General features: G+C 49.9%; 41 protein-coding genes and 1 pseudogene (2 of these 42 running past the window's edge). 25 read left to right on the top strand and 17 right to left on the bottom strand.

Annotated features, from left to right (window positions below; all coding sequences use genetic code 11):
• A pseudogene (locus AC5JO6_RS24000) lies at positions 1–51 on the top strand (IS1 family transposase); its annotated part reaches 656 nt to the left of the window's first position; the annotation flags it as partial.
• A gap of 106 nt (positions 52–157) precedes the next feature.
• Here AC5JO6_RS24000 and AC5JO6_RS23995 read toward each other — a convergent pair.
• The 3 genes from AC5JO6_RS23995 to AC5JO6_RS23985 form a co-directional block, all read right to left on the bottom strand.
• On the bottom strand, positions 158–1,873 hold the full coding sequence (locus tag AC5JO6_RS23995) for an alpha/beta hydrolase (RefSeq protein WP_496083562.1): 1,716 nt from the start codon (positions 1,871–1,873) through the stop codon (positions 158–160).
• 127 nt (positions 1,874–2,000) lie between these two features.
• Positions 2,001–2,507, bottom strand: coding sequence for an anthrone oxygenase family protein (locus AC5JO6_RS23990; RefSeq protein ID WP_496083561.1), 507 nt, complete (start codon positions 2,505–2,507; stop codon positions 2,001–2,003).
• A 4-nt stretch (positions 2,508–2,511) separates the two neighbouring features.
• Positions 2,512–3,168 (bottom strand): FMN-dependent NADH-azoreductase, encoded by a 657-nt coding sequence (locus AC5JO6_RS23985; RefSeq protein ID WP_496083560.1) that lies wholly within the window; start codon positions 3,166–3,168, stop codon positions 2,512–2,514.
• A gap of 160 nt (positions 3,169–3,328) precedes the next feature.
• Here AC5JO6_RS23985 and AC5JO6_RS23980 point away from each other — a divergent pair, with 160 nt between their 5' ends.
• From AC5JO6_RS23980 to AC5JO6_RS23930, 11 genes are all read left to right on the top strand, one after another.
• Positions 3,329–4,204 carry a helix-turn-helix domain-containing protein gene (locus AC5JO6_RS23980; protein WP_496083559.1) on the top strand — a complete coding sequence of 292 codons (876 nt, stop codon included), beginning with the start codon at positions 3,329–3,331 and terminating at the stop codon, positions 4,202–4,204.
• Positions 4,205–4,486: 282 nt separating this feature from the next.
• Positions 4,487–5,980, top strand: coding sequence for an exosortase O (gene xrtO / locus AC5JO6_RS23975; RefSeq protein ID WP_496083558.1), 1,494 nt, complete (start codon positions 4,487–4,489; stop codon positions 5,978–5,980).
• A 32-nt stretch (positions 5,981–6,012) separates the two neighbouring features.
• Positions 6,013–8,754 carry a TIGR02921 family PEP-CTERM protein gene (locus tag AC5JO6_RS23970; RefSeq protein WP_496083557.1) on the top strand — a complete coding sequence of 914 codons (2,742 nt, stop codon included), beginning with the start codon at positions 6,013–6,015 and terminating at the stop codon, positions 8,752–8,754.
• Positions 8,755–8,871: 117 nt separating this feature from the next.
• On the top strand, positions 8,872–10,428 hold the full coding sequence (locus AC5JO6_RS23965; protein ID WP_496083556.1) for a cation:proton antiporter: 1,557 nt from the start codon (positions 8,872–8,874) through the stop codon (positions 10,426–10,428).
• Between the two features lie 269 nt (positions 10,429–10,697).
• Positions 10,698–12,569 carry an iron uptake porin gene (locus tag AC5JO6_RS23960; RefSeq protein ID WP_496083555.1) on the top strand — a complete coding sequence of 624 codons (1,872 nt, stop codon included), beginning with the start codon at positions 10,698–10,700 and terminating at the stop codon, positions 12,567–12,569.
• Between the two features lie 303 nt (positions 12,570–12,872).
• Entirely contained in the window at positions 12,873–14,333 is a 1,461-nt protein-coding gene (locus AC5JO6_RS23955; RefSeq protein WP_496083554.1) for a uracil-xanthine permease family protein, read from the top strand.
• A 175-nt stretch (positions 14,334–14,508) separates the two neighbouring features.
• On the top strand, positions 14,509–15,012 hold the full coding sequence (locus AC5JO6_RS23950) for a hypothetical protein (protein WP_496083553.1): 504 nt from the start codon (positions 14,509–14,511) through the stop codon (positions 15,010–15,012).
• Positions 15,013–15,131: 119 nt separating this feature from the next.
• A complete protein-coding gene (locus tag AC5JO6_RS23945; RefSeq protein WP_496083552.1) occupies positions 15,132–15,920 on the top strand; it encodes a YoaK family protein in 789 nt (262 codons plus the stop codon).
• A gap of 57 nt (positions 15,921–15,977) precedes the next feature.
• Positions 15,978–16,589 (top strand): hypothetical protein, encoded by a 612-nt coding sequence (locus tag AC5JO6_RS23940; RefSeq protein ID WP_496083551.1) that lies wholly within the window; start codon positions 15,978–15,980, stop codon positions 16,587–16,589.
• A gap of 6 nt (positions 16,590–16,595) precedes the next feature.
• Complete coding sequence (locus tag AC5JO6_RS23935; protein WP_496083550.1) at positions 16,596–17,129, top strand: DUF4079 domain-containing protein; 534 nt, start codon at positions 16,596–16,598, stop codon at positions 17,127–17,129.
• 26 nt (positions 17,130–17,155) lie between these two features.
• A complete protein-coding gene (locus AC5JO6_RS23930) occupies positions 17,156–17,446 on the top strand; it encodes a hypothetical protein (protein ID WP_496083549.1) in 291 nt (96 codons plus the stop codon).
• Between the two features lie 42 nt (positions 17,447–17,488).
• On the opposite strand, the gene AC5JO6_RS23925 is transcribed toward AC5JO6_RS23930, so the two are convergent.
• Positions 17,489–18,319, bottom strand: coding sequence for a cold shock domain-containing protein (locus tag AC5JO6_RS23925; protein ID WP_496083548.1), 831 nt, complete (start codon positions 18,317–18,319; stop codon positions 17,489–17,491).
• A 26-nt stretch (positions 18,320–18,345) separates the two neighbouring features.
• A complete protein-coding gene (locus AC5JO6_RS23920) occupies positions 18,346–19,023 on the bottom strand; it encodes a response regulator transcription factor (protein WP_496083547.1) in 678 nt (225 codons plus the stop codon).
• A 215-nt stretch (positions 19,024–19,238) separates the two neighbouring features.
• Here AC5JO6_RS23920 and AC5JO6_RS23915 point away from each other — a divergent pair, with 215 nt between their 5' ends.
• Positions 19,239–19,430: a hypothetical protein gene (locus tag AC5JO6_RS23915; RefSeq protein ID WP_496083546.1), complete on the top strand. Its 192-nt coding sequence runs from the start codon at positions 19,239–19,241 to the stop codon at positions 19,428–19,430.
• A 257-nt stretch (positions 19,431–19,687) separates the two neighbouring features.
• On the opposite strand, the gene ribBA is transcribed toward AC5JO6_RS23915, so the two are convergent.
• Complete coding sequence (gene ribBA, locus AC5JO6_RS23910) at positions 19,688–21,403, bottom strand: bifunctional 3,4-dihydroxy-2-butanone-4-phosphate synthase/GTP cyclohydrolase II (RefSeq protein WP_496083545.1); 1,716 nt, start codon at positions 21,401–21,403, stop codon at positions 19,688–19,690.
• Between the two features lie 291 nt (positions 21,404–21,694).
• Here ribBA and argC point away from each other — a divergent pair, with 291 nt between their 5' ends.
• On the top strand, positions 21,695–22,756 hold the full coding sequence (gene argC, locus AC5JO6_RS23905; RefSeq protein ID WP_496083544.1) for an N-acetyl-gamma-glutamyl-phosphate reductase: 1,062 nt from the start codon (positions 21,695–21,697) through the stop codon (positions 22,754–22,756).
• Between the two features lie 63 nt (positions 22,757–22,819).
• Here argC and AC5JO6_RS23900 read toward each other — a convergent pair whose 3' ends face one another.
• A complete protein-coding gene (locus tag AC5JO6_RS23900) occupies positions 22,820–23,227 on the bottom strand; it encodes a response regulator (RefSeq protein WP_496083543.1) in 408 nt (135 codons plus the stop codon).
• Positions 23,228–23,511: 284 nt separating this feature from the next.
• Positions 23,512–24,279 (bottom strand): aquaporin Z, encoded by a 768-nt coding sequence (aqpZ, locus tag AC5JO6_RS23895; RefSeq protein ID WP_496083542.1) that lies wholly within the window; start codon positions 24,277–24,279, stop codon positions 23,512–23,514.
• A gap of 23 nt (positions 24,280–24,302) precedes the next feature.
• Between aqpZ and AC5JO6_RS23890 the strand changes: the two genes are divergently transcribed.
• Positions 24,303–24,446, top strand: a complete 144-nt coding sequence (locus AC5JO6_RS23890; protein WP_496083541.1) for a hypothetical protein — start codon at positions 24,303–24,305, stop codon at positions 24,444–24,446.
• A gap of 124 nt (positions 24,447–24,570) precedes the next feature.
• On the opposite strand, the gene AC5JO6_RS23885 is transcribed toward AC5JO6_RS23890, so the two are convergent.
• From AC5JO6_RS23885 to AC5JO6_RS23860, 6 genes are all read right to left on the bottom strand, one after another.
• The gene (locus AC5JO6_RS23885) at positions 24,571–24,945 is read right to left on the bottom strand and encodes a response regulator (protein ID WP_496083540.1); all 375 of its coding nucleotides are present in this window, start codon (positions 24,943–24,945) and stop codon (positions 24,571–24,573) included.
• 51 nt (positions 24,946–24,996) lie between these two features.
• Positions 24,997–28,854: a PAS domain S-box protein gene (locus AC5JO6_RS23880; RefSeq protein WP_496083539.1), complete on the bottom strand. Its 3,858-nt coding sequence runs from the start codon at positions 28,852–28,854 to the stop codon at positions 24,997–24,999.
• Positions 28,851–30,737, bottom strand: a complete 1,887-nt coding sequence (locus tag AC5JO6_RS23875) for a response regulator (RefSeq protein ID WP_496083538.1) — start codon at positions 30,735–30,737, stop codon at positions 28,851–28,853. Before AC5JO6_RS23875 ends, AC5JO6_RS23880 begins: the two co-directional genes overlap by 4 nt.
• Before the next feature lie 392 nt (positions 30,738–31,129).
• Positions 31,130–32,689 carry a 2Fe-2S iron-sulfur cluster-binding protein gene (locus tag AC5JO6_RS23870; protein ID WP_496083537.1) on the bottom strand — a complete coding sequence of 520 codons (1,560 nt, stop codon included), beginning with the start codon at positions 32,687–32,689 and terminating at the stop codon, positions 31,130–31,132.
• Between the two features lie 168 nt (positions 32,690–32,857).
• Complete coding sequence (locus AC5JO6_RS23865; RefSeq protein WP_496083536.1) at positions 32,858–34,561, bottom strand: hypothetical protein; 1,704 nt, start codon at positions 34,559–34,561, stop codon at positions 32,858–32,860.
• Positions 34,562–34,692: 131 nt separating this feature from the next.
• On the bottom strand, positions 34,693–36,618 hold the full coding sequence (locus tag AC5JO6_RS23860) for a protein kinase domain-containing protein (RefSeq protein WP_496083535.1): 1,926 nt from the start codon (positions 36,616–36,618) through the stop codon (positions 34,693–34,695).
• Positions 36,619–37,653: 1,035 nt separating this feature from the next.
• Here AC5JO6_RS23860 and AC5JO6_RS23855 point away from each other — a divergent pair.
• Entirely contained in the window at positions 37,654–39,240 is a 1,587-nt protein-coding gene (locus AC5JO6_RS23855; RefSeq protein WP_496083534.1) for a PAS domain-containing protein, read from the top strand.
• 195 nt (positions 39,241–39,435) lie between these two features.
• Positions 39,436–40,875 (top strand): hypothetical protein, encoded by a 1,440-nt coding sequence (locus tag AC5JO6_RS23850; RefSeq protein WP_496083533.1) that lies wholly within the window; start codon positions 39,436–39,438, stop codon positions 40,873–40,875.
• Between the two features lie 220 nt (positions 40,876–41,095).
• Here AC5JO6_RS23850 and AC5JO6_RS23845 read toward each other — a convergent pair whose 3' ends face one another.
• Both AC5JO6_RS23845 and AC5JO6_RS23840 read right to left on the bottom strand, forming a co-directional pair.
• A complete protein-coding gene (locus AC5JO6_RS23845) occupies positions 41,096–41,869 on the bottom strand; it encodes a hypothetical protein (protein WP_496083532.1) in 774 nt (257 codons plus the stop codon).
• A 486-nt stretch (positions 41,870–42,355) separates the two neighbouring features.
• Positions 42,356–43,294, bottom strand: a complete 939-nt coding sequence (locus tag AC5JO6_RS23840; RefSeq protein ID WP_496083531.1) for a calcium-binding protein — start codon at positions 43,292–43,294, stop codon at positions 42,356–42,358.
• Positions 43,295–44,337: 1,043 nt separating this feature from the next.
• Between AC5JO6_RS23840 and AC5JO6_RS23835 the strand changes: the two genes are divergently transcribed.
• From AC5JO6_RS23835 to AC5JO6_RS23815, 5 genes are all read left to right on the top strand, one after another.
• A complete protein-coding gene (locus AC5JO6_RS23835; protein WP_496083530.1) occupies positions 44,338–45,177 on the top strand; it encodes a peptidylprolyl isomerase in 840 nt (279 codons plus the stop codon).
• A gap of 31 nt (positions 45,178–45,208) precedes the next feature.
• Entirely contained in the window at positions 45,209–48,274 is a 3,066-nt protein-coding gene (locus AC5JO6_RS23830; RefSeq protein ID WP_496083529.1) for an ABC transporter transmembrane domain-containing protein, read from the top strand.
• Positions 48,275–48,392: 118 nt separating this feature from the next.
• Positions 48,393–49,865, top strand: a complete 1,473-nt coding sequence (locus tag AC5JO6_RS23825) for an HlyD family type I secretion periplasmic adaptor subunit (protein ID WP_496083528.1) — start codon at positions 48,393–48,395, stop codon at positions 49,863–49,865.
• Between the two features lie 37 nt (positions 49,866–49,902).
• Positions 49,903–50,346, top strand: a complete 444-nt coding sequence (locus tag AC5JO6_RS23820) for a hypothetical protein (RefSeq protein ID WP_496083527.1) — start codon at positions 49,903–49,905, stop codon at positions 50,344–50,346.
• A 200-nt stretch (positions 50,347–50,546) separates the two neighbouring features.
• Positions 50,547–50,993 (top strand): hypothetical protein, encoded by a 447-nt coding sequence (locus tag AC5JO6_RS23815; RefSeq protein ID WP_496083526.1) that lies wholly within the window; start codon positions 50,547–50,549, stop codon positions 50,991–50,993.
• A 90-nt stretch (positions 50,994–51,083) separates the two neighbouring features.
• On the opposite strand, the gene AC5JO6_RS23810 is transcribed toward AC5JO6_RS23815, so the two are convergent.
• Positions 51,084–51,878 (bottom strand): hypothetical protein, encoded by a 795-nt coding sequence (locus AC5JO6_RS23810; protein WP_496083525.1) that lies wholly within the window; start codon positions 51,876–51,878, stop codon positions 51,084–51,086.
• 874 nt (positions 51,879–52,752) lie between these two features.
• Between AC5JO6_RS23810 and AC5JO6_RS23805 the strand changes: the two genes are divergently transcribed.
• From AC5JO6_RS23805 to AC5JO6_RS23795, 3 genes are all read left to right on the top strand, one after another.
• The gene (locus AC5JO6_RS23805; RefSeq protein ID WP_496083524.1) at positions 52,753–55,032 is read left to right on the top strand and encodes a hypothetical protein; all 2,280 of its coding nucleotides are present in this window, start codon (positions 52,753–52,755) and stop codon (positions 55,030–55,032) included.
• Positions 55,033–55,826: 794 nt separating this feature from the next.
• Complete coding sequence (locus AC5JO6_RS23800) at positions 55,827–57,233, top strand: hypothetical protein (protein ID WP_496083523.1); 1,407 nt, start codon at positions 55,827–55,829, stop codon at positions 57,231–57,233.
• Between the two features lie 179 nt (positions 57,234–57,412).
• Positions 57,413–57,671 carry the beginning of a DUF2808 domain-containing protein gene (locus AC5JO6_RS23795; RefSeq protein WP_496083522.1) on the top strand. It continues 272 nt past the right edge of the window, so only the first 259 of its 531 coding nucleotides appear in the window; it begins with the start codon at positions 57,413–57,415; its stop codon lies beyond the right edge, outside the window.

Here is a 57,671-nt window from a genome sequence, read left to right as displayed (position 1 = left end):
GTACAGCCCTGGACTTGGCATGACCTTTTAACCTATCCCACGATTGTCTGATGCACAACCGATTTGCCAACCCTAAGTTCTAGTCGTGACGCTGCACTAGGCTGGTAAGTAGCCAGGTGGCATTAAAATTGAGACAAGGTCGCTTCGATTTAGCCATTCACTGGGTCGTGATCGGGCTAGGAACGATCGGGATAGGTAGCTTGTTGCCATATGCCTGTTCCAGTTGAGCAGGTGTGAGCGCTTGAATCAGGTCTAACTGCAACGGTTCGCGGCTGATGGTTTTAGCGTAGGCAGCACTCAAGTACGGCAGGTTGTTTGATTGCTGTGGCGAGTCGCTTAAGTAGGTTTTGAAAAAGGCAACACTCATTGCTTGCAGGTAGCTGCGTCCAACATCCAACCCTACGCCCACAATGCTTTTGGGAAAGCCCGAAACATGGGCATCTTCACTGGTCGAGAAGTGAGTGCCAGGTCGCATGACGAGCAGATATTTCTGTGGGGTTTTGAGCCAGAGAAAGGGATGAATCTGGTCTCGCACAGGCGACGAAAACGCATCCTGGCTGCCTGCAACAATTATGGTCGGCACCATGATTTTGCTTATGCTTTCGGGACCAAAAATACTGCTTGTCAGCGGATAGGCAGCCAGCACTGCTTTGATGCGACGATCGCCCAAAGCAGCATTCTGTCTAGCAGCAGTCTGAGCGCGACACTGTACCAAAAATGAGGTGCTCAACGACAACCGATCGTCATTGCAATCGTGACGCAGGCGATCGATATTAATCGGTGCACCCGCTACTGAGAGCGCCGTTGTGCCACCCAGAGAATTGCCTACTACGCCTACTTGCTTTAAGTTCAGCCTGCCCTTGAGTTCAGGTTTCTGGAGCACCAACTTCTCCAGTTCGTTGAGCATAAACGTGATATCGAGCGATCGGCTGATGTATTCTTGGGGTGCGACTAGAGAGTCAAACCTACCGCTCAGGAAAAGCGTGCGGTACTGCAAATCACTACCCAGATGCTGAGGTGCGGCAACCGCGATGCCATGCGAGGCGAGATGGTTTGCCAGATAGGTGTAAGCATCTCGATTGGCACCAAAGCCGTGGGAAAACACAACTAACGGCACCGCTTGCTTTGATCCTTCTGGCAAATACAAATCTATAGGTAAGGTATAGCCTTTTACCAGACCTGCTTGAGTGGGACGGTAGGAATCAATTTTGAACATAAGCGATCGCCGCTCCACCTTGAACGCACCGGGTCGGCGCAAATCTGGCAGTTTAGCAAAACTAGCTTTAGACGATGCGGCTGCTTCCTTTTGGGATTCTTGCATCACTGCTTTGACTGCCGCATCTCGATAATTCGTCAGCGTTGCGATTTCGGTTGCCAGCTTGATGGTATAGACCACATCAACATTGACCACTTCACCCGGAAACTGCCGCAGCACATTCAGTAACGTCAATCCCTCTCCTGTGGCAGCCGCCCGAATAACAGCAGCCCGCACAGCAGGTACGTCTTCTTTGCCAGAGGGCGATCGCAGTGCTTTGCTGATGTTCTTTAAGAGTGGTTCTGTCAGCGGAATCGACATCAACCGTCCAAATTCGACAGGATTTCCAGTCGGGAAGCGTTGTAGCAAGAGTCCTTGTAGTTGAGTCAGTGTCGGTTTACCCAACGCTGCTGCTAACGGTGCAAACTCTGGACTGATGTCACCCGTTTTGGCAAATTGAGCCAACACACTAACTGGTACTGATAGAGTCTGTTCACCCACTGAGGCAATGATGCGCTCTGCCCCCAGGCTCGGCACCTGAAGTAAACTTGCACCGCCTATACCAAGAAGACTCAGACATAAAAAATGTGCGACCTGCTTGCCTACCCGATTCGCCATGATTTTCGCCGCACTATGTAATTTCTCACGGATGAGTATAGGGCAGGAGACACGCGATCGCCACTTAGTAGCGCCAGATCAGCCACAGAGCCTAGATTTGTCCCTAATCCCGGCTCCAGCCTCACACCTATGCCGCTCGATCGCAAAGTGCAATGGTAAGCACTGCTGACGCTGCCAGTGCCGCTACCGTCCGAATGTGATTCCAGGTTGTCCAATGAGTCAGGTAGTGAGACCACAGGCTTGCCCCGTCAGCACTGTCTGGTTTGACGGTTGCCAACGCATCATTGAGCGGCACATTGAAGGCGATCGTCACTATTACTGTGCCGATGAGATACAGCAGGCTACCAACCAGCAGGTAGACGGCACCAGGTTGATGCCACGTGAAAAAAGAAGAGACTGCTAAAAGAAGACACAGCGCAGCCGTACCAAACAGCACCAACATAAACAATAGATTAATCGCTGTGATATTAATGGCTTGCATAGCGCCAATGCCCTGTTTGGGTTCAAGTCGAGCAAGAGCATTCATCACAAACGTTGAGAACGCAAAGAAAACGCCTGCTACCAGTCCGCAGCCCAGTGCCGCGAGAAGCTTCAACGCAAAATAGGGCTGTTGAGTCATCAGATGTTGCAGCATCGGCTTACATGTTCACTAATTGAGCAACTTTGGTACGAGCAGAGGCGATCGATTGCGCCAAACTTGCACCACCAAACTCATCATTCTCAACAGAAATAAAGGTGATATCAGTGATGCCCATAAACCCAAAAATCAGGCTTAAATACGGGTCTTGATAGTTCATCTTTTCGTTACGCTCTCCTACTCCAAAGCCAGAATCACCACGCGCTGTGATGATCACCATCTTCTTACCCAATACGAGTGGTTTGTACCGATTGGTGGTTGCAACCGGATCAAAGTCAAACGTTCGCCCCGGACGCACAATCTGATCGATGTACGCTTTAAAGGTACTGGGAACGCTGAAATTGTACATAGGAACGCCGATGACGTAGACATCCGCCGCTAAGAACTCGTCTATCAAACGATCGCTCACACGAATCGCTTCCTGAAGCTGAGGGGTACGTTGCTCTAGCGGTGTGTAAGCTGCTGCAATCCACGGTTCATCGACATGAGGTACGGGATGGCGACCAACATCTCGATAAGTCACGAGATCCGCCGGATGCGCCTGCTTCCAGGACTCGACGAATTCTCTGGTCAGTCTGCGAGAGTGCGAGCCTCGTTCCGAGGGGCTTTGCCAACGTTCACCACGTGGACTGGAATCAATATGCAATAGATGTGCCATACAGCCTCTTCAACAATGACCCTTTCAGCATAGGTAAATGCCTTATAGCCAGCTATCTAATTCCTGTGCCACTATCACAATCTTGCGGTTATTTTTCAGGCTGCTTACTAGGAGTGACGCAAAATGCCTACAATCAGAACCAGGCGAACTGGTTTGCACGATGAAGACTCCTGCTACCCATCAGACTGAAACTACCTGCTTGCCCATCCTGTCTAGTCAAAATCAGGGTTGGGAGAATATTCTGGTCGAGCGCTTTCAGTATCCACCGGGTGAGGGAAACTGTCATTACAGTGATGAACATGCCATTTGTTTATCGCTTGCATCGCGCCCTGTTCGCTTGATGCAAATCAGGGGCGGCAAAACCTATGCAGGGCTGTATGGGAAAGGTGATCTTTCGATCACGCCTGCCAAGATGCCGTTTTTTGCCCGTTGGGATGGCGATGACGACTACTTGCAAATTCGCCTTGCGTCTCGCTTTATCCAAAGCGTTGCGAGAGAAACCCTTGCGATCAATTCTGACCAGCTTGAATTAGTGCCTGAATTTCGGACTCGTGATCCACAGATTGAAGCGATCGGTCTCATGCTGCTGGCTGAACTCAAACAGGAAAACTTGGGCGGCAGGCTGTACATTGAGTCGCTAGCAAATGTGTTGGCAGTGCATTTACTCAGACAGTACGCGGCTGTTAAACCTCACCTTGCCATTTACGAGGGTGGCTTACCTGAGCGTCAACTGCTGCAAGTGTTGGACTACATGAATGACCGTCTGGATCAACCGATCAAACTTGCGGATTTGGCTCAATTGTTGGGTATGAGTCAATTTCATTTCAGCCATGCGTTCAAACAGGCGATCGGCACTGCTCCCTATCAATATCTGCTTCAGCAACGGATTGAACGGGCAAAACAGCTATTGAAGCAAACAGACCGATCGATTATGGACATTGCTTTTTTGTGTGGATTCAATAGCCATAGTCATTTAAGCAAGCAGTTTCGGCAAGGTACGGGCGTGACACCGACTGCTTACAGAAGTCAGTTGTAGAAGCAGGTTTGGGCGGTATGTGATTGGTGCTGTTGTTTCATGGCAAGACCCGCCCCTACGACTACCTGAGAGGCACCTTGCTGAACGCGTCAAGCGTCACAGGGCAGGGGTTTGCAAAAACTTCACAAACCAATCAAGTTTGCGTGGTTTGACGATGGCTTTCCGAAATAGTCCTCAGCGTGTGTGAAGTCAGCGGCAACAAATTTTCAGGGATCTACTCATCGCGTTTGTTGCGTTTGTCTGTTAGCACTGAGTCACCATCAAATCGGGAGGAACCCCTGCATGACCAGCGATCATCTAGTGCGTCTGGATCGTCGATCGCACTCCCCTGGCAACCTGGAACAAGCAGGCACGATCGCCCTGCTGTTAAGTTGGCTGCTGCTCCATAAAACGACGTTGAGTTGGCTTGTCCACACAGTTCAAGAGATTTCACTGTTTAACCAAATTATTTTACTGGCTGGAGTCGTACTCCTGCTGTTTCAAGGAGTCCGCCATCGGCAGCAGTTCCGCTTCTCAGCAGTGCCTGTTTGGGGTTGGAGTCCGCTGCTTCTACTCATAGGTGGTGCCATTGGCACGATCGCTGCTCAGTGGCTACTCATGCTCGATCAAGTGCCCGTTGTATTCGCGCTACTGGGCACGTATGGCTTACTGGGGCTGTTTCTGGAGTCGGCTGTTTGGCGAAAAGGCTTGCCGCTGGGAGCAGCGATCGCGCTCATTGTGCCGTTTGGGGTGCAATACAGCACGGGGTTGGGGTTTCCTACTCGCATTTTGACTGCCCACGTTGTTGAGTTTCTGCTGAGAACCTGGCACGTTGCTGCGCTGTCCTCTGAGGACATTATTGTGCTCGATACGGGCGTTGCTCAGATCGATTTACCCTGTAGCGGGCTGAAAAGTTTGTGGACAGGGACGCTGTTTTTGTTGGTGACAACCTGGCTGGAACGACGACAGTTTGGACTACGTTGGCTCGTTGTGTTTGTGGTCAACCTGGGGCTTCTGGCGATCGCCAACGTCGCTCGCGTCCTGATGCTGGTGCTGGTGACGCACTGGCACCAGACTGCTCTAGCAGAAATACTGCATGTGCCGCTGGGAGTCATGACGTTTGTTGCCGCCTGTGGGTTTACGTTGCTCCTGCTGCGCTGGGTACCTCGATCGATCGCGTCCCTCCAGAGCGATCGTGAGCATACCAACGTGCGTTCAAACGCTAAACTCCCCTTTCTGCTTGCCGCTTGTCTACTGGCATTCACGCTGATACCTCATCCCCCTGCTCCTGCGGCTCCGCCCGATGTGACGAAGTTGCACTGGACGATCGCCGCCCAGACTGAAACAATTCCACTGACACCTACTGAGCAAAACTTTTTTGCCAGTTATCCCGGTGTCGTCGCGCACAAACAGCGCTTCGCGTATGAGGGACTTACTGGATCGGTTTTGTTGGTCACCAGTACCAGTTTGCAGGCGCATCACGCTCCCGAACTCTGCTTGATTGGTAGCGGCTTTCACCTGGATCACATTGCTCCACAGCAGTTTACAGCGGGACCATTAGCACGCTGGCTGTCGTTAGATGATCAAACCCAAACGGCTGTCTACTGGTTTCAAGCACCGCATCAAACAACGGGAGATTTTCTGACTCGGTTTTGGCAAGAAGCCTCACGGCATGAGTCGTCCTGGACGCTGGTTTCGATCTTGCTGGATGAATACCACACCCCTGATAATCCAACGCTGCAAGTGTTGGTCACAGACATCTATCGATCGCTCGGTCAGATTCTGCAAAAAGCCTGAGTTCTTTAGCTAAGCTGCCTATCTTCAACGCCATGAAAAACCTCTTTACCGCTTTTTTCTGGATCTTCAACATGACGCTGCTGGCGATCGTGTACCTGGGCGTGTTGCCCTTTATGGGCTTAGCGCTCCTGAGCGATGCGGCTACCGGGCAGGTGCCACTCAACTTTCTGGTGACGTTCGTGGGCTTAATCGGTGTGCCGACTGCCTGTACCATTACGGGCTTCCGTACCAAAGTGCAGCAACCGATGACGCTGGTTGAGCTGTTTTATGGCATTGAAGCACCGCTGTTAGTCGTTTGTATGGCGCGGTTTTTCTGGTTGCACGATCTCACCCCGCTCACGACAGGTCTGCTACTGACGCTGCTGTTAGGCGCGATCGCCACAGGACACTGGCTGCTGAGTCGGCGGGAGAATGTGATGCGAGCGAGCCTCTGGCATCTGGCAGGACAGGTGCTGGTGTTAGCGATCGCGCTCTATCTCACAGCAATCCTTGCCTTTTACGTGCCGCCAACGTTCGCGGTCATAGTAGTAGCATTGCCAACCCTGCTGCCCTTTGCGTTTGTACTGCTGCCTTTGTCCATTCTGATCGGTGGCTTATGTACGCTGCCGCTTGGCATGGTGGTGATGTATGGGCGATCGCTGTACGGCACCGTGCAGCAACTGGGCACTCGCTATGGCGAACGTCAGGTAAAGGCGTTTACGGGAGTCGTTTTAGCAGGCGGGTTAGGAGCCTTTCTGCTGTTGCAGCAGCAGCCTCAAATTGCCGCCTTTCGCCTGCTAAACCCTGCACCGCAAAGCGATCAGCAGCGGCAAGCAGTGCTGCAACAGTCGAACACGATTCGCAGCGGTTTGCTGAATGCCTACCTGTCTCGGTATCGCTACCCGCGATCGAACAACACTGGTATGCAGGAGTTCTACCAAAATACACTTTACGTTCCAGACAGCTTCGCGCAGACAGTTCAATCTAGTTTCAATGCTCTGACGGCTCCATTTACCTACCAGGGCGCCGAGACAGACATCGACAAAGCGTCTCAGCTCTACACTCAGTTTTTTGATGCGCCGATTTTGCGAAGCGAACGTGCCACTATCCAAACCGCTTTACAGTCCACATTTAACCGGGGCGAGGCAAAAGCAGGATTGGATGACATCAATCAGAAACGAGTGTGGCTGGAGTCACAGAACATCACTGTCACGCCGCAGGGCGATTGGGCAGAGGTCGAAATCTCTGAGGTGTACCAAAACAAGACAGCCCTGCCGGAGGAAGTCCTTTACTACTTCTCACTGCCGGAAAGCGCTGCTGTTACAGGTTTATGGCTCAGCGATGAGGCGAAAGTGCCCAAGAAGTACCCGTTTGCGATCGCCCCACGTGGAGCCGCCCAACAGGTGTATACCAACCAGGTGCAGCGGAGCGTTGATCCAGCCCTCTTGGAACAGGTTGGTCCCCAGCAGTATCGTCTGCGGGCATTTCCAGTGCCGGGTATGTCGGTCATCCCTGGTTCGCAGGAGCCACCGAAGCTATACCTTTGGCTGCAATACAACGTGCTGAAGCAACCATCGGGTTGGCAGTTACCCACGCTGCGAGAACAGCGCAACGTCTTCTGGACGGGCGCAACCAAGCGGATAGTCAATGGCAAGACGGTTGCTGCCTCCGATCAGTGGCTGCCAGCAACGCTTCCGGCTGAGAACACACTGCCTACTTCGCATGAGATGACCCTCCCGTGGGGTGCCCATGTGCTGGCAACGCCCGTCGCTCAAACCGACTACCAGTTACCGCAGGGTAAGCGCTTTGCAGTGATTCTCGATCGATCTCGCAGCATGGAGGCACATCGACAGGAGGTAACAGAAAGTTTCCGCTGGCTGCAAGACAAGATTCTGCCGCAAAATAGTGCGGATTTATATCTCACGGCGATCGCCCCCGCCCAAACCCAACGCCTTGAGAACTTGCAGCAGAGCAATTTTGATCCATCAAATACTGTTTACTACGGCATAGTGCAGCCCAAGGAGATGCTGACGCAATTCCAGCAGTTGCGCGGCGATCGCTCCTACGATGCCATTCTCGTCATCACTGATGCTGGCAGCTACGAACTCAACAATGACACCAAACTCTCAGGGACATTGCCAGCCCCAGTATGGTTTGTGCATCTGGGTGGTCTGGCATTCGCGTATGATGACGCGACGTTGAAGGCAATACAGGAAAGCGACGGTGGTGTGGCAACCCAGATGCAAACCGTAATGCAGCGGCTTGCAACCCAACCATCCCGTGGCGCAGGCACTTCGTTTCTAAATCTGGTGGATGGCTATGCCTGGTTTCTGACTAAGAATGGTGCTGGGTCTGCGAATGAGGCATTTGGTGCTTTGGCGGCTCGTCAGTGGACGACTCATCTCAGCCGCTACTTGCAACCGAATAAGCTAACCGAGTTAGATGCAATTCACGCGGCTGCCAAGCAATACGGTATTGTGACACCCTACTCATCCATGCTGGTGCTGGTGAATGACCAACAGCGCAACGAGTTGAAACGGGCGGAACAGCAGTCCGATCGCTTCAACCGAGAGGTCGAAGACTCACAGCTACCCCAGCCCAAACCGAACGTTAGCGCTGTGCCTGAACCTGCTGAGTGGCTGTTGCTTCTAGTTGGTGCGGGACTGCTCTGGGGTTACAGACAGGTTAAATGTAGCCAGGGCGATTTTCAGAAAATTAACCTGGTAACCCTGGTGACGCAGAAACCTTTTTTGAGTCTCATAATGGGCAGCCTGGAGGATCAAAATGGCGGCTGAAACCCACTGCCCTCCTTACCCAGTCTTTAGTGAGGCAGGCGTTTGGTAGTGAGAAGCACGGTTTGGCATTAAACCATCTACCAAGATAGGGAGTCCTGACGTGATTAGCAGTGCTTTATGAGCTTTCTGACCAGCGCTACCGATGTTGCGATCGAAAAAAATCTCAAGCAATTTTTGTTCATTCTGCTGGTTGCTCTGAGTGCTGCGGGTCTACCCAAGATTTTTTCGTCGCTGCGGCAGGTGCCCTACACGCTGCTGCTGGTGATGGTCGGTTTAGGGTTAGCGCTGGTAGATGTGCGACTGCTAGATTTGTCCCCGGGGATGATTCTGATGATTTTTCTGCCGCCGCTCTTGTTTGAAGCGGCGTGGAACATGAAATGGTCGAAGCTAAAGGAAGAGCTACTGCCGAGCGGTCTTTATGCAGTGGGTGGAGTCGTGCTGTCGATCGCCACTGTGGGATGGGCACTCCACGCCTTCGCGCATGTTCCCTGGATGACGGCATTGCTTGTGGGTGCGTGTCTTTCAGCCACCGATTCTGCGGCGGTCATTGGGCTGTTTCGTGAAGTGGGAGCCGGAAAACGTTTGACCACGCTGCTTGAAGGCGAGAGCTTATTTAACGATGGCGCGGCAGTAGTTGCGTTTGGCGTTCTGGTAGAACTGGCAGTTAATCCACAGCCTGTACAAGTTTCTACTACAGTGTTGCGCTTTCTAGTTGTGACAGGTATTGGATTGGGTATTGGTGGACTCATCGGCGTTTGTGTTGCTTTTTTGACGCAGCGATATGAGTTGTCCTGGGTGGAGCAATCGCTGACGCTCGTCACGGCTTATGGCACCTATTTACTGGTCGAAGAACTGGGTGGTTCTGGAGTGATTGGCGTAGTGACAACTGGTTTAGTGATTGGCAATTTCAGCGCTAAAACGGGTGTTGTACCTGTGAAGCGATCGACCATGATTGAATTTTGGGAATTCGCCGTCTTTTTTGTGAATTCCATCTTATTTCTGCTGCTCGGTGATCAAATTCACTTGCCGAATCTGGTGCGCAACATTGGTACTACCAGCATTGCGATCGCGGCGATCGTCCTGTCACGTGCTATCACTATCTACGGCTTTAGTGCGCTCACCAATGGGCTTGCCAAAACCGACATTCCCTGGCGTGAACAAACCGTTTTGTGGTGGTCAGGATTGCGCGGCTCCGTCTCGATCTCGCTGGCACTGAGTATCCCGATCGTGGTGATGGGGCGTGAAGAGATTATTGCCAATTCCTTTGGTGTCGTGTGGTTTACGCTATTGGTACAGGGATTGACTGTAAAACTACTGTTAGGCAGTTTGAAGCTCTTAGAAGATCAATCGCTGCAACAACAATATTTAGCGCTCATTGCTCGTCGTGATGCCTTGTGTCAGGTGGCGACCCATCTAACGCAAATAAGCGATCAGCTAACGATTAGTTCTACGCTACAAGCATCGCAACAAGCTTTTGTACAGCAACAACTTCAACAACTCCACATTGATATTCAGCAGATGCAAGAACAGCATCCGCAACTGCAAGCCTTTAGCGTGCAACAACATCAAAAAGAACTGTTGGCGATCGAAGCCAATATTTACACCAAGTTCGTCCAGTCTGGCTTGTTAAAAGCCTCGCCAATCCCCATCATGCAAAAAGCGTTTGACCCTTAATCCATAGACCGAGCTTGGTTTCTGGTAAGGGTAGAGGCAATTAAGTTAGTCCTAATGCTTTACCAACGCTGTGGGTCAACCAGTACGCGTAGAGCGATCGCATTGATCGTTTGTAGCGTGAATTACATCACGCACCGACTCAGCTCACTATCTTGTATGGCATGTATGGGTCTGCGTACTGCATACAAACTTTAGCCTTCTTAGTTTGTTGTTCGCTAGGGCATCGAGCGATGGTGCGCAAGTCCGTTCGTTTACCAGTGTGAGGAGTCATGTTCAAAGCAGCGATCGTGCAACGTCTTTTACTAGCAGCGCCCTTAACGTTGAGTTTGCTTGCCCAAGCGTCATTGACGGTAGTTGCCGAAACTGCACCGCAGCAGACGCTTCCTAAACCAGATGCTGTACAACCGACAAATTTAGTGGCAGCGCCTTCAGAGACAGAGCAAAGCAGACCAACGACAGCGCCAATCTCATTGGGACAAGTCTCATTGGAACAGGCAAGCTCGTATACTCAAATGCCTCCCATGATTCCGGTCATGGAGCAAGCGACACAAGTGACATCCGTTTCACAGTTAGGTGATGTCAAACCGACTGATTGGGCTTTTCAGGCGCTGCAATCGCTGGTAGAACGGTATGGCTGCATCGTTGGCTATCCTGATCGCACCTATCGCGGCGATCGTGCGCTCACTCGGTATGAATTTGCCGCAGGGTTGAATGCATGTCTCGATCGGGTGAACGAATTGATTACTGCCGGAACAGCCGATCTGGTAAAAAAAGAGGATCTGGTCGCACTGCAAAAGCTACAGGAAGAGTTTGCGGCAGAACTGGCAACGCTGCGCGGTCGAGTAGCGACGTTGGAAACACGCACCATCACGTTGGAAAAACAGCAGTTTTCCACTACAACGAAGCTGAATGGGTTGGTGTGGTTTAACTTAACTGGAGCGTTTTCAGACCGTTCCGTTACGGCTGAACGGCGCTTTGCCAACAATGCGTTTGCTGCGCCCACTCGCAACCCGGTGACATTGGTGCCGTCACGAGTACAGCGCGAGGAGCCAGAAGTCACGTTGAGCTACTATTCGTTTCTCACGCTCACTACCTCCTTTAGTGGCAAAGATTCGCTCATCACTCAATTAGCTGTAGGCAACGGCAACTCTCCTGCCAACGAATTCGTTTCAGCAGGTTTCTTCAACTCCTGGGGCACTCCTTTTCTGGATCAAACAGGTACTCTGACAGCCGGGTCAGTAGTGGTGCGTGAGTTGTCTTATGCTTTTCCGGTTGGTCAGAGCGTGCGCGTTATTGTCGGTCCTCGTATCAACTTTTACCGTTACTTTGATCAAAACCGCTTTACGTTCTTTCTCACTGGAGCGACCAGCTACAACTCAAATGGCAGCACCCTTTCTAACGCCGTCGATCGTGGGTCTGGAGCCGTCATCGTCTGGAATCTCAACCCACAGTTGCGCTTTACAGCCGCATACCTGGCTGAGAACACTGAATTTTTGAGTCCCTCTGGTGGCTTCAATACGTCCAGTGATCCCTCGGCTGGCTTGTTTAACAGCACCAACACGATTACGGGTGAGCTTGCCTTTTCACCCAGCAAAAACTTTAATCTACGGCTGCTCTACACCCGTTCTAACATCAAGGCATACAACGGCTTTATTGGTGGGTCGGTTGGGGAACCGCTGCCCTATGGCTACGCTGACGATGGCTTTGGTGGACGAGTGAATGATGCCAATGCGGACGCGGTTGTGCTTAATTTTGACTGGCTGATCACTCCAGGTTTTGGCATCTTTGGGCGCTATTCCTACGGCAGTACCGAAATTGATCCGGTGAATGCGGCGCGATCGGGCGGTGATGTCGATGTGCAGTCGATTCAATTTGGCTTCGGCTTTCCCGACTTGGGCAAAAAAGGAGCGCTAGGTGTGCTTTCGTTTCTGGTGCCCCACGATTATCTAAGCGGACAGCGCTTTTTGCTAGCTGGCGGTGGCGATGGTAGCACGCAATATGAGCTAGAAGCCTCCTACTATTACCCGTTGACGAACAATATTGCGATCGTCCCTGCCTTTTACGCCATCTGGAACCCGAATAGTTTTAGCAGCAACCCGACTGTGTTTGTTGGCAATCTTCGTGCCCAGTTTAGCTTTTAGCTAGAAAGCGTAAAGCCGCAACTCGTCTCGCAAAGAGGCATATCGGAGCGGGAAATAGACCCATCACAAAGCAAAAGTGTTAAAAGCACTACTCCTTAAGTGCCAGAGACATGGGCAAGATAGCAAGCAACCTTACTGTAGAGGGAGGAGTTTGTAGCACCATACACACTAATCTGTCACTAGACTGACTATCGTATACGGTATACAAGAATTTGTGAGCAGCACAGAGATTGCATCAGTCAAGGTGATCACTAGTTGGCTTTGAGCAACGTTAGGGAAGTTTAAGGGGGCGATCGTAAAAACATGGCACAGCGAGAAGAGAGTAGTACTTTGCGGGAATCTGGTTTAGCTGAGGCTGAAGGTTTTCCAGATCTAGGGGCAACCAGTTCGGAACTGATCTATGGGCTATATGACAGACCACCCGTGGTCGAGTCGTTTTTTGTCGCTGTGCAGCACGTTTTAGCCGCGTTTGTCGGCATTGTGACACCGCCGCTGATCATTTGTACCAGCCTGGGGCTTGATGCGGCTAACACCAGTTTCATCATCAGTATGTCGCTGCTTGCCTCTGGTATTTGCACCTTTATTCAATGCAAAACGTTTGGTCCTGTCGGCTCAGGTTTACTCAGCTTGCAGGGCACTAGTTTTGCCTTTCTGGGTGCCATTTTGGGCGTAGGAGGCACGGCGATTCAAGCCGGAAGGACACCCGAACAGGCGCTGTCGCTAATTTTCGGCGTTTGCTTTTTTGGTGCGTTTGCGAATGTGATGTTGAGCCGCTTTTTGCATCTGTTGAGCAAAATCGTCACGCCGATCGTGTCGGGAACGTTGGTCATGCTCATTGGACTGAGTCTGCTCAAAACAGGCATTACCAGTATGGCGGGTGGCACAGCGGCATTAAAGGCGAATACATTTGCCAATGCTCAGAATATGGCACTCGGCTTTGGGGTCTTTTTGATCGTGATCATTTTGACGCTGGCGAAGAATCAATATGTGCGGATGGGCGCGATCGCGATTGGCTTATTCGTGGGTTATGTCGTCTCTGCCTTCATGGGCATGGTTGATTTCAGCATTTTCAGCAAACTCTCGATCGTCAGCTTGCCTGTGCCCTTCCGCTACGGTATGAGTTTTGAGTTCAGTGCCTTGATTCCCTTTCTCATTCTCTATCCGCTGACTGCCATTGAATCGGTGGGTGACATGACTGCCACTTCTATGGTGTCTAAAGAACCCATCACGGGTCCCGTTTATGTTCGCCGGATTAAAGCTGGAGTGCTGGCAGACGGTTTGAACTCGTCTCTAGCAGCATTGCTCAATACCTTTCCCATCACCACCTTCAGCCAAAACACAGGCGTTATCCAAATGACAGGGGTGGGTAGTCGCTATGTGGGCTTTTTTGTGGCAGGCATTCTGGCGCTGCTAGGACTGTTGCCCATTGTCAGCGGTGCGTTTCAGTCCATTCCTCAGCCTGTTCTTGGTGGCGCAACGACGGTCATGTTCGGTTCGATCGCGGTAGCTGGAGTCAAGATTATTGCCTCTGAAACTCTCGATCGTCGTGCCACGATTATCATTGCCGTTTCGTTAGCGCTGGGGTTAGGTGTGGTGTTCGTACCCGAGTTGTTTAACAATCAGCCTGCCCTCATCAAAAATATGTTTGCTTCTGCTACTTCGACCGGTGGTTTAACTGCCATCTTGCTCAGTTGGTTGCTACCCCAGCCCTCAACGCAGACGGATGCCGCCGTGTCAGAAAATGCAGGGGTTGCGGATGTCTAGACACGTTGCCGCCCTGCCAGGTCGTGGTATCGATCGCTCGGTCACATTCCGAAAGTCTGTCCTGATGGCACCAAGCTTTGTTATCAGGGTGAGCAGATTCTTCGATCGTGAACTGTAAACTGGTATCGTGATCAGCATCTGAGTCGCTTGTTAGTCATTGTTATTGGAGAGAGTCATGCTCAAATTTGTTACCCGTAGATTGAGTGCCTTTGTGCTGTCGTTTGTACTGTTGCTGGGCACTGTCATTGGCTACCCCGGTTTTGCAGGAGCGATCGCTCCTGGTGATTCAAGCTTTGTAGTGCTCAGTCAGCCGCAAGTCATCGTCGGCGAGTCTGGCTTGTTAGCAGATGCAGCAGTCGTTGCCGATGATCCGGTTGTGGATCAAGCAGCAGCGGCAAAAGACGCGCAAGTGGCTGAAGACGCAGCAGAAGAGACCGTAAAGGCAGAAGCCAAAAAGCTGAAGGAAGCGGAAAAGGCAGCCGCCAAAAAGGCTAAAGCAGAAGCCAAAGAGGCAGCCAAAAAGTTGAAGGCGGAAGCGAAAGCCGCGAAAGAAGCCGCCAAAGCCGAAGCAAAAGCCGCCAAAGACGCAGCTAAATTAGAGGCAAAAAAGGCGAAAGCAGCCGCTAAAGCAGAAGCAGAAAAGTTGAAGACAACGCCTGAGGCGAGCGCTGCCTCGTAGGTTTCTGCCTTGTCGATCGCTCTTGAGCGCACTCAGTCTGAGTCGTCTACCGCCGTCTCAATGCTATCAGGCGCTATTCATTCTCAAAGCACCCTATTGCCTCTGAGCAAGGAAGAGCAATGACTGTCGTTCCACGTAACGAGCCATCGTTTAGCCTGAGTGCGTTTCTCATCAGCGACGGACCTGCTGGTTTCTTGCTGAGTTGGGTCGCAGGGTTTGTTGACACCTCTGCCTTTATTATTTTATTTGGCATTTTCACTGCCCATGTAACAGGCAACATTGCTTTAGCAGGATCGTCGTTTGTCGCCGCTGATGAAGGCACGACCATTACGCGCCTGTTGATGTTACCAACCTTTATGCTGACTGTGGCGTTAACGTCTCTACTGGCGCGTTACGCCCGTGGTAAGCAGTGGTCTGTATTTGCCGTGCTACTAACGGCAGAAGCGATCGCGCTTAGCATTTTTCTAATCATTGGCACCAATCTTTCACCCGCTTTGCTGCTGGATGTACAGGAAGAATATATTCTGCCGATCGGCATGGCAGGGGTGGTGGCAATGGCAATTCAAAATGCGCTGATGAAAGAGTCAAAAGGCGTGTTCAAGAGCTATATTCCAACCACGGTGATGACGGGCAATACCACGCAACTGACGATCGATCTGGTACAGTTTTTGAGCGCCAAGCTATCACCTCCTAGTGAGTTAACAAAGCTGGAAGCGGCGGAGGCACTAGAGCGGATGGGGCGTTTTGTTCCGGTCATTGCAGGCTTTGCGCTGGGTGGCTTTGCAGCCGCGTTTTTTGTGTTGCTGTCAGAATCCTGGTGGAGTCTGGTCTTTCCATTACTGGTGATTTCTACCCTGGCGATCGCGGCTTACCTGCAGCACGAACCTGCGCCAAGACTGGATCACTGATTGCTGTCAGCTACCATTGTTTTAACAAGTAAGTTTCAATAAGTAAGGAAACCGCCGATGAAACGCCTCTTGATCACGATTGTTGCCTGTGCCATCATGACGCTCAGCCTCGTGGGTGCGGTTGGCGTTGCCCAGATGCAACCTGCTGTAGCAGGGCTGTTGCCACTACTGGGTGCTGAAACAACTGCCTCTCCTGACGCAATCCTTGAGCAAGTCAAAAACCAGATCTTGCCTCAGTTTGAGAGCATTTTAAGCCCTGAACAGCGCGATCGACTTCAGGCTGAGATTGTTGATGAAAAGGTCAGTCTCCGTAAAGCGTTCAAGAAACTGGCGCTGTCCATTGACCAGAAGACGAAGCTTGCTATGGCGTTTAAGTCACTGCCCAAGAAGGACATTCTTGCGACGCTGACACCCGAACAGAAGAAGGGGCTTTTCTCCAAGAAAGACTTCATGCCCACGCCAGAAGCCATTAGCGACAAGATTAATGCCAAGATGAAAATGGCGAAAGAGAAAGGGGCAATGATGCCAACCGCAGAAGAAATTAGCCAGAAAATTAGCGCCAAAATGAAACTGGCGGAAGAGAAGGCAGCCGCCAAAGCAGCGCCTACTCCAGTGGGTGAAAAGGCAACTGAAGCGCTCAACGCGATCGAGAGCAACGTGGCAGAGTAAGGTGCAATGATTGCTTTTCTTCCCATGCGGCTTGCTCATCTAGTCGCACCGCAGCCCATGAACACTGAATTTTCGCCTTTCTTAAAAGCGGTCATTTCGTTTACGCATCCAGTCTTGATGCTGGGTGCTCTGCTGGCAGCCTTTTACGCGTTGTATTTGGGTTTGTTAGTCAGGCGTACCCGCAGTGCTGATGCCGAAACCCGCAAGCAGATGATTAAGGAGAAATACAATCAGCGGCACTTTCAGCTAGGCGCACTGTTGCTGACAGTTTGGGTGATGGGAGCGGTTGGTGGTATGGGTGCAACCTATTTGCTGTACCACAAACTGTTTGTTAGTCCACATTTGCTCGTTGGCTTGAGTACCATCTGCTTTGCGGCACTCGCAGCGATGTTTGTCCCTCTCATGCAGCAGGGTAAGGAATGGGCAAGGCTGCTGCACATCACATTTACAACGTTAGTCCTCGGTTGCTTTCTCGCTCAAACGGTGACAGGGCTACAGATTGTGCAAAAAATGATCGGCGAGATGCTTAAAACTGCCTAACGCGCTGCTATTGAACACTCAGACCTATGGATGAACTCATTCGAGAACCGCTCAATCTTGTGATTCTTTTGCTTGCAATTCTGGTCGCCATTCCACTGTTTGGTTGGCTATTAACGTTGGTGCAAATCACCTTTCGAGCGGCACTTTCGATCGCCGCGATCGGCATCATTGCCTCCCTGATTTTAATTGTTCTTTTTGGCGTGAGTCCCGATCAAATCGTGCATCAGGTGAGCCGTGTACCTCAAACGTTGCGACAAGTCTTGTTTGAAGGCAATGCTCCCTGGAAAAGCGTTTCTCAGGCTTACAGTAAGTGGTAAGTTCTCGTTTCGAGCTGGATGGAGCGATCGCTTCACTAAACGTCATTCTGTTTGAATATTACGAGCGGTCAAACCAGTGTTGCTGTCAACCAGTTCAAACTTGACTCGACTTCCTGGCTTCAGAGTGCGATAGCCCTCACCGGGAATAGCTGTGAAATTAAAGAAAATTTCATCGTCCGTGCCGTCTTTAGCAATAGCGCCGTTGCCTGATTGCAGATCAAACCAGCGTACAATCCCTTGCTCGACGGGTAGCCCATTTGCACCCAGGGTCGGTGCGCCCTCTGCCCATGCCTGCTGGGGAATACGAATCTGTTTCACATCTGGAGTGTTATATGCCTCGTAGCGGTAGTCCGATCGCGTTTCCATCAAGGTACGCAAATCGTGTCGCAGTTCTTCAAGGGTTGGTCTGCCGACAAAAAACCAGCCGTTGTAGATTTTGTAGATGCTGAGGTCAGAACGAAGGACAAACGTATAAGGCTGAGCGCGATCGGCATACTCACCTTCTGTTTCGTCGAGAATGTTAATTTGTTTAATGACTTCTCGCTGTTCATCGGCTAAGAATTGCCACTGTGCCCCCAAGCCTGCGCGAAAAGCAGCCTGCACAAGCGGCGGATCAGCGCTGATGGCAGCCAGTTTGCCATAGTTGACCATCAGTTCATCTTGAAACTGCACCAGTTGACGAAACTGCTGACGATCGCGGGGACAAAAGAAGCCTCTGTAAAACACCACAATCAAGGGATAACCATCCAAAAAGCCCAGCTTTTGATCGATCAATCCAGGCTGCGTGAATTGGGACAACTGCGTGAGTTCCTTTTGATGGTTTGGCAACGCTACGTTGGGAAAGCGATCGCCCACTTGAAGATTCGTTGTCATCTTTACTGCTTCTGCACGTCTTATTTCTACTGCTCTCGCAAGGCGTATCCCACGCCTCTTACAGTGTGGATCAACCGCTTTTCACCCTTCTCTTCTAATTTCAGGCGCAGATAGCGGACATACACTTCGATGATGTTGGAGTCGCCCATAAAGTCGTAACCCCAAACCTTTTCGAGAATCTGGTCGCGCGTATAAACCTGACGGGGATGGTTTAACAGGTATTCTAGTAAATCAAACTCTTTTGCCGTGAGATCGATCGATCGTTCACCCCGACGCACTTCACGAGTACGACGATTGAGGCTGAGATCTTCAAATTGCGCTACGTCTTCGTCTGCTTCCTGGGTGCGACGCAAATGAGCACGAATTCTTGCCAGCAGTTCCTCAATGCTGAAGGGTTTGACGACATAATCATCCGCACCTGCATCTAGCCCTGTGACGCGATCGCCGACTTCATCCCGCGCGGTCAACAAAATAACAGGCACTTTGCTGCCCGTTGCGCGCAAACGTCGGCATAGCTCCACACCCGTCAATCCAGGCAGCATCCAATCCAGAATGGCTAAATCTGGTTCAGACTCACGCGCCAGAGATAGCCCCGACATGCCATCATGCGCAACACTGACGCGATAGCCTTCGCTGCTCAATTCCAATTCCACAAAGCGAGCTAACTTAACTTCATCTTCGACTAAAAGAATATGGGCTGCCATCCTATTGCTCCTGGAGTAGGTAAGGCAAACACTGACGCATTTCCTTTACCTGGCTGTAACGTGACAAAATTGTTCTATCGCTTCACTCTAAGCGCAATCAGCTAGAAAAAATGAGTTTTCCCTGAGTTGAACGATAACTTTTGCTGAAAACGTAAAAGCAAGGATCAACCAATGTTCTGACGGTTGGCAATCCTCTTTAAGCAGTAAGAAATAGCTTGGTTTCAGGAGTCACAAGTCAAGAGCCAGAAGGTAATACCATTTCACTAAACTGTGGCTACACAAACAAGCTTCGGCTGGCGGTCAGCGGTCAGCGGTCAGCGGTCAGCGGTCAGCAGTCAGCGGTCAGCGGTCAGCGGTCAGCGGTCAGCGGTCAGCAGCAAGAACGAATCTGTAGGGCGATTTTGTAGGATTGGTATAACTAAAAATCGATCGCTAAATGATTGAATCTTGGTTGCAAATGATTGAGGGACACTCCAAGCTAACGAAACATCGCAAGGGCTTACGCAAACCTCGGAGGTTTCAACCAAGAATCAAGCATCGTGACTAACCTAGTGGCTTAAACCTCCGAGGTCTTAGTCAAAATGCATCATTTCTGCGGGTATTTAAAGGCGATCGAGCTTTTCGGCGGCATCTTCTCGTTAAAAAACTCGGTTTCTGCGTCAGCTTAATGACTCTCGCTAGTTTGCCCAATGTCCAGATCGGCTGTGAAGCTATAAATGGTTTGTGTTTGCAGTCTATCGCTAAGGCTGGAGGGCTTCTGGTTAAATGAGAACATCTGACGATCGAGCTGCACCTGTAAACCGATCAATGGATCGGTGCCAGGAGACACGATAAATTCGAGCTTTTGCAGGTTAGGCAAGGCAGCAAGGCTATCCAGAATTTTGGCGATCGCCTGCACATACGGGTGTTCTGGCGATTGATACCAATCCGGCTTGCCCAAGAGCGGTTGGTCAAAGCCCAGATGGACAATAAGCGCTGAGTTGCCAAACAGCGCCTTAGCGACAGGGCGCACTTCTTCTTGCAGCAGCAGGTCGTGTGCTTTTGCTACATAACGTAGCTTTTGCAGGCGATCGTAGCGCTCTGTAACCGTGTCGGCGGTGGCTTGCCAGCGAATCGCCACTGTGACCAAATAGGTCTGTAGAAACAGGTGACCCAACTTTTCGGCTTTAGTCGCTAGATAACTGGAATTGTAAGTAGTGGCTTCGATGAGCAACGGCACTCGTTCAACCACTTCTAGCTCGTAGCCTTTGAGTCCAGCAATTTTGCGGGGATTATTGGTGATCAGCCGCATTTGACGGATGCCTAAATCATTAAGAATTTGAGCGCCCATGCCATAGTTTCGCAGATCAGCCGGAAAGCCCAGATGTTCGTTCGCTTCCACCGTATCCAAGCCCATATCTTGCAGTGAATAGGCTTTGAGCTTGTTGACTAAACCAATGCCACGACCTTCTTGCCGCAGGTAAACGACCACGCCCTGACCTGCATTTTCAATCATTTTAAGGGCGGCTTGAAGCTGCATTCGGCAGTCACAGCGGAGAGAGCCGATCGCGTCACCCGTCAGGCATTCAGAGTGCATACGTACCATCACTGGCGCGTCGTGAAAGGTTGACGGATCACCTTTGACGATCGCCACATGCTCCGTGTTATCAACCGTGTGGCGGTACGCATAGATTTGGAAATGCCCAAATTCAGTCGGCAAGTCGGCGATCGCTTCCCGCTGAATGAGTCGCTCATGCTCCAACCGATAGCTGATCAAATCCGCAATGCTGATAATTTTGAGCTGATGAATCTTGGCATACTCAATCAGTTCAGGCAGACGCGCCATTGAGCCATCAGCATTTTGGATCTCACAGATAACACCGGATGGATGCAGCCCTGCTAACCGTGACAGATCGACTGCGGCTTCTGTGTGCCCTGCCCGTTTGAGCACACCGCCTTCTCTGGCACGCAGCGGAAACACATGACCGGGACGACGCAAATCTTTTGGGCGTGTGGCTGAGTTGATGGCAATTTGAATGGTGCGAGCGCGGTCTTCGGCAGAAATGCCCGTTGTCACACCTGCGCTGGGGGAGGCATCAATGCTGACGGTGAAAGCAGTCTGATTACTATCTGTGTTGTTGGTCACCATCAGCGGGAGATCGAGTTCATCCAGTCGATCGCCCGTCATTGCCAGACAAATCAACCCCCGCGCCTCTACTGCCATAAAGTTGATCATGTCGGGTGTGGCAAATTGGGCGGCGGCAATCAGATCGCCTTCGTTCTCGCGGTTTTCATCATCGACGACAACGATCGCCCGACCGCATTTGAGATCAGCCAGCGCTGTCTCGATGGTATCAAAGGTGAAGAGGGTGGGTTGAGATGAATCGACAGAAACGTTCAAGGCAGGAGTACCGTAAAGTTTTTTGAAGCGAACGTACTCTTTAAATTGTAGTCTGTTTGCCCTGGTGACAGAGTGGTTGGGGCTGAAACGCACACAGGGCTGATCCCAGCCCCTCCTGACCCGTAACTGAGGAATAGAAGGATCAGATGATCAGGTCATGCGATCGTTGCTTGCACTAAAAAGTCAACAATCCCTGCTACAAGGCGACCCGATTTCCCCCACAAACGCTAACTCTGGTACTACAATGCAGCAAACATTGAGTCGTTCGAGCGGTAAAGAAGGTAAAGCATCATGGGTGATACAGGACGCATATCGGTTGGCATTGTCGGTGCGTCGGGTTACGGTGGCGTACAGCTAGTGCGCCTTTTGATGGATCATCCGCGCCTGGAGCTTGCCTACCTTGGCGGCGAAAGTAGTGCTGGACAGGCATTTGCCGAACTCTATCCTCATCTGGGGCACCGCGTCAAGCAGATGATCGAGCCGCTCGATCTGGATCAGATTGCCGATCGCTGTCAGGTCGTCTTTCTCTCGCTGCCCAACGGCTTGGCGTACAAGATGGCTCCTACGCTACTGGAAAAAGGCTGCAAAGTGCTGGATCTGTCGGCAGACTATCGGTTCTCAGATCTGGCGACCTACACTGCCTGGTATGGGGGTGATCGATCGGATCAGGCGATTGCTGAAACGGCGGTTTATGGCTTGCCGGAACTGTACCGCGATCGCATTGCTGAAGCACAGCTCGTTGGCTGCCCCGGATGCTATCCCACCGCGAGTTTGCTTGGCTTGTCGCCATTGCTCAAACAGGGGTTAGTGGTACCCGAAACCGCCATTATCGACGCAAAATCTGGCACCTCTGGCGGCGGTAGACAGGCAAAAGTCGGGATGTTGCTGGCAGAGGCAGACAACACGTTTGCAGCGTACAACGTCGCGGGGCATCATCGTCACACCCCTGAAATTGAGCAAATTTGCAGTGACTTGGCAGGGCATGAGGTGTTGATTCAGTTTACGCCGCATCTCGTGCCGATGGTACGGGGCATTTTAGCCACAATCTACGCCACCCTACGCGATCCTGGGCTGGTGCGCGAAGATCTACTGACCATTTACAATGCCTTTTACCGTAATGCTCCGTGGGTGAGAGTGCTGCCCAGCGGTATCTATCCCCAAACGAAATGGGCAGCAGGCACAAATCTTTGCTACATCGGGTTAGAAGTTGATCCCCGCACCGATCGCGTGATTGTCATGTCCGCAATCGATAACCTGATGAAAGGACAGGCGGGACAGGCGATTCAATGTCTCAATATCATGATGGGCTGGGATGAAACGTTGGGTTTACCGCAACTGGCGTTCTATCCTTAGTGATGAGCGGTCAGCGGTTAGTAATCAGCGGTCAGCGGTCAGCTTTCTTCTGACTATTGGCTGCTATACGTCCTCAAGCGTGATGTGCCATCCGAGCGCCTGGGCGATCGTCTCTGGCAGGGTTACAGGATTGAAGGGTTTGGCGATCGCGTCAACAACACCGAGTCGCCGCAGTTTTTGGGGCGTAAAGTAACGCGCCTGTACACTCAAGAGAATGACAGGGATCGATCGGGTGGCTGGGTTTTCATGAAGCGTGTGGATGAAAGTCGTACCATTCATTCCTGGCATTAGGATGTCTAGCAGAATGGCATCTGGACGCTCGACCGCTAAACGCTTTAACCCTTCTTGAGCAGAAGAGACGGTAATCACAGTCCATCCTGCTAAATCGCTCAAGCAGGCTTGTACAAGCTCTTGAATACTAGCTTCATCATCGATCAGTAAGATTGATTTACGGGGTTTAATGCCACTCATTCGTTCCACACGAAAAGCGCGTATCAAGGCTCAACCGTTGCTTGAAGAAATCCGTTTTTAATGTGGGGCAATGGTATCATTGCCCCCTTTTCAGTGGCTTTTCAGGTTTCTCTAGCGGTCTTATTTGATTTGTGAAAGTTGTGCTGGGTGAGCTTTCAGCTCTTAGCTTTCAGCATTCAGCGGTCAGCCGTCAGCCTGGGCGTGAGCGCTGAATGCTGAAACCACTGCATACTTTTGAATGCTTTAGGACTGCTATAGGCAAAGCGCCATAAACGACTTACCGCTTAGACAGGCTCTCTGACGCGTCGGGATGTTTCCACAGTGTTCTCGTCAAAAACATTGGCGTAGAACCAGCCTGCAAGGAGTGCACCAATGATGGGAGCCAGCCAGAACAGCCAGACTTGTCCAAAGAGTTCTGCTCCTGCAAACAGTGCGACACCCGTACTGCGCGCAGGGTTAACAGACGTATTCGTCACAGGAATGCTGATGAGATGCACGAGCGTCAGACCCAGCCCGATCGCCACTGGCGCAAAGCCCACAGGTGCACGGTTATCGGTCGCACCTAGAATAATCAGCAAAAACATGAAAGTGAGTAACACTTCTGCCAGAAAACACGCTGCCAGACTGTAGCCGCCCGGAGAATGAGCGCCAAAGCCATTCGTTGCCAGTGGATTGGTGCCCGTCAGTGCAAACCCTGCTCGACCGCTGGCAATGGTATAAATGGCTCCACCTGCAAGGATGCCGCCCAACACTTGAGCGATGATGTAAGGCAGCAATTCAGAGGCAGGAAAGCGCTTCCCTGCCCACAGACCAAAAGAGACGGCAGGATTGAAGTGCCCACCAGAAATGTGACCAACCGCATACGCCATCGTTAAGACGGTTAGACCAAAGGCAAGCGAAACGCCCAAGAAGCCTAAACCAAAGAAGTTAGGAGAATTCGGAAACTTTGCATCGTATGGGAAAGCAGCGGCGAGAACGGCACTGCCACAGCCTCCAAAGACCAACCAAAAAGTGCCGATAAATTCGGCAATGCAACGTTTGATGAGCGGCATCTAAGATCTCCTCGAAATTTACAGTGGCGGAAAGTAAGCACTCAACGGAGCGATCGCTGAGTAGCATACCAGGAATCAGCGCAGTGCCTTTCTCTACTAGCGTTGCGATCGAGCCAATTGTGCCAGTAGGTAGCCGTGTAGCGACCGCTCAGCAAATCAACGATTGACCGTACCCTTTAGCTCGTCACGCTTTATGCAATACGCGGAACTGTGCTGATCGAAAGGCTTGAGTGCTTGATAGATAGAGACTAAAACAAAAAAATAAGGAACTGATAGGTGCCTTGATCCTGATCAATCCCAGCCCAACAGGGTTGCTAGTTGAACGCAGAGACGCATGGGGTCGAACGGTTTTGTAATCACGCCAGCAATCTCCATTTGGGCGAAACGAGTACGATCGCTTGGCAGCACTTTAGCAGTCAATAAGACGATCGGAATATGTTGCAGCATGACATTGCTTTTCAGCGTTTCATAGACCGCAAACCCATCCATCACAGGCATGGAAACATCCAGCAGAATCGCATCCACGTTGTTTGCTTCAGCTTTATTCAGTCCTTCAGACCCAGACTCAGCGGTGATTACCGCCCAAACACCCAGATCTTCCAGGCACGTAACGGCAAGCTCCCGCAACGCTTCTTCATCATCAACAACCAGAATACGTTTGTTCATAGTGCCTGTTATCAAAGCAGTCAAAGTCACAGAGACAGCCAAACCTGGAAGCTAATCATCTGGTATGGGTACGGTGAAAAAGAAGGTGCTGCCTTGACCCAATGCGCTTTCAACCCAAATGCTGCCGTTGTGCTGTTGCACAATACTTTGGCAAATTGCCAGACCTAACCCTGTGCCTCCGCGCTGGCGGGCATCAGAAACATCAACCTGCTGGAAGCGCCCAAAAATAGTCTTCAGCTTGTCTAGGGGAATGCCTCTGCCCTGATCAGTCACTTGAAAGAGCACAGAACTAGCCTGAGCTTGCACGGATAGCGTTACGGTCGCATGGGCTGGAGAGAATTTGATGGCATTGCTCAACAAGTTGGTGAGGGTTTGAATCAGGGCATCAGGGGCAGCCCAAACCTGAGCCGATGATGGTACAACCAGCAGCGAGACCTGTGCTTCATCCGCGATCGACTGCACACCTTCGACAGCCCGTTGCACGAGATCATCTGCCTGACACGTTTCCATCACAAGTTCGACTTTGCCCGAAGATAGCCGCTCCAAATCCAGAATATCGTTCACAAGCCGTACCAGGCGATCGCTGCTCGACAGCGCCAGTTCCACCATGCGCTTCGCTTTTTCGGGCTTATCAGCGTAGATGCCCGTGTGCAGCAACCCCAGAAAGCCTTTGATAGCGGTTAGCGGTGTCCGTAGCTCGTGACTAACAATGGCAATGAATTCATTCTTCATCTGGTCAACTGCCTGCTGCTCTGTGACATCCTGAATTTGCGCCACGTAATACAGCGGCTGGTTTTGAGCATCGCGCACAAGCGATAGGCTCAGTCGTCCCCAAGCCGTCCGTCCACCCTTACACTGATAGCGGAGGGCGGTTTGGGTGGCATTGCGCTGCTGCGACAGCGCTTGCTCCACACCCTGTTGCAGCAGCTTTATGTCTTCGGGATGCACGAGAGCAGACGCTGGCAGAGCGAGTAACTCCACCTCGACATAGCCCAGCATGCCACAGAGCATGGGGTTTACTTTGAGCCAGCGATCGTCCATGCTAATGAGCGCCATGCCGATCGGAGCATCATGGAAGGCACTGCGAAAGCGCGCTTCACTGTCACGCAACGCTGTTTCTGCCCGTTTCAGTTCAGTGAGGTTGCGTACTGTCACCACGGCACCAGAAATCGTTTGATTGGCTTCAATGTATGGATCGTAGGTAACGCTCATAAATTGCGAACCCATCGTCGGATACTCAAACCAGGCTTCGTACTGCACGGTCTGTCCGGCAAAGCAATGATCGAGACGCTCTTTAATGACCGCTTCAAAGCTAGGCTGACCAACGAGATCGGCGACGGAGTGCCCGATGATTTCATCGCGCTGTTTATCAAAGCGGGTGAGATAGGACGGATTAATCACTTGATACGTGTAATCTTTGTCAATCAGTGAAATACCATCTGTGGTGGCAGCAACAATGCGCTCGTATTGTCGCAGAGCATCTTCTGCTCGTTTACGAGTGGTGATATCTCTGACAATCACTAAGATGCGATCGCCGCCAACGCTGACTACTCGGACTTCTTCATGTTTGGTTTCTCCCTGCACTTGCACCTGATGTTCATAAACAGTCACATCACCCGTGGTTAGCGCTTGTTGAATGGCATTCATCCTTGCCTGTGCCAATGCAAAGGGCAGAAGTTCATAGAGATTTTTGCCAACCGCTTCTGACTTCTCATAGAGATTGGTGATACTAGGTCCGTCAATCAAATCAATGCAGGTACCATCGGCTTTCATCCAAACAATCAAATCAGGAATGGCTTTTAAGATTTGATTTTTGGTGGCTTCGCTCTCACGGAGGGCGAGTTCTGCTTGTTTGTGCTTTGTAATGTCTAAATTGGTGCCAATCAGTTGAGTAATCTGCCCGTTTGGGTTGACGATCGCTTCTCCTTTTGCTTCAACATAGCGGATTGATCCATCTGGCTGTATGGCGCGAAAATCTACGCTGTAGGAGCTTCCAGTCGTCATAGCCTGCGTCACGCATTGCTGCAACACGTCACGATCGTCAGGATGCAGCAGTGCCATAAATTGAGAGAGCGTTGGCTCTGGCTGCGTGATATCCCAACCAAAGATGTGGAAGCTTTCTTCTGACCAGGTTACTTGTCCTGTGATTAGATCAAGGTTCCAACTGCCAACATGGGCAACCTGCTGGGCACGGCGGAGTGCGGCTTCACTCTGACGCAATGCGGCTTCAACTTGTTTACGATCGGTAATCTCTTTAGCCATGGCAATGATGCAACGCTGTCCCTGAATCTCAATGCTTTCGGCTGAAAACAGCACGGTCAGCAACTCACCCGCATGACTCCGAAACGTACATTCCAGGTTGTGAACGCCTTCACCCGCTAAAATTTGCTCTACCGATCGTTCTTGTTCATCTGAATTGAGCCATAGACCCACCTCTGCCACAGTACGACCGAGAACCGCCTCTCTTGCGTAACCAAATAGGCTGGTGAATGCATCATTGATTTCAAGGTACCGCCCCTCTGGAGTGGCGATCGCAATTGGATCGGGGCTAACACGAAATACTTTGGTGAAGCGTTCTTCTGAGGCTTGTAGGGCAGCTCTAACGTGATCAAAGGAGCGTTGTAATTGTTCGGCAGTCTGGTCGAAGGAGCGCGTTAACTCTTGTAGCTCGGCGATCGCGCTGTCTTCCTTGAGCGTTTCATTCCATTCACCTTGCGCCAACGCACGACTGGCACGACTGAGCCGTTGGATGGGTTGGACAATCCACTGGGCGGTGAGCAGACCCAGGGCGATCGCACCGAACAATGCACCCGCACTCAGCAGGATGGCTGTCTGCGTATTGGCATCACTGAATCCAGTAAAGTCCGACTCTGGCACCGTCACTACGACCAGCCAATCCAGACCGAAGCGATCGCGAAATGGCGTGACCTGGAGAAACTGCCGTTTGTTTGCCGCCTTGAAGTGAAGTTGCCTGGTCGTATCAATCTTGGTAAACGCACCAAATTGAGAGACTAAATGCTGCGCTGTGAGACGAATCAGTGGTTCTTTACTCTCAATGGCAGGAAGACGGTGAGGTTGCGTGCGATCGACACGGGTAAAAAAGGGTGTTTCCGGCGTTGAAGAGGCGATCAGGAGTCCCGATCGTTCGATGATAAACACCGTTCCATGAGCACCGATTTTAAGGTTCTTCAGGTATTGATTGAGCGCCACAAGCGTCAGATCGCTGGCTAAAACCCCTTCAAGCTGATGTGCCTGATTGTAGAGAGGGTAGCTGGCGGCAATACCTAGCCCCAAAGAAGCAGGAAGATAGACATAAACAGGTGTCCAGGTCGGCTGACCCACCACCACCGCGCGTTGAAAAAAGGGGCGATCGCGGGCATCATACTGTTGCCGCTCGACCAGCAAGTGAGTTCGCCTACCAGTTTGATCCACGCTATGCACACGCAGCTTACCGCTGACAAACCGATCGGTGGCTGCGACAGTGAGACCACGCTGATCATTGCCAACCGACAGATAGCCACCCTGAGGATTGCTGAAATGGATGCGGCTGAGTGCGTCAAACTCCTGAATCTGCTGCAAAAAATGGCGCTCCAGGCGTTTGGGGTCGGTGCGATCGATCTCACCTAAGCGGATGGCGCTGGCATTCAAGCGGTTGACCTGCTGCGGTGTTTCCAGATAATGGCTGAGGTACAGGTTAACGCGATCGCTCACCTCACCCATTAACTGCTGGGCAAGCTGTTGAACAGACTGCTGCTGATTGCGAAGAGAGAGATACTGCACCAGCCCGACAGTTCCCACTGTGAGGAGAACAAACGGCACAACAAGCACAAGCCGCAGGGGAATCGCTGTCTGCTGGTAGCGCTTTTTGTCGCGTACCGTGTGTTTAGACGAGAGCCAGGTTAAAGTCATGTACCTAGCCTCCGCTTCATTGTCTCCAGTTCGTGTTGCAAGCGCGATCGCTCGATACGACTGATCACCCGCGTCACTAGCTCTGGACCCACTACTGGCTTCCCGATGAAATCATCAGCACCCGCCGCAAAAACTTGTTGAATGGATGCCATATCGGTGTGGGCAGTCACTACTAGAATGGGTAAATTTCCCCAGCGTAAATCCTGACGCACTACCCGACAAAGGTCGATCCCACTGAATGTGGGCATTTCGAGATCCATCACCAACAAATCAGGCTTGGTAGCGGTCAGTACATCCCAAAATTGACCTGGATCTTGCAGGCTAGTCACGTGCAGTCCCCAAGGTTGCAGGTGACTTCGCAAGCTCTCAAGGACGATCGAATCATCATCCACCAACATGATGTTCGCGTCTGCTGTGGGAGCGCTAGACAACATTTGGGCTAACGCCTCAAAAATTTGAGGTACACCGATCGAGGTCGGCAAAAAGCGCCGCACACCGAACCGAGAAACGATGACGCGATCGATCAAGCGATCGTGTTCAGTCATGACTAAAACGGGCACGATCGGCATCTGCGCCTTGATGGTTTGCAAAAGCGTCAGTGTTTGGTCTACGGTCTCTGTACTAAGACTCAGCAGGATGGCATCTGGAGCAACGTCGTTGAGTCGCTGTTGTGCCGTTTGTAGTGCCACAACCTCTACTTGAAACCCCCAGGCAACACCAGCCTGCCATGCTTGAGACACGATCGCCGCATCATCAATGACCAATACAAGGCGAGTAGCGTTGGGTTCAACAAGTTCAGACTCAACGGGTTCAACCAGAAGAGGCGTTGGCGGTCGTGTGAGTGTTTGTTTAAGAGCCGCGATCAGGGCTGAAAGTGAGGGGATTACGGACGGCTCTAGCGTGTTTGGCTGAAGCAACTGTTCGATCGCTCCTGCCAACTCGGAGCCTTTGCCATAGCCAAACGAGCCTAGCGTGCCTGCCAATTTATGCGCTTCGTGTGCCGCCTCCTGGCATAAAGCAGGACTAACGTTTTGCTGTCGCAGCGACGCTTCGAGTTGCTCTAGCACACTCACCCGTGCAGCAAAGGTTTGCTGATAGCGCTCCAGCACCTTGTTAACTGAGGCTATTTTTTTGGGAGTCAACAGTGCTACAGCGGACGCTGGGAGAGCCGTTGAGTCGCTGGCATCCTGCTCACAATCCTGTTTTGGTGGTGGTTTCAGCCGATAGCCTAGACCGTAGACTGTTTCCAGTAAGTCTGCCGTCATCCCAGCCGCTTTGAGCTTTTGCCGCAAATCTTTGATGAGATTGGTAACCGTACCTTCACTGGGTGAGGCATCGATCGACCAGAGGCGATCGAGAATATCACTGCGACTAAACGCCCGCTGTGGATTGCGTAAAAACAGCCCCAGCAAACCATATTCTTTGGGTGTCAGAGAGAGGGGTTTTTCGGCATAGGTGACCTCTACAGACGCGACATTCATCCGCAGCTTCTCCCACACCAACACAGGCGGTGCTAGGCTCGTTGTTCGCCGACGGAGCAATGCCCGCACTCGTGCCAGCAACTCCACTAAAGCGAATGGTTTGGTCACATAATCATCGGCACCCGCATCCAAGCCTTTGACAACATCAGCACTGGAGCCTTTTGCCGTTAACAAAAGAATTGGTTTTTGGAAGCCTTGAGTACGCAGTTTGCAGCAAAGATGAATTCCATCCAGTTTGGGAATCAGCAGATCTAATAGGATTAGCTCATAATCCCAGGTGACTGCCAGTTCCAGCCCAATTTGCCCATCTGTTGCGACATCGACGGTATAGTGTTGTGTCGTGAGTACATCTAAGAGTAGAGCAATGACTGACTCATCATCCTCTATTAAGAGAATTTTCACAACTGCTTTGGGAGCCTGACACGTCTGTTATCTCTATGGAGATTAACAGGCATTCCTCACTTGTGCAATTGGGAGACGTGTGGTCAAACGCGATACATGTGTCACTCAGTAACGAGACTCAGGCACTGCCAGTAGATCGCTTTTGGCGGTCAGGGTAAGGAGGCAGGGGGCAGGGGGGCAGGGGGCAGGAGGCAGGGGGGCAGGGGGCAGAAGCTAAGACACCTCACACCTCACACCTCACTTCCGCGAAGAGGCAGAAGGCAGAAGCCAATACTCCTCACACCTCACACCTCACACCTCACTTCCGCGAAGAGGCAGGAGGCAAGCTTGTATTCATAGCTGATCGCTGAGTGCTGATCGCTGAATGCTGATCGCTGCATGCTGAACCACTCCTACGCTTCGATCGCCAGAGATCCGTTTGGGTAGGCGACACACGCCAAAGCATAGCCTGCTTGTTTATCTGTGTCTGTCAACGCTGTGGGTGGTGTGTCGTAACGAACCTGTCCTTTATGGACACGAATTTTGCATGCACCACACGCACCAACGCGGCAAGCCGAGCGGATTGGAATGCCTTCTTGCTCTGCTAATTCTAGAATGGACGCACTATCATCTACGGGTATCTGCCGCTCGGCTTTCATAAAGTGAACGACAGGAGACGCTTGAGCGGATGTCGGAGGGGCAGCAAGCTGGGTAGAGGCAGACTTGGTTGCTATACCATCATGATGCCCATTGCCGTTATGAGCCATGATGGTCTCTGGTTGCGGATGCCAGGTCGCAGAAGGTGTCGCCTGGGAGGATGGCTTTGGCTTCTTGGTGCGACCAAAGCTTTCTGACTGGTAGTTCTGCATGGGAAATTTCATGGTTTCCAGCAGGAGTTTAGTGCTTTCCATAAAACCTTCTGGACCACAAACATACACCGATCGCTCGAGCAGATCTGGGGCAACCATCTGCAACAGTGAGCTGGAAATTCGCCCGGTTAAGCCCATCCAAGACTGTCCTAACGGCTGCTGAGTGAGGGTAACAGCCAGATGGAAGTTGGGTAATTGAGCAGCAATGGTTTCTAATTCGGTCCGAAAGATGAGGTCGTCTGGTGTGCGAGCGCAGTGAAGAAAGACGATATCACAGTCGGCAAGTGTATCTTGCACCCACCGAGACATAGACATCATCGGTGTGATGCCGCTGCCAGCCGAAATGAGCATCAGCTTGGAGGGCAAGTTGGGTAAGCAGGTGAAGTGTCCCAATGGTCCGCCAATCAACTGAACACGATCGCCGACTTTAAGGTGGTTGTGCATCCAGTTAGAAACCAGACCAGAGGGGATATCTGGCTGGTCGGGCGGTGAGGCTACACGCTTGATCGTCAGGCTGAGATGATAAGGACGGGTTGGTGACGATGAGATGGAATAAGAGCGAACGACAGGCTTGCCATCAATGTCGATCGCCAGATTCACAAATTGTCCAGGTTTGTAGGTAAACAGTACAGGCGGCTCTGCAATGAAGCTAAAGGTCTTGACATCAGGCGTTTCGTCTATAATGCGACAGCACCGACACAGCAGATCTTCGCCTGCCCACGGCTGCTCTGGCAGCGAAACGGATGTATACGTTTCTGCCTCATTAGCAGACGGAGGGATGGAAGGGGCAGTGATGCCTTCAACATAGAGAAAGGTTTCTCCCAATTGCAGAATATCGGCAAGGCTAAGTTGATACTTTTCATTTGCAGGAACGCTGGTGCCGTTGAGCGATGACCCAAAGCTACTGCCCATATCCATAAAGTAGTAGGCATCATCAACATAGGCAATTTTTCCATGTACGCGGCTCACCTCTGGATTGGGCAGCACCAAATCACAGGCGGTGCTACGTCCAAGCAACCATTCCATCTTGTCAGGCTGCGTCTGCTTTAGGTGATGAATTTGAAACTGCTGCTGCTCAAAATTAATTGACTTTAAGGTCAACATAGGCGTGTGAATTCCCTGGTACAAGGTGTATGGATTGATGCGATCGCAGGCTTGGAGTATGGTATTTCCAAGGCGTTTTCTAAGAACGGTTTTACCCACTGTAGGGGCGCAAGGCTTTGCACTCCTCAAGCAAACAGGCAAAATGTCGTCGTTTGTTTCTTAGAAGTTTCAGCGATCGATGGGGTTAGGGGTTGCTGGTCTAAGCGGTCTCGCGATCGTTTTTGCCAGTGTATCTTCATCGTGAAGGGGGGCAGAAACTGGACGTGCGCCGGACGCGCTGAAAATTTGTGGATGGGTAACGGCGATCGCCTCAAGAGCCGCAAAATGATCGGCATCTTTCAGTTTCAGGTCTTGCCGGAGTTTCTGGCAGAACGCAAAGCTGCTGGATGTATCCGTTGCTTGTTGTTGCAATAAGTCCAGCACGACCCCAGTGTAGGTGTGTAGCCGTAACTGTTGAGAGAACCCCTGCAATACTTTCACAAGTGTATAGATTTCGTCTGGAGTCAATTCATCAATCGATCGCCCTTCCAATAACTCCGGATCAAGCTCAAGCTTTTGCAACTGCTTTCGTAGGCTCACTGCCATATGCTCACGTTCATACTGAGCATGGGTGCGTTTGATGGTGCGATAGAGCCACAGTGCACCCACTAGAACAATCAGCGCGTTGAATGCTAGCAGGGGCCAGTAGGGCAGGCGGTTCAAGGAAGGACGTGCCCCATAGGAGAAAAACGTCCAGAACGAGGTGATGGAAAACAGCGTAAACGCAATGTGCTGAGCCTGTTCCGCTGAAATGGGACGACCGCGCATCGTCAGTCTACGGCAGAGTTTTTCAACAATGACACCGATCGTGAAGGTGATGATAACCAGTACAGCATAGGTGATGAGCACTGCCGCTGCTTTGGGAATCGGAATGGTGTATCCATAGATATAAAAACCTGAATCCATCACTTTGGCAATCTGATCTTCTTCGTGAGTCCAGGCACCTGAAAAGTAATAATCCCAATTACCTGCGTAGAGGTAATAGTAGAGGTAGAAGGCAATCACCATGCCCAGATAGCCATATTGCACTAACCGACGACCGGGTTTATTTAATTCTGCCCAGTACGTTTTTTCGGCATCAATGTCAATGCAGGGTGCTTTGCAACTGACACAGGCACTCTGTTCTTTGCCCGTTTTTGGATCAACCATGCGGCACATGGATTGAGTGACCGCTGCTTTTGGTTGTAGATAATTCTGACTGCCCAGGAGCGATCGCGGTCCTGTATACACTGTTTGCACGATCGCCATCGGGCAAAAGTATTGACACCAACTCTTTCCAGCATAGAGAATGCCAACCAACATGGAGCAAAGAATGCTGAAGATGAGGAAACTGCCCAGCGCAATGCGATCGGAATTGACATAGAGAATACGGAGCGTCAGTCCCACGACAAAGAGTCCAAACTGCACGTAGAGATGATTGCGTCCCAACCAGGATTTTTCGCCAATCACAACCACCTCCCAACGGGTCTCCCCAGTGACTGGATCGACTACTTTCCGCTTGCGCTGTAGCCCCAGAGCACGAGGAATCTGTGACATAAATGAGAGCGGACAAATGCGTCGCCAAAACTCATGCCCAAACACCAACAGAATGAAAATGCCAGCGGGCACAATCATTGCCCACCACATGATGGCACTCATCGAAAAGGGCTTTTCGGGTACACAAACATCTCGAATCTTGACACATCGTTCTGGGTCTAAATAGATTTCTGGACGGAGATGGAATGGACTCCACACGGCATCGGGAGCCGTAAACATCGGCGTGATGGGATCATAGAAAAATGAAGCAATTAAGAGCAGCCAGCCGAGGGTAATGAGCCAACGGACACGGTGCATGGTAGTTTCGGAAACGTTATGCAGCATAAGGCTTACCTTGTGTTGGAATAGTCAGTTTGGGATGGAGCCATGAAGCGCTAGCATTCAATCACCGTAGGCTTTCTAGCATGTGGCTTACTAACGTATGCACTCTATTTTGAGTGAATGTCACTCACATTGAGCTGCCAGACACGCAACCGTCGATCGGCGCTCCAGCTCACCAAATAGCGATGATTGGGGCTAAGCACGACATCTAAATCGCGCCCTAATGCGCCTGACTTTCTTTGCACTAACTGTCCTGCCTGACGCATCCATACGCGAATGCTACCGTTGGTATGAACGGTAACGATGTTTTGCTCGTTAAACGAAGTGGCGATCGCGTTCGCCGAGTCTTGAGGAAACACAGTGACTAACTCTTCGCGCTTGAGATCCCACATTAGCCCCCGGTCTTTGCCAACGCTAAAAAGCATGTGATCGTCTGCTACCTGCAAACCCACGATTGGGGCTGTATGTCCGGCAAAGGTACGTTCGAGCTTGCCGATGCTGAGATTCCAGATTTGAATCTGACGCATTGAGTCATCAGCGCGATCGCTATCATTGCTAGCACTGATCAGGCGATCCGGGGTCGCTCCATATGCCAGTGCCGTTACCCCCCCATGAGAAAGCTTCAGGCTTTGCATACGGATGCCAGTTTGCACATCCCAGCGACGAATTCTGCCTTCTTTACAAGCACTCGCTATTGTGCTGCCATCAGGACTAATAGCAACGGCTGTGACTGGCTGCCGATGTCCTTCAAACGCCCTCAGTAACCGACCTGTGTCGGTATCCCACAAATAAACCGTACCATCTTCACCACCGCTCACCAGTAGCTTGCTGTTTTGGCTAACGTTTAAGGCTGTAACAGTAGCGCGATGCCCAGACAGCGTTTTGAGCATCGCTCCAGTCGTCAACGACCATAAGCGAAGGACATGATCTGACCCTGCTGTCACAAGAGTGCGATTGTTAGGCGTAATCACCATGCGATCGACTCCAGACTGCATCGACACATCACGCACCATCGTTAAGTTCACATCGGATGGGTGAAAGCGCTGCTGTAGCTGGCTGAGCAGGGAGACAGTCTGTTGACCCTGGGCACGAACGTACTGGATGCCAAGAACACCCAACAGTATCCCTGCTACTGCTGGCACAACGAGTTTTGGTAGCGCTCCTTGCCAACCAGAGCCACGCTGCCGAAAACGGTTGATGGGTAATGTCTGAAGGTCTGCTAGCACCTCTGTTGCTTGCTGGTAGCGATCGCGAAAATTGCTTTGCACCATGCGATTGAGAACAGCAATCAAGCTGGGTTCGATGGCTTGATCCGTCAGATGACGCTGCCAGTCCAATTGCCCCGAAATCAGATCGCGTTTGAACTCGCGTGGATGCACACCCGTCAACAGGTGAACGACCAAGATGCCTAGCGCATAAAGGTCACTATTCAACTGGGCACATCCTAATTTTTGCTCATCTGGCATGTAGTCTGGAGTCCCGATCGCCATCGCAAGGTCATTGCTACCAGATTCAGTATTAGAGGCTGCTTCTGGTAACTGACAGGCTGCCCCAAAGTCAATCAGAACCAGCTTGCCATCTCGCTTACGACGAATAATGTTGCTGGGTTTAAGATCGCAATGGACGATGCGACGAGAGTGAAGATACGTCAGAATCGATAGCATTTCTGACAACAATTTGATGGCTGCCGCACTGGTCAAACGCTGATTGCGGGTGAGCCACTTGCGTAAGCTCTCGCCTTCAACATATTCCTGAATTAAGTAAGCTTGATCATGTTCATGACTATAAGCCAGTAATGTCGGAATTTGCGTGTGGTGTTGCCCTAACCCTTCCAAAAGCTTTGCTTCGGTCTCAAACAACTGCTGCGCGGCTTCTAGTGAAATAGTGCTATTAACCGATAGTTGAAGTGATTTAACCACACACAGCGGGTGATGGGGAAGGTATTTATCACGAGCCAGATAGGTTTCGCTAAACCCGCCTGCTCCCAGCTTTTCTAGAATGAGATAGCGTCCCGTCAGTAATTGCCCAATCATGCCAATTCAACCTTTTGTGAGGTTCTACCTACACCGCTCCTTCGCAAGGGTTCGGTGGGTCTAAATCGTTGTCGCAGTGCTCGTCTGCTTGCAGCCAGATTCTAGCTCTAGGTGAATGACATCTCTGCACTCCTACAGCCGATCGTGCAGTGCCTCATAACGATTCTGCAACAGTAATCAAACCTATAATGCTGACGCAGTAAACACTGCGCTCACTCCTTCACGTCAGGGAAGCCACACTCTTCTCAATCATTCATGACATCCGTTGAAGCGGATGCAGTTGAAGCGGTAGATGAAACCTTGCTTACTCTAGTTCAATCACACCTTAGTAGCAATGCCTGTTAATATGTCCATCTGCTAAATGCCTCCACAGATAGATGCCTCCACAGATTATAATCGCCACTAACACTAGTGTCCACGCCTTATGCCAGAACTGTGGCGAAAACAGTGAGCAGAGACTAACTGGAACCCGCTTGGCGCTACTGTTCCAATTAGTTTTCGCTCGTAGCGGCAGCAGCTAACTGTCACAAGGAGAAAAACGCTGTGACAATTTGCAAACAAGCATATACTAGACATCCAGTGGGAGAGGATTACATAAAGATAAAAGCGCAGTAACTAGAGTTTGCAAAAATGACAGGGTGACGAAGGAAGTACCGCACCAACGAATTAAATGGGTGCATAGAGCTAACCGTTATCTGGTAGTCAGGAGCAAAGTCTAAGAAAATTAACCTTTAGTACGGATGATGCCGCTTCTAATTACTGCTGTGAGGCGACTGTGAGGGCTGCTGTTGCAAAGACGGCATCCCGACTCAGAGGCGTACCTGTATAAATTCCATGGGTGCATCGATCAGAAAGCAAACGAATCGTAGCGAATTGACAGCGTTCGGGATGCTGAAAAACTTGTTCAACCCACATTGCTTCAAGTGCTCAAACAGCATCTGAGTCACGATTCTTTTAACCAGTGCAGAGCGTCTAATGAACGCGTCACTCTGTTCTGGTATAGCTCTATCTGAAATGCAAGGAATGCACTGAACTATGGTTTCTACTTTTTGGGATGTTCCTGGGATACGCTCTCACGGATCATTGGAGTTTCTGGAACGATCGCTGGGTCCAATCTGTGTGTATAACGATCGCGGGGAAACCCTTTATGCCAGTCAACGCTTTTTAGAACTACTGCAAACGGTTACAGAAGCGGTTGATTTTTTTACCTGTTTCCGATCGAAGTCAACCTCGCAAGCTTTGCTAGAAAATCTGTGGGGGCTTGCTTTGCAGGGGAAAGCAGTTAATTTCGTTGCTAAAACTAGAGACGACGGAAAGAGCCTGGAATGTTCCCTAAAATTTAATGCAGAGGCAAATGCAGTTTTCTTAACGGCTCAAGCAATAAAGTCAGATGACAAGCTGCATCAGCCTGTGGATCAACCGCTTATAGAGGCATACGAGCGATCGTTTACCCTCTTTCACCCCAGTCTGGCAACTGCTCTGATTAATCAGGCAGGAGTCATTATGCGCTGTAATCAACGCCTACATGAACTTCTCAACACAACAAAGCACGAAAGCCTTTGCTTAGAAGACTTGGTGTGTCCAGATGATCGCTTGATTGATGCAGACTTGAAGCAACAACTACTGGATGGAGCGATCGACTCTTACACCGTTGAAAAGCGCTTTATCGCTAAAGATAATGACATTATTTGGATGAATCTTCGTGTTTCCTTGACGAGATTGGATGACTGCACCGATCGTCACCAGTGTTGTTTTGCGGTGTCACTGGAAGACATAACGGAGAGCCGGAAGGTCTACAATGCGCTAGTCAGAACAGAAGAAAAGTGGAAAGCCTTTGTCTTAAACAGCCCCTACCTCTTTATTCAAACCAGTCATACGGGACAAATTGTTTACATCAGTACTGCTGTCGAGCGTCTTTTAGGCTATGGAGAAGAAGAGTTGCGGGGTCGGCATGTGACAGAACTCCTTCACCCCAACCACTTCAACGAGTTTGAACTCGTGTTGCAGCTATGGCTCAGTGGCGTTCAGGCTAACCAGCCAGCGATCGAGTGCTGGTGGAGAACCAAGTCTGGTCGCTGGGTTGCTCTCTCGCTTCAGGGTCAATCCGTTCCATCAGCTTTAAAGTTTGACGGTGTGGTGCTGAGTGGACATGACATCACCGATCGCAAATGTTTGGAGATGGAGCTAAAAACGAGTGAAGAGCGCTTTCGATCGCTGGTGCTGAACGTTCCAGGAGCAGTCTTTCGCTGCAATGCAACTTATACAATGGTCTTTGTAAACGATGGTATTGAAGCCATTACAGGCTATCCAGCCGCAGCACTGTTGCATAACCAGAGCCAGTCTTTTCTGAGTATTGTGCATCCTGATGACATCACGCTCATTCGAGACTCATTGGTTCAATCTGTTTTAGATCGCCATCGCTGCTCAGTGGAGTATCGCATTATTCATGCCAGTGGGCAGGTGCGGTGGGTGCTTGAGCGCAAACAAGGCGTTTTTGACCAGAACGGTGATTTACTTTGGTTAGATGGTGTGTTGCTAGATATCAGCGATCGCAAGCAGGCAGAAGCCGCGTTACACCAGCTCAAACACACCCATTACTTTGAGGACAAACTCTACTCTTAGTCCCCTATCAGTGCTGCTCAGCCAACTCTTAACAGAAATCCTACATCGCTTCGCACAATCTTTCGCTCAGGCTCTCTGTCTACAGAAAATTTTGGGATAGAATAAATCCATCGCGATTGATCGACATGGGTTAATTGTATTGACCCTGTTAGATAGCTGATGAGTGTGGTGTCCAGCTCCTGAAATTTTCCCTACATGAGTCGTGAAGTTCCTGACCCAGATGTTAATGGTGGGCTTGTTCAAGCAACCCCTCAAGCCGTGACCGTGGCTGAGCCATTTAGTCAAGCAATGCCTCTAGAAGCAGATTGTTCCTTAGCTGGTGATCTGGCTGCTGCCGACGGTGTGCTTGACCGTGTGAGCCAACTAAAAGCCAAAGCAAAAGTAGCGCTGATTCGCCAACTGATGACGCAGCTCGAAGCTGACCATATTCAAACAATTCTAGAGTTTGGGCTACGAGAGATTGGCGATCGCCATCGTCGAGGCGTATCGTCTGAGAACCACAATACTCGCCTGCTGCTCAAAAAAGACTACAGCTATCAAGACCGAGGCTTAAATGAACCAACCCAATATTACGTCTATTTAAGACGGCGTAAACCTAAGCTCGATCGCTATATTGGTACGCTTTTCTACGTTTCTCAAGGGTGTACGCTCGACTACTTCATGGATGTAGAAGGGCGTATGGTGTTCAAACCGCCTCACAATGTTTTTCAGTTGCAGGATTGTACAAATCCGGCTGTGAATCAAGTTGTACGGTTGCTCTGTCTAGAACCCCCCCCCCCCGATTACACATTTGATAAACAGCAAAACGATACTCCAGATATCCAGTTGCAACTGGAATATCTTGATCTAAAAACTCACCAACCGATCGCCAAGCAGACGTATCCCTTTCCTGCTTGTATGCATGAAGCAGGCAGGCTCGATCGCTACCGTTGGGAGGTCACACCCCTGTTGCTTTCTCCGACTGCCTCTCCCTTAAGTAAACCACTTGATCGCTTGCCCTCCTTAGCCCCTTTAGCGGCAGACAGTTTGCTTGCTGCGTCCCAAAGACGAGCTGATTTGAGTGATCATTCGCTTTCTGGTGACGTAGGGACACGCCTGAATGAATTCAATCAAGCGGCGATCGTTGACCCAACTGCACGGGTGAATATTGAACCAACGGTCAACTTTGCTGAACCTGTGGTACCTCTAGCGCCTCGTCGAGTACTTGAATTACCAGCGACAAAATGGCTCACGTTTTATCTGTCAAATTGCCGCAACCTGGATACGCTTCTGAAACGGATGCGTTTGTGGGTTGCGTGGAGTGAGAAAGCAATGCCACAATCACGCTGGGAAATTGTTCAAGACGGTACAACTTATACGCTCATGAATGCTCATTTTAAGCGACGCATTCTCCAACTCTCCAGTGATCGAGCGTCTATAGCATTCGACAACTCGCTGCCAGTTTTAGTGCGATGGTTTCATGATTTGGGCTTGGCAGTCTCTCAAACCCAGAACCAGAGGCAATACAGCACTGCACAATTACAGCTTGCTCACAGCCTCTTTGTGGATATGAGCCTACCCCAGACCGATCCACTAATCGTACTCAAGAAACTATTTGGGGTCGAGTTCTCTAAAACTGTGCCCGATCGCGGTTAAGTTGCTGAGTGTAATTAAACTAAGGATGATTTTGGGGGTGGCGGGGGTAAACCCCCCTGCCAGCCTTGGGGGCTTTAGGGAGCGAAAAGGACTCAAGCCCAAAAGGAGAGGAAACCAGAGTTCTTGCTCCCTTCTCACTGGGGAGAAGGGTATAGCCCTTCGGGCATTCAAGAAAGGGGATGAGGGCAATTCATCCCGCCATGCAGCAACGCCTCAATGGTTAAGGGCTGGACATCACAGAAACCGTTTCTGGAGGAGCCACTGATGGCTGCACGGTGGGTAAATCTTCCATCGCTACTTGCAGCATGGTGGCATCAGGCTTATAAAGTTGCATCATGGCTTGTTGTAAAAGCTCCTGCACTAAAAGGCTCTGATACATCGGTGTGCCTTCCAACGACTTGATGGTATCAGTCACCCCTTGCCAATCACCTGCTTGTTTAAGATCGATCGCTTGTTGCAATAATGCCTTTTGTTTACGCCAGCGTTGCTGTAGCTCCGTCACGCGATCGCTCAACTGGCTGACTGGGGGAATTGTATCGAGCATCGACAACGCTTTACCGACACGAGCTTGTGCGCATTCACTGGTCGCTTGACGTAACAATTCCCGTGACCAATCTTCCTGAAGCTGTTGTGCCATGCCATGATGGCGACTGTTCTTAGGGATGCCACCAATGAGATTCACAGCCTCAGTGAATTGATTGCGATCAACTAACGCCTGCGTTTGCGCTAGAAGATTGCCATAAACCGCTTCCATCTCATCAGGGAGCCGATTGTTATGACGATCGCTCCATTGATCATTCACAACTTTCTCCGGCGTTGCACTAGAAATGCGGTTTGTTGTGTTCTTGACGCAGTGGCTCTTAGCATGAGAAACCGCTGGAGCAGGCTTGCAGTCAGGCTGCATAATCGGTTCTGATGCAGAAGGTTGCGACCAACCATAAAGTGCTAATGCAGAGCAAGCAAGTACTCCACGCTCTAATACCTGACGACTCATAACCAAACCTTTTCAAAATAAACAATAGTAGACTGTGATGCGGCGCTACACTCAAGCAAGCGATGACAAGTCAATCGAGCCATGAAAGCAGTGGATGATGTGCAGCCGTAGGTCAAAACCATCTCCCACAAAACGATCTTCTATCTGAGCCGCAAGCTCACACCTTGAGTTTACGGATGGCTACACTCCTTCCTAAGATAAGGGCATGACCAAAGCTTCTCGATTTAGCGTGCCAGAAAGATATCTGGTCTAGTGTTTTGCGGATACTTCTTTGTAGTTTGCGTAAAAAATAGCTGCACCCTGATTGCGCTATGAACACTTTTTGAATTTGCGCTCGTGGTGTTGCTGAATCAAGGGATACTTGCCCTCATTCCTAACCAAGGAGCTAGAAGTCTTGTTTCTCTTCCAAAAGGCAGGACAAGGGTAAGCGTGTTACGTTTATCCCCAAATTCAGCAATGCCACGCTTGTTACCTGTATGCGAAGGTTTAAACCAGGGTAAAGTCGTTTGCTGAGAAATTGGCAATATTTGCCAGCCCAGCAGCGCCACGTTGGTTATCTAAATTCGCCAGTACGCTGATGTCTCCACCGTCACTGAGATCGTTGGAATACACAAGTCGGGTCAAGCCCAGCGTTGAGTTGAAGTACACAAAAGCCCCTGCATCTGAAGTGATGTTGGGGTTATTGGCGATCGCACGGGCAGCAGCTCCCGCGGCAGCGAATGCATCGGTTAAAACAATCACGTTGCCATCGCCAGCAATCTGGGAGGATTGACCTTCCTGGAACGTCAAATTTTTCAGACCTAAATCTGTGCCATCAAACGCAAACTTGTCTTCGCCGATCGTGTAATCCAGGACAATGTCAGGGGTGTTGAGAACGTTAATTCCCGTCTGTCCAGCGAGGGCAGGCGTGCCATTCGCAAAAACATTGCCTTCATAGACAAATTGGTCAAGCCCCTGACCACCTTTCATTGTGTCGATGCCATCACCGCCGATGAGCGTATCATTGCCCTCTTCAGCCTCAAGCAAATCATTGCCTGTGCCACCAGCGACGAAATCATCGCCTGTGCTGGCAAAGAGTAGATCATTCCCTGCATCGCCGAACACGGTGTCATTGCCACCATCAGCTTCAAGGCGATCGTCACCATTGCCACCAAACAAGGCATCGTCGCCACCGCCAGCAGCCAGAAAATCGTTACCGTCGTTGCCGAGCATCAGATCGTTACCTACACGCACAGAATCTGCGCTGGAACCAGTCCGTGCAATGTTGTCGCCTGCATCTCCAATAAAATTAATGCCAGCGGCTGGATTGCTAGTCACATTGAAGTTACCAGGTCCCTGGAATTGATCCTGCCCCAGAAACGACGATGGATTGGACTGTAAGAAGGCTAAAAGGGTGTCTAGTCCTCTTTGTGCACTAATGCTCATATCATTTCCTCGTGATTGGTTAAGTTGCTTGTGTCGGTCAAACTGTGCGCACGCACGTCTAGCGGAAGCAGAACCAGGGGTACTGTCTCTGTTTTGCACTAGGGAGTGTGCATTGCTTCGACGAATAGTGACAGTGGGTAGAATCTTGGAGGTATTGGGGGCGATCGGATGGCTGCACTTATTTTGTTGATCGCCTAACTAACGCTCTAGAATCGATCAATAATCTGAAGGGGAAGGTTCAAAGGCTTGCCCCACAGAACTTTGCGATCGCTTCCAGGATGGATTGACATGATTGATTGTAGACGTACACCCATAACTTCAGCCGAGGTGTAATACCACTCTGTACCAAGAATAAAGAAGTGAATAGATTTAGCCAACCTGAAATTCTCAGAACTTTTCAGGAGTTGCTTCATCTTTTTATACTTACATACAGACAGCGCTACAAAGCAGAAATTGGGTTGAAATCAGCATCTGCAAGCAATCTTGAAGATACAAAGCATTTAAAGCATGGGTGATGAAGGTTTAACGTGTAGCATTTTTTACGTCAAAACCGTATCCGGATTAATTGGAACCAATTTAAACTGAGGTTCTAATTAAATTTAGACTTGCCTAGAGTTTCGTTTAATGCTAATCATGATTTGTGTTCATTAGTGGATCTGCGCGATCGCTCACCGCTTAATTGGAACAGTTTGTAAATTGGTTCTAATTAAGTGATCCTGCCGATGATTGTGTTATCTTCTGGTCAGTGCATCAATCTGGTGCGTTCCCTGTAGGATTTTCTAATATTAGAGATGTATGGTATCTGGTATGTACGCTACCGATACTATCAACTGAGAAGATATTGAGGCTGTTGAAGCAGCTAGCTCTACTTTATAGAGTGTCTAGGCTATATTCCAAATGTTGAAAAATAGGGCGATTTGCTCTTTCTTGTGACTGCGGCTCAGCCCAGTTGAAGAGAGCGGCTTGCGGTAGTGAGGAATGTTCGCTCAGTGGCATGAATAAGTTGATCGCAAAATTTCTCTGGATGGTTTAGGAACATTGCTATGAGCGACTGTTTGAAGATTGGCGATTACCTGTTAGATGGTGATCAGATTATTTCTGCGTTGGTGCGGTACAAGCTACTGGAGACAATGGTTGGACAAATCTTGTTAGATGAGGCGATTAAGGACGTTCCTTTATCGAAGCAAGAGCTGTTTTACACCTTATTTGGGACAACAGAGGCTCCTATACCCGATGACTTTGAAGGCTTTATCCAGCAATGGTGTCAACTTAAAGGAGTCACTCTGGATTATTTCAAGTCTGTCGTATTGCGAGAACTGCAAGTGCAAAAATTCAAGCAGCTCCGGTTTGCCAATCAGGTGGAATCAGAGTTTTTGCACATCAAGTCAGAACTGGATCAGGTGGAATATTCGTTGATTCAACTCACTCATTTACCACGGGCGCAGGAACTCTACTTTCAGCTTCGAGATGATGGTGCGGACTTTGTACAACTTGCACAGCAGTACTCGCTGGGTTCAGAGCGTTTAACGGGTGGTTTAGTGGGTCCAGTGCCATTGTCAACGCTGCCGATCGAAGTTGCAACGCTATTTCGCAGTGAACAGGTCGGCACAGTCTATGGACCAATACCTGTTGCAGATGGTTTCTGGGTCGTCCGCTTGGAGCAGTTTACAGCAGCACGGCTGACTGAGGCGACTCGCGCTGATCTAATGAATCGTCTGTACAACCAGTGGCTGCAAACTCAGATCAAAGCCATGACTGAGACACCTGGCACGATCGCAGTGCTATCAAATGCCGTGTCATCAAGCGCGGTGCCATCAAACGCGGTGCCATCAAACGCGGTGCCATCAAACGCGGTAGGACGGTTGCCAGTCGCGGCAAAGTGAACCATTTAGAAATGCTTGAGGGCTTATCGCAATGATGCAAGTGGATGCACCCGTACATTCGTTTCTCACTGATTTTTTTGCGGCTTGGCCGTTTAATCACCTCTCTGCCCCATTACAGAAACAGATCGCCCCAACGCTCCGGCTATGTTCGTTTCAGTCAGGGGAATTGATCTATCCATCTAGAGAACTCCCCTCGGCGGTTCACTGTGTTGTACAGGAACGTGTGCGAATTCTTGGTCCAACTTCATACCAAAGCCCAACGTTAGAAGTGGTGGGTGAAGGTAGCGTGATCGGCTGGGATAGTTTGCTACGGCGTGTATCAGCCGGATCTGTGCGGGCTGCTATGGCATCGCCAGAGAGCGATCGAGACGTTTTGACGTTGGCATTGTCTGCCGATGCGTTTGAAACATTGGCGTTGGAACATTTGATGCCAGTGTTGATGCGGCGCGTCAGCTTGATGGAATTGTTTGATACGCTGTCTCGTGCGCTGGCTAAAATGCCCGATCGCGCAACAGCAATCAATCTGACTGAGGTGGTGCATCATATCGATCGCGAAAAATTAGCGGTCATTCAACACTGGTACCCCGATTCCAAGCAGTTAGATGCTTTGTCCCCCAATCTGTCTTCTGATCGGGTGTGGCTGGTCAGCGGTGGTGAGGATCTCAGCCTGCCGATCGGCACACCTCTAAAGAGCGTTGATCAACTACAGCAGACGCGCCCTTCCCGTTTTCCGGTGCGCCTCTTGGGGATCGATCGCACGTGTCTGGCATCGGCTGTTTTAAATCGGCATGTTCCAAGTCTGCCCGCTTCAGGCACGTCATCGATTGCGCCAGTACTGGATTTGAGTTTGCCAGATACAACGCCACTGGAAAGCGACAGTCTTACACCTCAGGTTGCCTCCTCCACGTCCAAAGCGTATCCCATCTGGAAAGCGACCCTACCTGACCCGCTTGAAGATGTGGTGGCTTGTTTTGGCATGGTCTGCGATCGCTTGCAGGTGCCATTTCGCGCCGATTCGCTGCGTCGCTCCTTGAAACAGCAAGCGCTCGACAAATTTGAACCGTTTGATTTATATGTACGCATTGCTCACGCGATCGGATTGAATGCCCATGTCGTCCGCTTTACGCCGACAGCAGGTGGCATCAATCGCCTGGCAACACCAGCTCTGGTTGAGTGCAGCAACATTCTCGCTGTGCTGCATGATGCCACACCCACAACAGCAGTGATTGGTTCACCACGCACAGGCTTGTTACGATTAGCTCCTACTGAACTGGCATCACGGTTGACGTTAGATGCGCCCTCCGGCAGTGATCGTGATACGGCAAGCTGTCGCGCGATCGTGCTGGAACGGTTTGCCACTACACCAACAAAGCGATTTGGCTTTGATTGGTTTTTACCGCTGGTGACAAAGCAACGGGGTACTCTGATACAGGTGCTGCTTGCTTCGACCGTCATTCAACTACTGGGCTTAGCCAATCCATTATTAATTCAGCAAGTCATTGATAACGTCATCATCAATGCAAATGGTGAAGCCATGTCGATGTTTGGCGTTTTGATGATTTCATTTGCGTTTGTCGAAGGCATACTGACCATTCTACGAACGTATCTGCTGCTCAGTACGACCAACCGGATGGATTTACACCTGGGCGTGGAACTCATTCGTCACTTGCTGCATTTACCACTCAACTTTTTTGAAAAGCGTCCGGTTGGTGAACTGTCATCACGATTATTAGAACTGGAGAATATTCGCCAATTTATGACGGATACGGCGATTACAACCGTGATGGATGTCGCCTTTTCGGTGTTTTACATTGGGGTGATGCTGCTTTATAGTGCCCAACTGACGCTATGTGTATTAGCAACGGTGCCGATCGTAATTGTTTCGACCTTGCTGATGTCAAAGATTCAGCAAAAATTGATTCGCGTGAAGGCAGAACAGGGTGCAAAAGTGCAATCCTACATGGTTGAAGTGCTGGGTGGTATTTCATCTGTTAAAGCTCAGCATATGGAATCGCTTGTGGAAGCAACCTGGCGCGATCGCTACGTGCAGTATCTCACCAGTGGCTTTACCACCTCAACGATCAACACCATATTCTATTCCTACAGTCAATTTTTGAATACGGTGAGCAGTTTGCTCGTGCTGTGGGTTGGTGCAGGACTTGTACTCAAAGGAGAACTGTCTCTGGGTGGTTTGATTGCCTTTCGGATTCTGACGGGCTATGTCACAGGTCCACTACTGCGTCTGGCACGTCTCTGGCAAAAGTTTCAAGAGACCTCACTCTCGATGGAACTGTTGGCAGACATTGCGGATGCGCCGATGGAAGGGGAGCTAGCTCAGGAAAGAGCCTATCTTCGGATGCCTGCGATCGAAGGTCACGTCCAGTTCACCGATATTAGCTTTGGGTTCAAACCAGGGCAACTGCAACTGATGAATGTGCATTTGGAAGTGCCACCAGGTACTTTTGTGGGTATTGTGGGACAAAGTGGCTCTGGCAAAAGTACGTTGATGAAGCTGTTGCCCCGTTTATATATGCCACAAAGTGGCAGCATTGCCATTGATGGGTATGACATTAATAAAGTGGATTTAAGTTCACTACGATCGCAGGTTGGTATTGTCTCGCAGGATGCAGTACTGTTTCAAGGTACGATTCGAGACAACATTGCCTTATTTGAAGATCTGCCAGATGAGCTTGTTATCGAAGCAGCGCGAGTGGCAGAAGCGCACGATTTCATCATGCAATTACCAGAGGGTTACGCAACACAGATTGGTGAGCGTGGTTCAGCGATTTCAGGCGGACAGCGGCAGCGCATTGCGATCGCCCGTGTTGTCATTCGCAATCCTCGCCTACTGATTTTTGATGAAGCAACGAGCGCTTTGGATTATGAAACCGAACGGCGCGTTTGTCAGAATCTGATGCAGCGTTTTCAAGGACGCACCTGCTTTTTTATCACTCATCGCTTGAATACGATCGCCCACGCAAATTGGATTCTCTTTATGCAAGCTGGCATCATTGCCGAGCAGGGAACGCATCAAGAATTAATCGCACGTCGTCAGCTTTATTACTGTCTCTACGCTCAACAGTCACGCGAAGCTTAGAGCGGTCAGCCGTCAGCATTGTTTTGCAACACCCTAGCAACTCAAAACTCTCCCCCCTGCTTCCCCCTCTCCCCCTGCTTCCCGTGCTTCCCCCTCTCAAACTACTTGGAGCATTATCATGAGTCGTCATTGGTTAATGAATCCGTTTGGAGCTTTGCAAAAGCACTACCGGACAAAGCTCGACCAGGTTGAGCAAAATCTAGAGATCAAAGCCATTAGCTTGCCATCTGTAGCCCCTTGGACAAAGCTCATTACGCAAGTGATTTTAGTCGGCGTAGCAGTTGGTGCAGGATGGTCGATCGTGGCGCGAGTGGATGTTGTAGTGACGGCAAGCGGCAAACTAGAGCCACTGTCACAGTCGCAGGTGATTCAATCGCGGGCAGGTGGAGTCGTGACGGCTGTGCTAGTAAAGGAAGGACAGCAGGTGAAACAAGGGCAGCTATTGATGCAGTTGGATAAAACTACTATTTATAATCAACTGCAGCAATTATTGCTTCAGCGCGATCGCCTGGTTAAAGAGATTGCGGTATTGCGAACAGCACGCGAGGGCAAACCATTAGATACATTAGGTGAGCGTATGGCTGGTGTACCGCCCGAATTAATGAATCAGGTACAAACGCGCCTGCTGCTGGTCGCTCAACTCTCAGGAAACCCCAGCAACCTATCGCCAGAACAGCGTCAACGCTATAACCTTTTTGAGCGGCAACTACGTGAACGACAATCCATCAGCAGCCTGCAAGACTCAGACAGTCAAGCAAAAATCAGCGAAACAGAGGCACAACGTACGCAAACAGAGTTTCAACTGCAAACAGAACAAGAACTACTAGCACGGTTAAAGCCTTTGGCAGACCAAGGAGCTATTTCTCGCGTTAATTTGCTGCAACGCAAAGTGAGTGTGAGTGAACTCCAAAGTCAACGCGCTCAAACGCTCCTAAAAAGACAGCAGTTAGAAATTGGTCGAGTGCAAACGCAGGTTGAAGATGGCAGGCAACTGACCGATACGCTGCAAGATTTGCAACGTCAGTTAAGTGAATTAGACACAAGATTTGACACCATCATCAAAGACAGCCAGCGTCAGCTGATTGAAGTCAATGGAAAACTGAGTCAAGTCCAGCTTGACTTAAAAACACAGGATTTGCGCGCACCTGCTGATGGCGTTGTCTTTGAATTGGGACCGAAACTGCCTGGTGTGGTCTCTCAGCCCGGTCAAACGTTATTACAAGTGGTTCCTAACGAATCACTCACAGCGCAAGTTAAAGTTGCCAATGCAGATATTGCCAATATTCGTGTTGGTATGCCTGTAGATGTTCGTATTGATGCATATCCATTTACTGAATATGGCTCAGTGAAAGGGGTTGTCTCAAAAGTTGGTAGTGAAGCGGTCAAGTTGAGCGAGCAAGCTCCAGGAAACACTGTCTTCCCAATTGAAGTGCAGCTCGATCGCCAATTTTTAGAACGCCGCTCCCAGCGCTTTCCATTGACACCTGGCATGAGTATTGCGGCTTTAGTCAAAGTTCGTCAGCGAGCACCGATCAGTTATGTTACCGAAGAAATCACGAAAGCATTCGACGGACTGAAATCCGTTCGTTAGTTTTAATCCACTTGCATTCATTTAACAGGAGATAGTCATGTACAGACTTTTACCCATTTTTATTTGGACTGTTTGCAGCAGTTCAATCATACCGTTGGCATTTGCTTTGCCCTTGATTGCTCATCAGGAGAAGACCGGTAATAGCGTTGGAGCCATGATTCACCTTGAACCCGATGATTCACCTTATGCTGGAAAATCCACTCTAACGTGGTTTATGCTGACACGAAGCGGTGGTGACATGGTTTCTCCTTCAAGCTGTAACTGTCGCGTTGCCGCTTACAACGCACAGAACCAGGCGATCGCTCAACAACTGCCACTTTCACCTATATCACTCGAAGGGCATCAAAAAGGACACCAGGGCATTCAGACGACGATCATGTTTCCTGAATCTGGTGCTTATACAGTCGTTCTGTCTGGACAAGCCAAAGATAAAAGTTTTGCACCGTTTGAAATTAAGTTTCCAGTAATAGTTCGTCCTTAATACTATCAGCCAAAGTTGACTGCTTGGACTTCATTCATGATCGGTTCAATTATTCTTGGTTGCTTCTGTTTTAACGATCGACGTGCTCTTACTGATACCATTCACTGCGCGATGCCTCATTAATTGATTTAAAGCACCGAACAGTTTCTCGATCAGGGTACTCTCCACGTCATTTTTGACCCTTAAGATGTGGTGACACCATGACTATATTGCTTAACAACAAAGCACAGATTTCTACTAACAACATTGATGTAGCGGCTCAGCTTCAACGATCGCGCATTAGACAAGAGTTACAACAGAAAATTCAGACCGCTCTGCACGTTGCTAAAGATTTATCACCAATTGCCTGCCTCAGGGAAATTGAAACTAGCCTTCTAGCAATTCAAATCTATTGCAAAACGGTTCAAAAAACGTTCATTGTCATTGAAGAGAAAATTACTTGCGATCAGTACGAACTAGGCGGGTGTAAGCAAGACGCAGCGATTCTTTTTCGCGGACCTGACAAAGCAGCTACGGTGGCAATTTGTGTCACTGCTAAAGGTTCTTTACTCCACCGCAATGATGATCTGTGGACAGTGTACCGAAATGCTGGCGATATTGATCCTCTAGAATCACTTTTACCTGCATCAGTAAAGGCATTAAAATAACCTGAAGACTGCTAGAAACGGATGATCAAAAGTGCTGTTTCGTTTGTCGGAACATTATGTGTAGTGCCCCGACAAACGATAACTCACTCATCAGAGCGTCAGGTTATCAGCATAGACTAAGCGAGTTGCCGATCGCAGCTCAAACAGCATGTACTCTTCCATCACGCTCCATAGAAAAGCACGCAGCGTTTTTTGCCGCGCTTCGGTTGGAATTGTATAGGCAAATGGTGCCTCACATGGCTTTAGCTTTGCCAAATGATTTTCACAGCCACAACCATGCTCAAGAAAATAACCATATTGACTGGAAATACTGTCAATCAAGCGCCGAAGCATCGACACATAGCCACCATGCAGGATCGCATCAAACTTCCGTGCAATGCCAAGATCTTGCTCACTAAAGCGGAACGATCGCACCTCAAACAAATTCGATCGTTGCAGGGGATGCAAAAACGTCCAGTAGAACGTAGCAGGGACATCATAACCAAGTTCATCAAACAGGTCACTGACCACGTTGACCAGAGCTAGTCGCTCATGACGCTGATCATCATTGGCTTGTAGCGTAGCCTTGATCTGTTGCAAATCAGGATAGCTTTCTGGCAGAAATGCCTCACCAAAATGAGACACCGCTTCCCATGCCAACAGTCCATTGCCTTCACAGTAGGCACTCTTGAGATGTGCAGTCTCAGGGCGCTCTGCAAAAAGTACATGCCCCTGTTGATTCTTTGCCAAAAACACCTGAGCCATTGCAGTATAAACACGTGGCTCAGTCATCCATGTTCCAGTCACGAGGCGCTGCCAGCTCTCTGGCATTGCTTCAAGGGCAACAGCGGGTTCACCGTTGATTGTAATTAAGCTCAAGGTGGGAGTTGTCGTTGTCGATAACATTAGAAAACGTTCTCCTTGCTGTAGACACAGCCTTTAAATGATTGAAGCAAGAACTCATGCTCTGATGAGCAAACAGCCTTGACTCGCATTAACTATGCCACAGACCCAGCAGATGTGCTAGCACATACAACATTGATTTTTCAGAAATGCATGTTTGGGCAGTCTACCGCTGTCAACGATCGTGATTGATTCCCTTGAGAATTGTTGTAAAACTACTATGAAGAAGTTGTCTTTTCATGAGTTTGTGCTTTAATTTATTCATAGGGATTGCAAGCATTTTTGGTAGGGGTCTGAAGTTTCCCGCTGAGCTTAAGCGTTCCTGACAGGTTTCACACTATTTACAGCCATCCATACTACTTAAAGTTACGATCGCTGGACACTACCAAAGTGGCGATTGGCTGTAAATCACTGCATTTACCATTTTGATCAAACCTCAAACTGTGGATCGATCCGCCTTTGAAATCAATATCATGATTTACTTGGCTGACCGTGATCGCTTAAAAGCCACAGTGTAAACTTCAAACACCTATCATTGTTCGGAGAGTGAAACCTCAATGCTGGTGCATGGCAACCTCACTATTCTATCTTTCAACCCTTAAGGAGATCTATGGAAGGCTTTGACCAGCTTATTCCTACAAGCTGCCTCAAGAACCATTTCTACGGATGACTTTAGTGTGTGCCGTTTGAATTTAGCGTTTAAACGACTGCTTTGAGGTGTGATCTACGATACGACTCGATCAGTTAGTCGTTGAACATACACATGACCATTGCTGAAGTGACTCGTCAAAGCACTTCAGCCTTTCAATTTCTATGAGCCTTCTCAATTAGCTTAATTGACCCATTGTGTTATTAGTTTTACCTTTTAGGAGCAATCATGGAGCTACTCGACCAGAACCAACAGAAAGCCAACGAACTGTCGGCTGACTCAAGCAATCTCTCCCCTAATGCCTCAGGTCTCAAGCCTTCTGGAAGCCAAGCTAAAGGTTCTTCAATTCTGGACTCTAACTTTAACGAAGCACTAAACCAGAACCTTTCAGGTCTTGATACCACTCCAGCTAAAGCAGAAGCCTCCAGAACAGGTACTGCCAAAGGGTCTTCCGATCTAGCTATTGACCAGAACAAAGCTGAAGAAAAGATGGGAACTTGTCAGTTTGCTGGCACACCCGCGTGCAACTGCAATAAAACAAAGAATGGCTCGTCTGAGCCTTTAGATGCTTCCAACCCTGAGGCTTCTAAAGGACTGAAGGAAGGTGCTGGTGCTGACCCATTCCACGTTTCGCTAGGCAATGTTGACGTTGTGCGTAGTATTGACCTCAGCAAACTGCAGAAAGAGACTTCGTTTAGTGATGACATCGGTGCCAAAGGTGACTTTTTCATTCCAGGTGCTGGTAAAAACACTGTCTTGGGCACTGGTGATAAAGACCTGTTCGATGGACGCGGGGGTGGATTCAACACCATCACGACCGGCGGCGGTAAAGATAGCATCCTCCTCGACAGCAGTACAACCAACCTTATCTTAGACTTTGACACGAGTTTGGATCGGCTTCTTTTGACTAAAGATATCGACCCTAGTAACATTGTCATCGCACAAGGCAAAAACACGGTCAAGGACGGTGACAACCAGCCGCTTGACTCGGTTAACAACACATTGATCATTGACAAGTCTGATGGGCACATTCTGGCATCCCTAGCAAACACTAAGGCAACGGCGCTGCAAGGCATTGAACAAAGTGAGAGAAAAGGCTTTAGCCTGGTTGATGACAACATCTTCAACACACTTAATGAGGTGAAGTTCGATCAAACACAGGAAGGTAACGGACAGCTAACGGGTACGCCTGGACGTGACAAGTTGGTTGGTGGCAATGGCGATGACAACCTGCTGAGCGAGGCGGTTGACACACCGCCTCCTCCGGGTGGTTCTGCTGGTGGCTCGACTGGAGGGGATGATCATGATCACACGGGTGCAGGAGCCAGCAGCGAAAATCACGTTGCCCTGGATCAAGTGGATGTATTGCGCGGTATCGATTTAAAGAACCTGAAAAAAGAGGCTTCATTCACCGATGATATCGGCGTTAAAGGCGACTTTCTGATCCCAGGTGCTGGCAAAAATACCGTCATTGGTACCGGAGACAAAGACCTGATCGATGGACGTGGTGGCGGATTCAATACCATTACAACAGGTGGTGGTAAAGACAGCATTCTTCTCGATGACAAGACAACCAACCGCATCCTGGATTTTGACCCAACCCTCGATCGGCTCCTCTTTACACAGGGTATGGATCTCAACAACATTGTCATTGCACAAGGGAAAAACCCTGGTAAGGGCGGTGTCAACACACCCCTTGACTCAGTCAATAACACATTGATTATTGATAAGTCTGATGGGCACATTTTGGCATCGCTGGAATTCACTAAAGCAACGGCGCTGCAAGGCATTGAACAGAGTGACAGGAAGGGCTTTAGCCTGGTCGATGACAAAATATTCAATACTCTTAATGAGGTTCAATTTGGGAAAACACAGGACGGTAACGGACAACTGACAGGAACTTTAGGACGTGACAAGTTGGTTGGTGGGAAAGGTGATGACTTCCTCTATGTTGGTGACGATGGCTTCAAATTAGGGACGGCAAAAGGCGGCGGTGGAACAGAGTTTCCCTTCAAAACCGACAGCCCTGGCACCTCTGAATTAACACCACAGCTCAAGAATGGTGTGCTCAGTTTCAACGGTTCCTACAAAGACTTTGATGGCGCGCCGCTCTTTAGCCAGGGAGAAAAGGAACTCGATCCCAACACTAAGATTCTCAATGGATCTAACCCCCAAGCATTGATGGAGGGCTTCTTGAAAGTGCCTGTAGATAAGGAAGGCAATGCCATTTCTGGCACCCATCTGCACTTTAGCCCAGCTGGTGACGATCGCGGCAACTTTGCCGATGCGACGGTTGTTCGTTACTTCGAGAATACGCCGCTTGATGCTAAGTCTGGCACCCTGAGTGGCAAGTTTGAACTCTCGCCTGAAGAGCAAGCTGCCTTCTTGGCTGGTAATCTATACGTGAATATCCACTCCAACCGTGACCTTGATGGCGACGGCAGAGCAGGCTTTGCCACTGGAGAAAACCGCCTCAACCTTAACAAAAATGTTGTACAGCTCGTATAGCCTGCAAGCTTAACGGTTTAGCAGTAAAAACGACAAAGCCTGGTGATGTGCTGATTATGCCTCATCAGGCTTTTTTGTCACCCACTGTTTTAGCTAAGGATTGTGGATTTAATAAAACCGCATACTTGCGTAGGATGTGTAAAGCCGTTCCGGCATCCCAGAAAAGCGCAGCGTAACGCGTTGACTCCAAGGCTTGTGAGGCGTTAAGGCTAATGCCTCACACATCCTACAAAAGCCGATCTTATTTAATTTTCATGCCTAAGCTGAACCATGAATGTTTGGAGCGAAAGCGTCTGCTAACATTGCTTACTCGAATCGAAAGCTTGCAAGCATGACGTTAATTAGAACTCTTTTTGATCTTTGGTTCCAATTAATTGCAATTTAGTTCTAAAATTGCTCAATTTAGCCTTGCCAATGGGTATACATTTGCTATAGTTGGTACGAAGAGACCACAATGACCGATCGCCAAGGATTGCAAGTCTCTAGAGGCTTAGTCAGTTTTTCACTTTTTCACCGACTTCTAATTCTCATAGACACGGTATTGCTTCAATCACTTATCACATGAAGTGATTGAATGGGTAGTTTGTCTATTGTTCTGCATTTACCATCGATTGATTTCAAGACTTTAAGCTAGTGTCACTTGAGTACTAGGTCAATTAGTCTCGACTGCTAAAGCATTGGTGTGCACGTTCCATAGTATGCGCTCCAGTGACCAAAAGCGTCGTAGAGACTGGCTTTCTAACGCTAGGCATGTGCTATCTCTTCATCTTGTTCTCACACTTTAAGGAGTCCTTATGGACGGCTTTGACAATAAAAATCATCAAGAACAACACAACGCTGGTGGAATCGCAGATCCATCCATTAGTCCGGCTAATTCTAGCGCCGTTGCAAGTAGCTCGAAAGGCTCTTCTGTGTTGGACTCTGACCTTGAACAAGCGTTGAATCAAACGCTATCACCTGATGAAAAAGCTGCCGCTCCAGCAGCCAGCACTGCGCCTGATGATCACGACCACGCCCCAGAAACGGGTCCTTTCAGCAATCATGTGGATCTCAATAACGTTGCAGACTCCAAAACGTTAGATCGTAAGCAGGTTGGCAAGCAGGGTTCCTTCGAGGGTAGCTTTGGTGACAAAGGTGATTTTCTGAATCCTGGTGGTGGCAACAATACAGTCATTGCTGGCGGTGGTAATGATGTCATTCGCGGTTCAGGGCAAGGGTTGAACACAATCACCACGGGCACTGGCAAAGACACGATTATTCTGGGCAAGGAAACGACTAACCGGATCTTTGATTTTGATCCAGCGAACGATCGCTTTGTTCTACAGGGTGTGAATCCCAAGGACGTTATTATTGCACAAGGCAAAAACCCCGGTAAGGGTGGGCTTGAACAGCCTCTCGACTCTGTGAATAATGCGCTGGTGATTGACAAGAACGGCGGTCATATTCTCGCATCGTTGACATTCGCCAAAGCAGGTGATCTCAATGAGAGCCACTTTTCACGACTCACAGGTGAAGCAAACCAGAGCTTAAAGAATGAGGAACTTAAAGAAGATGGGTTTAAGAATCAGCGCGGCGATGGTCAACTCAATGGCACGCTAGGGCACGATCGCTTAATTGGTGGGAAAGGTGATGACTTCCTGTATGTTGGTGACGATGGCTTCAAATTAGGGACGGCAAAAGGCGGCGGTGGAACAGAGTTTCCCTTCAAAACCGACAGCCCTGGCACCTCTGAATTAACACCACAGCTCAAGAATGGTGTGCTCAGTTTCAACGGTTCCTACAAAGACTTTGATGGCGCGCCGCTCTTTAGCCAGGGAGAAAAGGAACTCGATCCCAACACTAAGATTCTCAATGGATCTAACCCCCAAGCATTGATGGAGGGCTTCTTGAAAGTGCCTGTAGATAAGGAAGGCAATGCCATTTCTGGCACCCATCTGCACTTTAGCCCAGCTGGTGACGATCGCGGCAACTTTGCCGATGCGACGGTTGTTCGTTACTTCGAGAATACGCCGCTTGATGCTAAGTCTGGCACCCTGAGTGGCAAGTTTGAACTCTCGCCTGAAGAGCAAGCCGCCTTCTTGGCTGGCAATTTGTACGTGAATATCCACTCCAATGTTGACGTGGATGGCGATGGCAGAGCAGGCTTTGCCACTGGAGAAAACCGCCTCAACCTCAATAAAAATGTGGTGCAGTTTGCGTAACGGTTGAATGACAGGCTGGCGCTACTAAAGCACCAGCCTGAAACCTACACAAAGCCATTACCTCAGAAGTTTGGTGATGAGACTGATAACCCATTGGGCGTGACACCCCAACAGGTTTTTTGCCTACAGATGAGAACTTCCACACGATTTAAGCGTTAACTACATGATGGAGTTGAGCCATGCGACAGATGAGTTATGTCCTGATGCTGGTTGCTAGTAATGTGCTAGTGAGCGCGTGGATGACGACGACACCCAGCGAGAGTGTCACACCTTTCAACCGCTCTTCACTACTGGCAAGTGTGATGGTGACGAGCGATCGCCCCCAGGCGGGAAGCACGCACTATTTCACAATGACCCTGCCCGATCGAGCGGGCAAGCGGTTCACTAAACTCTCCTTCTCATTTACAGAGCAAAATCGAGACAAAACCGTAGCACCGA

The organism is Tildeniella sp. (assembly GCF_059505325.1).
The sequence above is the reverse complement of the archived record's forward strand: the minus strand, read 5'-3'. Positions and strand labels throughout refer to the sequence as shown.

Excerpts from the sequence above, each read along its gene's own strand:
- AC5JO6_RS23865 (WP_496083536.1), bottom strand. The coding sequence starts at position 34,561 with ATGCACCGTGTCCGTTGGCTCATTACCCTCGGCTGGCTGCTCTTAATT.
- AC5JO6_RS23985 (WP_496083560.1), bottom strand. The coding sequence starts at position 3,168 with ATGGCACATCTATTGCATATTGATTCCAGTCCACGTGGTGAACGTTGG.
- AC5JO6_RS23900 (WP_496083543.1), bottom strand. The coding sequence starts at position 23,227 with ATGAGTGGCATTAAACCCCGTAAATCAATCTTACTGATCGATGATGAA.
- AC5JO6_RS23815 (WP_496083526.1), top strand. The coding sequence starts at position 50,547 with ATGACTATATTGCTTAACAACAAAGCACAGATTTCTACTAACAACATT.
- AC5JO6_RS23950 (WP_496083553.1), top strand. The coding sequence starts at position 14,509 with ATGCTCAAATTTGTTACCCGTAGATTGAGTGCCTTTGTGCTGTCGTTT.
- AC5JO6_RS23980 (WP_496083559.1), top strand. The coding sequence starts at position 3,329 with ATGAAGACTCCTGCTACCCATCAGACTGAAACTACCTGCTTGCCCATC.
- AC5JO6_RS23990 (WP_496083561.1), bottom strand. The coding sequence starts at position 2,507 with ATGCTGCAACATCTGATGACTCAACAGCCCTATTTTGCGTTGAAGCTT.
- AC5JO6_RS23995 (WP_496083562.1), bottom strand. The coding sequence starts at position 1,873 with ATGGCGAATCGGGTAGGCAAGCAGGTCGCACATTTTTTATGTCTGAGT.
- AC5JO6_RS23800 (WP_496083523.1), top strand. The coding sequence starts at position 55,827 with ATGGACGGCTTTGACAATAAAAATCATCAAGAACAACACAACGCTGGT.
- AC5JO6_RS23855 (WP_496083534.1), top strand. The coding sequence starts at position 37,654 with ATGGTTTCTACTTTTTGGGATGTTCCTGGGATACGCTCTCACGGATCA.
- AC5JO6_RS23935 (WP_496083550.1), top strand. The coding sequence starts at position 16,596 with ATGATTGCTTTTCTTCCCATGCGGCTTGCTCATCTAGTCGCACCGCAG.
- AC5JO6_RS23920 (WP_496083547.1), bottom strand. The coding sequence starts at position 19,023 with ATGGCAGCCCATATTCTTTTAGTCGAAGATGAAGTTAAGTTAGCTCGC.
- AC5JO6_RS23880 (WP_496083539.1), bottom strand. The coding sequence starts at position 28,854 with ATGACTTTAACCTGGCTCTCGTCTAAACACACGGTACGCGACAAAAAG.
- AC5JO6_RS23925 (WP_496083548.1), bottom strand. The coding sequence starts at position 18,319 with ATGACAACGAATCTTCAAGTGGGCGATCGCTTTCCCAACGTAGCGTTG.
- AC5JO6_RS23830 (WP_496083529.1), top strand. The coding sequence starts at position 45,209 with ATGATGCAAGTGGATGCACCCGTACATTCGTTTCTCACTGATTTTTTT.
- xrtO (WP_496083558.1), top strand. The coding sequence starts at position 4,487 with ATGACCAGCGATCATCTAGTGCGTCTGGATCGTCGATCGCACTCCCCT.
- AC5JO6_RS23955 (WP_496083554.1), top strand. The coding sequence starts at position 12,873 with ATGGCACAGCGAGAAGAGAGTAGTACTTTGCGGGAATCTGGTTTAGCT.
- AC5JO6_RS23940 (WP_496083551.1), top strand. The coding sequence starts at position 15,978 with ATGAAACGCCTCTTGATCACGATTGTTGCCTGTGCCATCATGACGCTC.
- AC5JO6_RS23960 (WP_496083555.1), top strand. The coding sequence starts at position 10,698 with ATGTTCAAAGCAGCGATCGTGCAACGTCTTTTACTAGCAGCGCCCTTA.
- AC5JO6_RS23860 (WP_496083535.1), bottom strand. The coding sequence starts at position 36,618 with ATGATTGGGCAATTACTGACGGGACGCTATCTCATTCTAGAAAAGCTG.
- AC5JO6_RS23885 (WP_496083540.1), bottom strand. The coding sequence starts at position 24,945 with ATGAACAAACGTATTCTGGTTGTTGATGATGAAGAAGCGTTGCGGGAG.
- AC5JO6_RS23850 (WP_496083533.1), top strand. The coding sequence starts at position 39,436 with ATGAGTCGTGAAGTTCCTGACCCAGATGTTAATGGTGGGCTTGTTCAA.
- AC5JO6_RS23965 (WP_496083556.1), top strand. The coding sequence starts at position 8,872 with ATGAGCTTTCTGACCAGCGCTACCGATGTTGCGATCGAAAAAAATCTC.
- AC5JO6_RS23945 (WP_496083552.1), top strand. The coding sequence starts at position 15,132 with ATGACTGTCGTTCCACGTAACGAGCCATCGTTTAGCCTGAGTGCGTTT.
- AC5JO6_RS23825 (WP_496083528.1), top strand. The coding sequence starts at position 48,393 with ATGAGTCGTCATTGGTTAATGAATCCGTTTGGAGCTTTGCAAAAGCAC.
- AC5JO6_RS23820 (WP_496083527.1), top strand. The coding sequence starts at position 49,903 with ATGTACAGACTTTTACCCATTTTTATTTGGACTGTTTGCAGCAGTTCA.
- AC5JO6_RS23840 (WP_496083531.1), bottom strand. The coding sequence starts at position 43,294 with ATGAGCATTAGTGCACAAAGAGGACTAGACACCCTTTTAGCCTTCTTA.
- aqpZ (WP_496083542.1), bottom strand. The coding sequence starts at position 24,279 with ATGCCGCTCATCAAACGTTGCATTGCCGAATTTATCGGCACTTTTTGG.
- AC5JO6_RS23930 (WP_496083549.1), top strand. The coding sequence starts at position 17,156 with ATGGATGAACTCATTCGAGAACCGCTCAATCTTGTGATTCTTTTGCTT.
- AC5JO6_RS23835 (WP_496083530.1), top strand. The coding sequence starts at position 44,338 with ATGAGCGACTGTTTGAAGATTGGCGATTACCTGTTAGATGGTGATCAG.
- argC (WP_496083544.1), top strand. The coding sequence starts at position 21,695 with ATGGGTGATACAGGACGCATATCGGTTGGCATTGTCGGTGCGTCGGGT.
- AC5JO6_RS23870 (WP_496083537.1), bottom strand. The coding sequence starts at position 32,689 with ATGTTGACCTTAAAGTCAATTAATTTTGAGCAGCAGCAGTTTCAAATT.
- AC5JO6_RS23805 (WP_496083524.1), top strand. The coding sequence starts at position 52,753 with ATGGAGCTACTCGACCAGAACCAACAGAAAGCCAACGAACTGTCGGCT.
- AC5JO6_RS23845 (WP_496083532.1), bottom strand. The coding sequence starts at position 41,869 with ATGAGTCGTCAGGTATTAGAGCGTGGAGTACTTGCTTGCTCTGCATTA.
- AC5JO6_RS23970 (WP_496083557.1), top strand. The coding sequence starts at position 6,013 with ATGAAAAACCTCTTTACCGCTTTTTTCTGGATCTTCAACATGACGCTG.
- AC5JO6_RS23810 (WP_496083525.1), bottom strand. The coding sequence starts at position 51,878 with ATGTTATCGACAACGACAACTCCCACCTTGAGCTTAATTACAATCAAC.